This window comes from Shewanella sp. BJSY2023SW007, from assembly GCF_047314525.1.
GTDB lineage: Bacteria > Pseudomonadota > Gammaproteobacteria > Enterobacterales > Shewanellaceae > Shewanella > Shewanella chilikensis.
The window spans coordinates 1-57671 of the sequence record NZ_JBKORL010000018.1 but is presented as its reverse complement, the minus strand read 5'-3'; the positions used below and the strand labels follow the sequence as shown (position 1 = coordinate 57671).

Annotated in this window: 48 protein-coding genes (1 of these 48 running past the window's edge); 34 read left to right on the top strand and 14 right to left on the bottom strand. The window is 53.8% G+C overall.

Features of this window, described 5'->3' with window-relative positions:
* The 5 genes in view from ACMHXE_RS03870 to ACMHXE_RS03850 are tightly spaced (each overlapping or abutting the next) and all read right to left on the bottom strand, a layout consistent with a single transcriptional unit that may run on beyond the window.
* Positions 1-965 carry the 5' end (the start) of a VWA domain-containing protein gene (locus tag ACMHXE_RS03870; RefSeq protein ID WP_413731435.1) on the bottom strand. 1084 nt of this gene lie to the left of the window's left edge, so the window shows 965 of its 2049 coding nt (coding positions 1-965); it begins with the start codon at positions 963-965; the stop codon falls past the left edge of the window.
* The gene (locus ACMHXE_RS03865) at positions 962-1951 is read right to left on the bottom strand and encodes a vWA domain-containing protein (RefSeq protein ID WP_144132277.1); all 990 of its coding nucleotides are present in this window, start codon (positions 1949-1951) and stop codon (positions 962-964) included. The genes ACMHXE_RS03870 and ACMHXE_RS03865 overlap by 4 nt, the downstream gene beginning before the upstream one ends.
* A complete protein-coding gene (locus ACMHXE_RS03860; protein ID WP_413731433.1) occupies positions 1945-2448 on the bottom strand; it encodes a DUF4381 domain-containing protein in 504 nt (167 codons plus the stop codon). Before ACMHXE_RS03860 ends, ACMHXE_RS03865 begins: the two co-directional genes overlap by 7 nt.
* Positions 2445-3389 (bottom strand): DUF58 domain-containing protein, encoded by a 945-nt coding sequence (locus ACMHXE_RS03855; protein ID WP_101056416.1) that lies wholly within the window; start codon positions 3387-3389, stop codon positions 2445-2447. Before ACMHXE_RS03855 ends, ACMHXE_RS03860 begins: the two co-directional genes overlap by 4 nt.
* On the bottom strand, positions 3389-4345 hold the full coding sequence (locus ACMHXE_RS03850) for a MoxR family ATPase (protein WP_335917701.1): 957 nt from the start codon (positions 4343-4345) through the stop codon (positions 3389-3391). The genes ACMHXE_RS03855 and ACMHXE_RS03850 overlap by 1 nt, the downstream gene beginning before the upstream one ends.
* 244 nt (positions 4346-4589) lie before the next feature.
* Here ACMHXE_RS03850 and fadI point away from each other — a divergent pair, with 244 nt between their 5' ends.
* Together fadI and fadJ are read left to right on the top strand one after the other, a co-directional pair.
* Complete coding sequence (gene fadI, locus ACMHXE_RS03845) at positions 4590-5900, top strand: acetyl-CoA C-acyltransferase FadI (protein WP_123116491.1); 1311 nt, start codon at positions 4590-4592, stop codon at positions 5898-5900.
* A 6-nt stretch (positions 5901-5906) separates the two neighbouring features.
* Complete coding sequence (gene fadJ, locus ACMHXE_RS03840) at positions 5907-8045, top strand: fatty acid oxidation complex subunit alpha FadJ (protein WP_413731430.1); 2139 nt, start codon at positions 5907-5909, stop codon at positions 8043-8045.
* A 391-nt stretch (positions 8046-8436) separates the two neighbouring features.
* Here fadJ and ACMHXE_RS03835 read toward each other — a convergent pair whose 3' ends face one another.
* From ACMHXE_RS03835 to ACMHXE_RS03825, 3 genes are read right to left on the bottom strand one after another with little or no spacing between them, the layout of a single operon-like run.
* Positions 8437-9444, bottom strand: a complete 1008-nt coding sequence (locus ACMHXE_RS03835; protein WP_413731428.1) for an ArsA family ATPase — start codon at positions 9442-9444, stop codon at positions 8437-8439.
* A gap of 26 nt (positions 9445-9470) precedes the next feature.
* Entirely contained in the window at positions 9471-9743 is a 273-nt protein-coding gene (locus ACMHXE_RS03830) for a cory-CC-star protein (RefSeq protein WP_025009799.1), read from the bottom strand.
* A complete protein-coding gene (locus ACMHXE_RS03825) occupies positions 9743-11422 on the bottom strand; it encodes a carbon starvation protein A (protein ID WP_101056419.1) in 1680 nt (559 codons plus the stop codon). The genes ACMHXE_RS03830 and ACMHXE_RS03825 overlap by 1 nt, the downstream gene beginning before the upstream one ends.
* A 396-nt stretch (positions 11423-11818) precedes the next feature.
* On the opposite strand from ACMHXE_RS03825, the gene ACMHXE_RS03820 reads away from it, so the two are divergent.
* The 6 genes from ACMHXE_RS03820 to ACMHXE_RS03795 all read left to right on the top strand — a co-directional run bounded on the left by ACMHXE_RS03820 (position 11819) and on the right by ACMHXE_RS03795 (position 19331).
* On the top strand, positions 11819-12793 hold the full coding sequence (locus ACMHXE_RS03820) for a nucleoside hydrolase (RefSeq protein ID WP_413731426.1): 975 nt from the start codon (positions 11819-11821) through the stop codon (positions 12791-12793).
* 649 nt (positions 12794-13442) lie between these two features.
* Entirely contained in the window at positions 13443-14039 is a 597-nt protein-coding gene (gene betI / locus ACMHXE_RS03815; protein ID WP_101056421.1) for a transcriptional regulator BetI, read from the top strand.
* A complete protein-coding gene (gene betB / locus ACMHXE_RS03810; RefSeq protein WP_224867336.1) occupies positions 14039-15499 on the top strand; it encodes a betaine-aldehyde dehydrogenase in 1461 nt (486 codons plus the stop codon). The genes betI and betB overlap by 1 nt, the downstream gene beginning before the upstream one ends.
* 9 nt (positions 15500-15508) lie before the next feature.
* Positions 15509-17194 carry a choline dehydrogenase gene (gene betA / locus ACMHXE_RS03805; protein WP_413731424.1) on the top strand — a complete coding sequence of 562 codons (1686 nt, stop codon included), beginning with the start codon at positions 15509-15511 and terminating at the stop codon, positions 17192-17194.
* A gap of 161 nt (positions 17195-17355) precedes the next feature.
* Positions 17356-18573 (top strand): choline transporter, encoded by a 1218-nt coding sequence (locus tag ACMHXE_RS03800; protein WP_101056424.1) that lies wholly within the window; start codon positions 17356-17358, stop codon positions 18571-18573.
* Between the two features lie 53 nt (positions 18574-18626).
* The gene (locus ACMHXE_RS03795; RefSeq protein WP_109248662.1) at positions 18627-19331 is read left to right on the top strand and encodes a TorF family putative porin; all 705 of its coding nucleotides are present in this window, start codon (positions 18627-18629) and stop codon (positions 19329-19331) included.
* 55 nt (positions 19332-19386) lie between these two features.
* On the opposite strand, the gene ACMHXE_RS03790 is transcribed toward ACMHXE_RS03795, so the two are convergent.
* From ACMHXE_RS03790 to ACMHXE_RS03780, 3 genes are all read right to left on the bottom strand, one after another.
* Complete coding sequence (locus ACMHXE_RS03790) at positions 19387-19956, bottom strand: DUF1415 domain-containing protein (RefSeq protein WP_115390582.1); 570 nt, start codon at positions 19954-19956, stop codon at positions 19387-19389.
* A gap of 138 nt (positions 19957-20094) precedes the next feature.
* Positions 20095-20913 carry a DUF2797 domain-containing protein gene (locus ACMHXE_RS03785; protein ID WP_025886611.1) on the bottom strand — a complete coding sequence of 273 codons (819 nt, stop codon included), beginning with the start codon at positions 20911-20913 and terminating at the stop codon, positions 20095-20097.
* A gap of 130 nt (positions 20914-21043) precedes the next feature.
* Positions 21044-21547, bottom strand: a complete 504-nt coding sequence (locus tag ACMHXE_RS03780; protein ID WP_025009810.1) for a glycine cleavage system protein R — start codon at positions 21545-21547, stop codon at positions 21044-21046.
* A 174-nt stretch (positions 21548-21721) separates the two neighbouring features.
* On the opposite strand from ACMHXE_RS03780, the gene ACMHXE_RS03775 reads away from it, so the two are divergent.
* The 4 genes from ACMHXE_RS03775 to phoU all read left to right on the top strand — a co-directional run bounded on the left by ACMHXE_RS03775 (position 21722) and on the right by phoU (position 27284).
* On the top strand, positions 21722-23980 hold the full coding sequence (locus tag ACMHXE_RS03775; protein WP_413731421.1) for an ABC transporter permease subunit: 2259 nt from the start codon (positions 21722-21724) through the stop codon (positions 23978-23980).
* 62 nt (positions 23981-24042) lie between these two features.
* Positions 24043-25698 carry a phosphate ABC transporter permease PstA gene (gene pstA, locus ACMHXE_RS03770; protein ID WP_101059108.1) on the top strand — a complete coding sequence of 552 codons (1656 nt, stop codon included), beginning with the start codon at positions 24043-24045 and terminating at the stop codon, positions 25696-25698.
* A 32-nt stretch (positions 25699-25730) separates the two neighbouring features.
* Positions 25731-26549: a phosphate ABC transporter ATP-binding protein PstB gene (gene pstB, locus ACMHXE_RS03765; RefSeq protein WP_101056426.1), complete on the top strand. Its 819-nt coding sequence runs from the start codon at positions 25731-25733 to the stop codon at positions 26547-26549.
* 30 nt (positions 26550-26579) lie between these two features.
* A complete protein-coding gene (gene phoU / locus ACMHXE_RS03760; protein WP_101056427.1) occupies positions 26580-27284 on the top strand; it encodes a phosphate signaling complex protein PhoU in 705 nt (234 codons plus the stop codon).
* A gap of 247 nt (positions 27285-27531) precedes the next feature.
* On the opposite strand, the gene ACMHXE_RS03755 is transcribed toward phoU, so the two are convergent.
* Positions 27532-27915 carry a VOC family protein gene (locus tag ACMHXE_RS03755; RefSeq protein ID WP_101056428.1) on the bottom strand — a complete coding sequence of 128 codons (384 nt, stop codon included), beginning with the start codon at positions 27913-27915 and terminating at the stop codon, positions 27532-27534.
* 189 nt (positions 27916-28104) lie between these two features.
* On the opposite strand from ACMHXE_RS03755, the gene ACMHXE_RS03750 reads away from it, so the two are divergent.
* The 4 genes from ACMHXE_RS03750 to ACMHXE_RS03735 all read left to right on the top strand — a co-directional run bounded on the left by ACMHXE_RS03750 (position 28105) and on the right by ACMHXE_RS03735 (position 33294).
* Positions 28105-28698 carry a DUF502 domain-containing protein gene (locus tag ACMHXE_RS03750; RefSeq protein WP_101056429.1) on the top strand — a complete coding sequence of 198 codons (594 nt, stop codon included), beginning with the start codon at positions 28105-28107 and terminating at the stop codon, positions 28696-28698.
* Between the two features lie 351 nt (positions 28699-29049).
* Positions 29050-31035, top strand: coding sequence for a BCCT family transporter (locus ACMHXE_RS03745; protein WP_101056430.1), 1986 nt, complete (start codon positions 29050-29052; stop codon positions 31033-31035).
* A 24-nt stretch (positions 31036-31059) separates the two neighbouring features.
* Positions 31060-31419 (top strand): YajD family HNH nuclease, encoded by a 360-nt coding sequence (locus ACMHXE_RS03740; protein ID WP_025009816.1) that lies wholly within the window; start codon positions 31060-31062, stop codon positions 31417-31419.
* A 348-nt stretch (positions 31420-31767) separates the two neighbouring features.
* Positions 31768-33294 carry a peptide MFS transporter gene (locus ACMHXE_RS03735; RefSeq protein WP_101055895.1) on the top strand — a complete coding sequence of 509 codons (1527 nt, stop codon included), beginning with the start codon at positions 31768-31770 and terminating at the stop codon, positions 33292-33294.
* Positions 33295-33383: 89 nt separating this feature from the next.
* Here ACMHXE_RS03735 and ACMHXE_RS03730 read toward each other — a convergent pair whose 3' ends face one another.
* Complete coding sequence (locus ACMHXE_RS03730; RefSeq protein WP_263619455.1) at positions 33384-33644, bottom strand: DUF1289 domain-containing protein; 261 nt, start codon at positions 33642-33644, stop codon at positions 33384-33386.
* Between the two features lie 516 nt (positions 33645-34160).
* Between ACMHXE_RS03730 and ACMHXE_RS03725 the strand changes: the two genes are divergently transcribed.
* From ACMHXE_RS03725 to ACMHXE_RS03670, 12 genes are all read left to right on the top strand, one after another.
* Entirely contained in the window at positions 34161-35474 is a 1314-nt protein-coding gene (locus ACMHXE_RS03725; RefSeq protein WP_413731417.1) for a class I SAM-dependent methyltransferase, read from the top strand.
* A 197-nt stretch (positions 35475-35671) separates the two neighbouring features.
* Positions 35672-36721 (top strand): 3-oxoacyl-ACP synthase III, encoded by a 1050-nt coding sequence (locus ACMHXE_RS03720; RefSeq protein WP_096141333.1) that lies wholly within the window; start codon positions 35672-35674, stop codon positions 36719-36721.
* A 101-nt stretch (positions 36722-36822) separates the two neighbouring features.
* Complete coding sequence (locus ACMHXE_RS03715) at positions 36823-37809, top strand: alpha/beta fold hydrolase (RefSeq protein WP_413731415.1); 987 nt, start codon at positions 36823-36825, stop codon at positions 37807-37809.
* 1 nt (position 37810) lies between these two features.
* Positions 37811-39682: a fatty acid CoA ligase family protein gene (locus tag ACMHXE_RS03710; RefSeq protein ID WP_413731414.1), complete on the top strand. Its 1872-nt coding sequence runs from the start codon at positions 37811-37813 to the stop codon at positions 39680-39682.
* Between the two features lie 112 nt (positions 39683-39794).
* The gene (gene oleD / locus ACMHXE_RS03705) at positions 39795-40865 is read left to right on the top strand and encodes a 2-alkyl-3-oxoalkanoate reductase (RefSeq protein WP_413731412.1); all 1071 of its coding nucleotides are present in this window, start codon (positions 39795-39797) and stop codon (positions 40863-40865) included.
* Between the two features lie 145 nt (positions 40866-41010).
* Positions 41011-41154 (top strand): hypothetical protein, encoded by a 144-nt coding sequence (locus ACMHXE_RS03700; protein ID WP_157822678.1) that lies wholly within the window; start codon positions 41011-41013, stop codon positions 41152-41154.
* A 290-nt stretch (positions 41155-41444) separates the two neighbouring features.
* Positions 41445-42335, top strand: a complete 891-nt coding sequence (locus tag ACMHXE_RS03695; RefSeq protein ID WP_287590364.1) for an ABC transporter ATP-binding protein — start codon at positions 41445-41447, stop codon at positions 42333-42335.
* A 10-nt stretch (positions 42336-42345) separates the two neighbouring features.
* Positions 42346-45903, top strand: coding sequence for an ABC transporter permease/M1 family aminopeptidase (locus ACMHXE_RS03690; RefSeq protein ID WP_413731409.1), 3558 nt, complete (start codon positions 42346-42348; stop codon positions 45901-45903).
* A gap of 280 nt (positions 45904-46183) precedes the next feature.
* On the top strand, positions 46184-46489 hold the full coding sequence (locus ACMHXE_RS03685) for a hypothetical protein (protein WP_025009827.1): 306 nt from the start codon (positions 46184-46186) through the stop codon (positions 46487-46489).
* 234 nt (positions 46490-46723) lie between these two features.
* Positions 46724-48445 carry a phospho-sugar mutase gene (locus ACMHXE_RS03680; RefSeq protein ID WP_287590355.1) on the top strand — a complete coding sequence of 574 codons (1722 nt, stop codon included), beginning with the start codon at positions 46724-46726 and terminating at the stop codon, positions 48443-48445.
* A 335-nt stretch (positions 48446-48780) separates the two neighbouring features.
* Positions 48781-49803, top strand: a complete 1023-nt coding sequence (gene sohB / locus ACMHXE_RS03675) for a protease SohB (protein WP_101055904.1) — start codon at positions 48781-48783, stop codon at positions 49801-49803.
* Positions 49804-49926: 123 nt separating this feature from the next.
* On the top strand, positions 49927-50943 hold the full coding sequence (locus tag ACMHXE_RS03670; protein ID WP_101096651.1) for an AraC family transcriptional regulator: 1017 nt from the start codon (positions 49927-49929) through the stop codon (positions 50941-50943).
* A gap of 93 nt (positions 50944-51036) precedes the next feature.
* Here ACMHXE_RS03670 and ACMHXE_RS03665 read toward each other — a convergent pair whose 3' ends face one another.
* Positions 51037-51546, bottom strand: coding sequence for a diguanylate cyclase domain-containing protein (locus tag ACMHXE_RS03665; RefSeq protein WP_165565220.1), 510 nt, complete (start codon positions 51544-51546; stop codon positions 51037-51039).
* A 79-nt stretch (positions 51547-51625) separates the two neighbouring features.
* Here ACMHXE_RS03665 and ACMHXE_RS03660 point away from each other — a divergent pair, with 79 nt between their 5' ends.
* The 6 genes from ACMHXE_RS03660 to ACMHXE_RS03635 all read left to right on the top strand — a co-directional run bounded on the left by ACMHXE_RS03660 (position 51626) and on the right by ACMHXE_RS03635 (position 57258).
* On the top strand, positions 51626-53461 hold the full coding sequence (locus ACMHXE_RS03660; protein WP_224867315.1) for a DUF885 domain-containing protein: 1836 nt from the start codon (positions 51626-51628) through the stop codon (positions 53459-53461).
* Between the two features lie 195 nt (positions 53462-53656).
* Positions 53657-53935 (top strand): peptidylprolyl isomerase, encoded by a 279-nt coding sequence (locus ACMHXE_RS03655; protein ID WP_100145813.1) that lies wholly within the window; start codon positions 53657-53659, stop codon positions 53933-53935.
* A 15-nt stretch (positions 53936-53950) separates the two neighbouring features.
* On the top strand, positions 53951-54484 hold the full coding sequence (locus tag ACMHXE_RS03650) for a GNAT family N-acetyltransferase (protein WP_224867314.1): 534 nt from the start codon (positions 53951-53953) through the stop codon (positions 54482-54484).
* An 87-nt stretch (positions 54485-54571) separates the two neighbouring features.
* Positions 54572-54793: an RNA-binding S4 domain-containing protein gene (locus ACMHXE_RS03645; RefSeq protein WP_037475159.1), complete on the top strand. Its 222-nt coding sequence runs from the start codon at positions 54572-54574 to the stop codon at positions 54791-54793.
* A 16-nt stretch (positions 54794-54809) separates the two neighbouring features.
* On the top strand, positions 54810-55196 hold the full coding sequence (locus tag ACMHXE_RS03640; RefSeq protein ID WP_025011246.1) for a ribonuclease E inhibitor RraB: 387 nt from the start codon (positions 54810-54812) through the stop codon (positions 55194-55196).
* Between the two features lie 100 nt (positions 55197-55296).
* Positions 55297-57258: an NERD domain-containing protein kinase family protein gene (locus ACMHXE_RS03635; protein WP_101055909.1), complete on the top strand. Its 1962-nt coding sequence runs from the start codon at positions 55297-55299 to the stop codon at positions 57256-57258.
* Positions 57259-57671: the final 413 nt, after the last annotated feature.

The following is a 57671-nucleotide window of genomic DNA, read 5'->3' as shown; positions in this document are numbered from 1 at the left end:
CCGCTGCGAAAGCTTAAGAGCAGCGGCAACAACAGCAAGAGCGCCAGATAGGGGCCAAGGTCGACCCAGGTATCGCCGGCAAGATCTGTTTCTGTGGCATCCGAGCTGGTGGCGAGCCACTGCTGCAGCGTTTGCAGATCCTTGCCGTCGTTGCTGTAGGGCACCAAAATACCGTTCCCGGCACTTGCCAGCTCGCTGAGCAGACCAAAATCGGTGGCCGGTACTACCACTTCATTTCGGCTGTCCTTGAGCAGTTGCCCATCCGGCAGCCTTATCGGTGCACCCTGGGATGAACCTATCGCTAGAATGCCCAAGCGGTAGTGACTGCCTTCAATCGCCTGTTTGGCGGCATTGAGCTGACGGCTGCCGACGCCATCTGTCATCAAGATGATATCGCCCTGCAGGTGACCGCCCTGGCTGAGCAGTTCCTTGGCTTTCTCCAGTGCCGCGACCAAATTGGAGCCGCGCACTGGCATGATGGCCGGGCTCAGGGTTGGCAACAGATTGAGCAGGGTGTTGCGATCCCGGGTCAAGGGGCTGATGACAAAGGCGTCACCCGCGTAGGCCAGCAGGGCGGTTTCCCCTTCATTGAGTTGCTCCAGCAGATCCGTGGCGCGGAATCTGGCCTGGGTCAAACGGTTGGGGGCGGCGTCTGTGGCATACATGGACAAAGACATATCCATCACCAGCACCCGTCCTGTGCTGCTGGCAAATACCGGCAGGGGTTTCTTGTAAAGCGCCGGGCCGCTTAAGGCCAATACTGCCACCAACCAGCCCAGACCAAGCCAGGGCAGGCGGTTTCGGCGGCTTTTGTTGCCTTGGGTCAACAGCAGTGGCGCTAGATGCGGCGCAATATAACGATCCCAGTCAGATTGGCCCGCTTGACGGCGACTTTGCAGCACTAACAGCAATGCCAGTGGCACTAAGGCCCACAGCCATTCGGGACGGATAAAGTGTAAACTCATGATTTCCTCCCCCAACGCCCTGGCCAGACGCTGAGCAACAGGCTTTGCAGCTGCAGCAGTACGCTTAGCGCCAGCGCCAGTCCCAGCGGCCAGTAAAACAGCTCGGATTGCGGCCGGTAACTGAGGGCGTCACGGCTGACGGGCTCCAGCTTGTCGATTTCCTGATAGATCTGTTCCAGTTCTTCGGTATTCCGGGCACGGAAATAGCGCCCCTTGGTGGCATCGCTTATCCGTTGCAGCTGAGCTTCATCCAGATCCATCGAGGGGTTGACCCGCTCACGGCCAAACAGGGTGCGACGCTCCATCACATCGGCGCCCACACCTATGGTGTAGATGGTGATGCCGCGCTTGGCGGCAATAGCGGCGGCCTGATCCGGCACTATGCTGCCGGCATTGTTGGAGCCGTCGGTCAAAAGCACCAACACCCGGTTGCTGTCTTTTACCTTATCGAAGCGTTTTACCGCCAGGGCAATGGCATCGCCAATGGCGGTCTGTTTGCCCACCAGGCCGATTTGGGCTTCCTTGAGATACTGAGCCACAGAGCGTCTGTCCTGAGTCAGTGGCGCCTGCAGGTAGGCGGCATCGGCAAACAATATCAGGCCGATACGATCGCCGGCGCGGCGCTCGATAAAGTCGCTGACTACTTTCTGGATCAGGGTGAATCTGTCTACCGCTTTGCCATCGAGCACCATGTCTTCAATCTGCATACTGCCGGAGAGATCCACCGCCAGCATCAGATCCCGCCCCTCTGTGGGCAGCTCTATGGGATCGCCAAGCCACTGTGGCCGGGCGATGGCCAAAAGCAACAGGCACCACGCCAGCCAGAGACTCAAGGGCGCTCTGCGTTTGCTTTGTTGCTGCTCGCGGGCATGGGCATCGACGCCGGGCAGTTGCAGTTGGCCGCCGCTGTTGACGGCGGGGCGATAGGCTAGCAGCAGCGGCAAGGGAATAAGCAGCAGTAACCAGGGCCAATGGAGAGTCAGCATCTTGGCTTACCTCCCTTGGCAAAGTGTTTGGGGGCGCACTTGAGCCAGCAAACACAAAGCGCCCGCAACTCGGTGGGGGCTGTGCTCGGTTGGCCGCGGTATTGATTTTCGAGCAAAGAGGCGAAGCGCCCTCGCTGCTCGGCTGGCAGTGCGTTATCCAGGTACTCGGCCCAGGATTTACCGCTGAGTCCGGCCACCTGGGCGCGCTCACCATAGCTGATGGCGGTGCGTTTCAACAATGCACTCATCTTGGATAGCAGCTCCGGGTCCTGGTCCTGCAGCTGTGTCAGTTCAGTCATGGCGGCTTGAGCCACCGCCTTGTGAGCCTTGGCTGCCTGCAGGCGCCGATAGCCAAAGAATACCGCGGCGCCAAGCAGTAACAAGGCCAGCAGCATCAGCAGCCAAATACCGGGAGCCGGAGGCCAAAAGGGCACCTCGGCCGGCAGTTGAATATCCTTGAGCGCACTCAGCGCCGGATTGGCTTGATTGGGATTCATCTTAACAGTGTCAATTGTTGATTGAGGCGCCGGCCGGCATCCAGAGTGCGAACCGGGACCTTGAGTTGTTGCATCAGGGTATCAAACTGCGCCAGGTTGGCGCGCTGACGACCGAGCCAGGCATCATAACCGCTGCGATCCAGGATCAGGCTGCGGCCTGACTCCCGTACCGGCAGGGCAAACTGCCGCGGCAGCTCGAGTGTGCCCTCACGCATGGGATCTGTTACCACAAAGGCCGCCAGCTCGCAGTGGCGTTTGAGTTCCGACAGCGCCTGCTGACATTCGCTGCCAAAACCGTTGCCGTCTGTGATTATCCAGATAAGGGAGCCGGGTTTGGCCAGTCTTGCCAGGCGCTGACAGGCCTGGAGCATTAACGCCTGACCATCTTCATGGGGGCTGTCCAGCGCTTCGAGCTGCGACTTGTGTACCGCCACCAGCGCCGATATCAGTGCCAGGATCCCCTGATTGCGTGCTCTTGGCTTCAGCTCTCTGTGGGCGCTATCGCCCACCACCAGCGCGCCGAGACGGTCGCCCTGCATGATGGCATTCCAGCCCAAGGTCGCCGCCAGATGCGCCGCTTGTACCGACTGTAATAGCAACTGGGAGCCGAAATAGAGGCTGTGCTTCATATCCACCAACAGCAGAATAGGGCGCTCGCGCTCCTCGACAAACAGCTTGGTATGCGCCTTGCCGGTGCGGGCGGTGACCCGCCAATCTATGGTGCGAACATCATCGCCCTGTTGATAATGGCGCACTTCGGCAAATTCCATGCCGCGGCCCTTGACCAGGCTGGCTCTGTGACCGGCCATGGCCGCGCGGGCTTTTCCCTGCCGGTCACCCAGAGCGCGGGCGATATTCTGGCAGGCAAGCAGCTCGGCCTCACACAAGTGGAGGCCGTCGGCAAACAGTGGCAGTGAAGAGTCTGTTGCTGCGGCTTTCATCAGGGAACGGCCACCTGATTGAGCACATGGTCAATCACCTGATCGCGGCTGACCCCTTCGGCCTGCGCCTGATAACTCAGCAGTAAACGGTGGCGCAGTACATTGGGCACCACGGCTTGAATATCTTCAGGGGAGACAAAGTCACGCTGATACAACCAGGCACGGGCGCGGGCGCAGCGCTCGATGGATTGGGTTGCCCGCGGGCTGACACCGTATTCCAGCCACTTGGCAAGCTGGTCGCTGTAGCGCTGAGGCTGACGGGTCGCCATCACCAAGTCGACAATATAACGCTCCAGCGGTTCGGCCAGATACAGCTCCAGCGCCTGCTCCCGGGCGAGGAACACTTCCTGCTGGCCTATGGGAGTGACTTTCTCCATGCCGTGGGTCTTGGCTTCGCTGCGGGACAAACGCAGGATCTCAAGCTCAGTGTCTGCCTCCGGGTAATCCAGGTTCAGGTGTATCAGAAAGCGGTCAAGCTGGGCTTCCGGCAACGGGTAGGTGCCCTCGTTTTCCAGCGGGTTTTGGGTCGCCATCACTAAAAACAGCGGTGGTAACTTGTAGGAGTGCTTGCCCACCGTCACCTGGCCTTCGGCCATGGCTTCCAAAAGGGCCGATTGCACCTTGGCCGGGGCGCGGTTGATTTCATCCGCCAGAATAAGGTTGTGAAATATCGGCCCGGCCTCAAATTCAAAGGTCGCGGTTTGGGCGCGATAGATGTCGGTGCCGGTCAAATCGGCCGGCAGCAGGTCCGGGGTAAACTGAATGCGATGAAAGTCGCCTTCAATGCCATCACACAGCGCTTTAACGGCCCGGGTCTTGGCCAGCCCCGGTGGTCCTTCCACTAACAGGTGGCCATCGGCTATCAGAGCGATAAGCAGGTTTTCGGTCAAAATTGGCTGACCTATGATCACTTGATCCAGATAGGTCCGCAGTGCATGAAATCGACTCAAAGGCATGATGCTACTCGTTTTATTTTAAGGCCCAACTATAGACAGCGGTTATGGTAAAGAATTCCCTGCGCCCTTGGCTAGTGTTAAAAAAACAAACAAGTGTTTAAAACCGGCCAACAAGAAGTTAGAATCAGATCACACTTTTAATGGTCAGACCTGTTTAGGGCAGTACGGGTCTCTTATGGAAAAACAATAAAGCGCAGTGTCAGGGCTAGTTTTCGGCGTGCGCTGCTTAATAAGAGGGTGACAAATGAGTGACAGACAACAGGTAACCAATGCCAGGGGCGAGCGGATTGCCATAGTGGCCGGTCTGCGTACCCCGTTCGCCAAACAGGCGACGGCGTTTCACGGCGTGTCGGCGCTGGATATGGGCAAGATGGTGGTCAATGAGCTGCTCAGTCGCAGTGAATTGGACCCCAAGCTGATTGAGCAGCTTGTCTACGGTCAGGTCGTACAGATGCCGGCAGCGCCCAATATTGCCCGTGAAATTGTTCTGGGTACCGGCATGAATTTGCACACAGATGCTTACAGTGTTACCCGTGCCTGCGCCACCAGTTTTCAGTCCACTGTCAATATTGCCGAGTCGATTATGACGGGCAATATCGAAATAGGCATAGCCGGGGGCTCGGATTCCTCCTCTGTGCTGCCTATCGGGGTGTCCCGCAAGTTGGCCCATGCCTTGGTCGATCTCAACAAGGCCCGCACCCTGGGACAGAAGTGGAACATAGTTCGCCGTCTGGGGTTTAAAGATCTCTTGCCTGTGCCGCCAGCTGTGGCCGAATACTCCACCGGCCTGTCCATGGGGCAAACCGCCGAGCAGATGGCCAAGAGCCACGGCATCAGCCGCGCCGATCAGGACGCGCTGGCCCACCGCTCTCATACTCTGGCGAGCCAGAGCTGGAATGAAGGCAAGCTCAAGGATGAAGTCATGGTGGCTCATGTGCCGCCCTACAAGAGTTTTATCGAGCGTGACAACAATATCCGCGACAACTCGTCCCTTGAGTCTTACGCCAAACTCAGACCCGTATTCGACCGCAAGCACGGCAGTGTCACCGCCGCCAACAGTACCCCGCTGACCGATGGCGCCTCGGCGGTGATCCTGATGAGTGAAGGCAAAGCCAAGGCCCTGGGTTACACCCCCATTGGCTATATCAAGAGCTATGCCTTCAGCGCCATAGATGTTTGGCAAGACATGCTGATGGGGCCATCCTACGCCACGCCACTGGCGCTGAAACGCGCCGGTATGCAGCTCGAAGATCTGACCCTGATAGAGATGCACGAAGCCTTTGCCGCCCAGACTTTGGCCAATATGAAGATGTTTGCCTCGAAGAAGTTTGCCGAGGAAAAACTCGGTCAGAGCCGCGCCATTGGTGAAATCGATATGAGCAAGTTCAACGTGCTCGGCGGCTCGCTGGCCTATGGCCATCCGTTTGCGGCCACGGGTACTCGCTTGATCACCCAAGTGTGTAATGAACTGAAACGCCGCGGTGGCGGTACGGGGCTGACAACCGCCTGTGCGGCCGGTGGTCTGGGTGTGGCAATGATAGTGGAAGTGGAGTAATTGCAGATGGAAAACAGCAACAAGAGTTTTAGCCTCAGCCGCCGCGACGACGGCATTGCCATTCTTTCCATGGATGTACCCGGCGAAAGCATGAATACCCTCAAGGCCGAATTCGGCCCTGAGATCAGCGCCTTGCTGAGCGAAATCAAAGCGGACAGCAGTATCAAGGGCTTGGTGATCATTTCAGGCAAGCCAGACTCCTTCGTGGCCGGCGCCGACATCTCCATGCTCGATGCCTGTCAAAGCGCCGCCGATGCCCGCGAGCTGTCGAGCTCAGGGCATAAGGTGTTTGCCGAACTGGAAGGGCTGAAGATCCCCGTGGTTGCAGCCATTCACGGCGCCTGTCTCGGTGGCGGCCTCGAGCTGGCACTGGCTTGCCATCTGCGGCTGTGCAGTGACGACAAGAAAACCATGTTGGGGGTGCCGGAAGTTCAGCTCGGTCTGCTGCCGGGCGGTGGTGGTACCCAGCGTCTGCCACGCCTGGTGGGGATCACCACAGCGCTGGATATGATGCTTACCGGTAAGCAGGTTCGCCCCAAGCAAGCGCTGAAGATGGGGCTGGTGGACGATGTGGTGCCCAAGTCGATTCTGCTGGAGGCGGCAGTTGAACTGGCATTGGCCGGCAAAGCCAAGCGCGGTAAAGGCAAAAATAATAAACCTATGATGAACAAGCTGCTCGAAAGCAACGGCTTTGGGCAGAAAATCATCTTTGATCAGGCCCGTAAACAGGTTGCCAGAAAAACTCAGGGTAACTATCCGGCGCCGGACAAGATCATCGACTGTGTGCGGGTGGGGATGAGCCAGGGGCTAGAGGCAGGTTTGGCCACAGAGGCGCGCCATTTCGGCGAGCTGGTGGTGACGCCCGAGTCGGCGGCGCTGCGCTCCATCTTCTTTGCCACCACAGAAATGAAAAAGGAAACCGGCGCCGAAGGTGCTGAGCCTCGTCCGGTTCACAAGGCCGTAGTGCTCGGCGGTGGCCTGATGGGCGGCGGTATCGCCTCAGTGACCACCACCAAGGCCAAAATTCCGGTGCGGGTCAAGGATATCAGTGAGCAGGGACTCAGCAATGCGCTGGGCTATGCCTATAAGTTGCTGGATAAGGGCGTCAAGCGTCGGCATATGACCCCGGCGGTGCGCGATAAGCAGATGGCCTTGATGACGACGACTACAGACTATGTCGGGGTCAAGGATGCCGACATAGTGGTCGAGGCGGTATTTGAGGATCTCAACCTCAAGCATCAAATGGTGCGGGATATCGAGCGCGAATGCGGTGAACACACTATTTTTGCGTCCAACACCTCGTCTCTGCCCATAGGTCAGATTGCTGAAGCCGCCGCCAGGCCGGAAAACGTCATCGGCCTGCATTACTTCTCGCCGGTAGAGAAGATGCCGCTGGTGGAAGTGATTGCTCACGACAAGACCTCGCCCCAGACGATAGCCACCACAGTGGCCTTTGCCCGCAAACAGGGTAAGACGCCGATAGTGGTGAAAGATGGCGCCGGTTTCTATGTTAACCGTATTCTGGCGCTCTATATGAATGAAGCGGCGCAGCTGCTGCTCGAGGGCAACAGTGTCGAGAGCCTGGATAAGGCGCTGGTGAAGTTTGGTTTCCCGGTTGGCCCTATCACTCTGCTCGATGAAGTGGGTATTGATGTGGGCGCCAAGATTTCGCCGATACTCGAAAAAGAGTTGGGTGAGCGTTTCGCTGCCCCCTCTGCCTTCGATAAGCTGCTCGCCGATGACCGCAAGGGGCGCAAGAACGCCAAGGGCTTCTATCTCTACGGTCCCAAAGCTGGCAAGAAGAAGGAAGTGGACAAGAGTGTTTATCAGGTGCTGGGGATAGCGCCGGGTGTTGGCGCCGAAAATGCCAACCTGGCAGAGCGCTGTGTGGTGCAGATGCTCAATGAAGCGGTGCGGTGTCTGGAAGAGGGCATTATAGCCTCTGCCCGCGATGGGGATATTGGCGCCATCTTCGGCATAGGTTTCCCGCCTTTCCTCGGTGGGCCTTTCCACTATATAGACACCATGGGCGCCGATCAGTTGCTGGCCAAGCTCGAGCGCTTGCAGAGCCGCTTCGGCGACAGATTCGCCCCGAGTGAATTGCTCAAGACCATGGCCGCAGAAGGACGACGCTTCTTCGACTGACAGTGGTTGTAGTGGCTGTTCTTCGAATCGCCTTTGAGTAACAGCACTTTGAATAACAGTGCTTCGAATAACAGCGCTGCTTTACTGTAAAAGCGGCCGCAACCCTCCAACCAAACGCCCCGGTAAGGCAGTAAATCACCGGGGCGTTTTTTTAAATTTTTCGCAGCTTGGAGTGAGCCGAAAATGAGATCGGCACAGAGTAGACATGGGCAACATAGGGAACCGTTGGTTCGCGGCAGAACTTGATACGTACAGATAATGTCATATTGAAGGTAAGCACTCTGATACCAACACGGACATTATTGAGTTGCATCGGAAATTATCGTTATTTCCGGCGGCAATATAGCCAGGGTGTAGGCTAAGTTTTATCGGGAAAAACAAACAGGCAGCTTTATAGCCCGGCCTTGGCCAGTTCGGTCGCCATCTGTTCAAGGCCGCTCAGACCCTGGATATCGGTTTCCTTGAGGGGCAGTCGAAAGTGGGGCAGCCTGCTAAAGTTTGCGTCTATCTCTTCGAGGTGCACGGCTTCCTGCTGGCGGCGTTTGGCAAGAAAACTGCCGTCGGCCTCGGGTGGCAGCAACCGATTGATTACCAAACCGGCAAGCGGTAACTGCTCTGCCTGCAAACTGGCCACAGCGCGGCGGGTTTCCAGAATAGGCAGCTTTTCTGCGGTCAGGACAAACAGCAGCCCTGTTTGCTGCGGATCTTTAATCAGCTCACGGGTGCGCTGCAGCAGCCGTTGTCGCGCCAGCAAGGTTTCGGCTATGGCCTTGTTGCGCGGCTCCATTCCGGCGGTAGCGTGCTCGGCCGGATCGTCGAAGGGGTTATCGACATCACGGCCCCGCCTGGGTGTCAGGTGCGACAGCATGACGCCGAGCTTTTCTGATTTCTGATTCGCGCTCAGCATACCTTGGGTCCAGGCGGCCATCGCCTCAGGCAGGCTGAGCAGCCTAAGGGTATGGCCGGTGGGCGCGGTATCGAAAATAATCAGATCGTATTCACCGAGGCCGCTTTCCAGGGTCTTGGCAATTCGCTCCAGCAAGGCCGCTTCCTGGGCACCGGGAGACTGACGGGTGAGGCGCATCTGCCGCTCAATTTCAGCGAACATCTCCGGGCGGGTAAAACTCTTCAACTGTTGGCTGACACGGTCGAGATGTTGGCGCACTTCCTCATCCGGGTCGATTTCCAGCGCATCCAGATTGGGTGCCAGCCGGATGTAGTGATCGCCTATCTGTTTGGCAAAGGCATCGCTCAGGCTGTGGGCTGGGTCTGTGGATACCAGCAGGACTTTCTTGCCGCGTCCGGCCGCCAATAGGGCCAGTGAGGAGGAGACAGTGGTCTTGCCGACACCGCCTTTGCCACCCACCCACAGAATACGTTTGTCTGTCAGCTGCGCCATAGCCCGTCCTTAATTAACATCTTGTTTCAACAGCATCTGAACTGATCCAGCGGCGAGTGGGGCATACCCATACGCAGGTGCCAGTCATGGAACTTTTCCAGCATCAAGGGCTGTAGCTCCAGAGTGTAGTAACTGGCCGGGTTGGGTACCCCCATCATTTCGGAGAAGATCAGTAGCATAAAAAGATCGTCCTGCTCCCTGCGGGCGCGGGCGACTGCCGAGCGGAAGGGTGCGTTATACGCCTCTTCCGCCAGGTGGCTAAGGTCTTTGACCAATGCCTTGATCTTCGCCAGTTTCATCAGTCGTTCTCCGCCGCAGTTTTACGCGCCTTGAGCGAACGGCTCAGCGTGGCACTGCACTCCAGTGAAATCACTATGGCGGCGATGAGTACCACCAAGTCCAGAGTAAACAGGAACCAATCCTGCTTGTCGTAGAAGCCTTTGAGTTGAATAAGCAGGCCCATGGTGGTCATCACCAGCAGGAAGATAAGCGGAGCCAGGGTATACCACATGGGGCGACCCAGTTTCACCAGCATCACTGTGATCACCAACAATGTCAGGCCAGCCAGTAACTGGTTAGTGGTGCCAAACAGCGGCCAGATCAGCATGCCACCCGAGCCGTCACCGCCGGCGCCGAAGGCCAGCAGCAAGCAGGTGCCCACGGCCAGCAGAGTGGCGACGGCGCCATTTTGCATCCAGTTGAGGTTATAGATGCTGCCCCATTCCTGGAAGATGTAACGCTGCAGCCGCAAGCCTGTGTCCATGGTGGTACCGGCAAACAGCACCACCATTACCGTCAGCAGGGTTTGTGCCATGGTTTCATCCATGCCTATCCCGGATTCGAGGATATTGGCGCCGCCCTTGATAAAGGCGCTGACGCCCCCTTGACCAAAGGCGTGATAGATGGCCTGCCAGTCGGCCAGGGTCGCAAAACCCGCTGTGGCGGCTATGATGGCCGCCAGTGCCAGAGAGCCTTCGCCTATGGCGCCAAAGTAGCCGACAAAACGTACATCCGGCTCTTTATCCAGTTGTTTCGAGGTGGTTCCGCTGGAAACCAGGCCGTGGAAGCCGGAAATCGCGCCGCAGGCAATGGTGACGAACAGCAGCGGTACCAAGGATGGAGTGCCTTCGGGCACATCGGTATTAAAGGCCGGCGCCACTATATCAGGCGCGCCCAGAAGCACGGCGCCGTAGAGCAAGCCTAAGCCGATAAACAGCTGAATACCATTGATATAGTCCCGCGGTTGCAGCAACATCCAGACCGGCAGCAGCGAGGCGATGGCGGCATAGACAAACAGCAGGATGATCCAGCTTTGGTTATCCGACAGCGGCCCCAGGGTTTCCGGCAATGCCAGCGGCATGGATGGGCCGATATAAATCAGCGCGTACAGTGCCGCCACGCCTATAATGGATACCATCAAGAGGTTGATAAGACGACGGTAGATGAGCTGGCCTATGATGAGTGCTACCACAATGGCGCCCCAAACCGGCAGGGTGGCGCTGGGGAAGTTGATCAACTGCTTGGCAATGACAACGGCAAACACGGCGTTAACCATGAGCAGCACCAAAAATATCACTACCATAAAGATGCTGCGGGCCCGTTCACCAATAACATCCCCCGTGACCGCACCTATGGATTTGGCCTTGTTGCGGTTACTGGCCCAGATGGCGCCTGCATCGTGCACCCCGGCAAAGAAGATGGTGCCGAACACTACCCAGAGAAAGGCCGGCACCCAGCCCCAGATAACCGCAATAGCCGGGCCGATAATAGGTGCAGCTCCGGCCACTGAGGTAAAGTGGTGGCCCCAGAGTACATATTTATTGGTGGGCACATAGTCGATACCATCCTGCATTTCGTGCGCGGGAGTCACGAAGTTGGGATCGACTTTGAAGATTTTTTCGCAGATGAATTTTGAATAGACAAAATAGCCGGCCGCCATCGCGCCCAGGCCCATTAACATCAACAGCACAGCATTCATGGGACACCTCTTGTTGTTGTTTTGATGTGTTGATGTTAATGGAAGGTGGTTGTGGCTGATATCAGACTAAAGTCCTATTCGGTCGCAGCTATCAAGAACAGCATTTTTACTGTAGGCGGTTGTCAACAAAGCAATAATTGGCCGTAATATCGCCGTATTTCTTGTGTCTTTTTTGCGTGTTTCACCGCTTATAAGGACTTTCAAGCTTATCCGGATGAAAGCCAAATAGGGTAGTGATTATCTTAAGTGAACAGATATTGTTCTTTTGCTACCGTTTTCGCTAATTAGCGTGGCATTATGGAGCTCATAGCGCGCGATTTGGCGCTAGAATGGCTCGGTGCTACCGGTTGGTTGTGGCACAGATAATATCAATAACATCGCAAAGGAAGCTGGATTGTGACGAAGAAAATTATCCTGGATACAGATCCCGGTATTGATGATGCTATGGCAATTTTGTTTGCCGAAGGTCATGCAGCTGTGGATCTTATCGGTATCACCACAATATTTGGCAACGCCACCATTGAAAACAGCACTTGTAATGCACTGTATCTGAAACAGAAATATGGCATGAAGGCAGACGTGTCCATGGGGGCGGATAAGCCGCTGTTGCGCCCTCCCGTCGGCCCTACCACCACAGTTCATGGTGAAACCGGTTTTGGTGAGCTGCAAGTCAACGCCGCCGATGTCAAGCTGAGCGCCGACCCCCGTCCGGCTTGGCAATATATTGTCGAGCAGCTCAAAGCGCAACCGGGGGAGATCACTTTGGTGGCTGTCGGGCCTCTAACTAATCTGGCGCTGGCGCTGCAGCATGAACCCGGGATCACCAAATTGGTAAAGGAAGTGGTGGTTATGGGCGGAGCCTTCGGGGTCAACGGTCATCAGGGCAATGTCAGCCCGTTTGCCGAAGCCAATATCCATGACGATCCTGAGGCGGCCGATATCGTATTTACCGCCGACTGGCCCGTGGTGATTATCGGTCTGGATGTGACCCATGAGAGTTTCTTTACGCCCGAGTATCTGGATAAGCTGCGCGATGAAGCCGGTGAGCCGGGACGCTTTATTCATCAGATAAGCCGTTTCTATCTTGACTTTTACCAGCGTAGTCTGGGTATTTCCGGCTGCCACGTGCATGACCCCTCGGCCATTGCCTACGTGATAGACCCCAGCCTATTTACCCTGAGAAAGGGACCTGTACGGGTGGTCTGTTCCGGGCCGGCTATAGGACACACAATGCAGAAAACCTATGAGCGGCGCCATCCCCATGATGACTGGAGCGATATGCCGGCGCAAAGTGTTGGGGTAGGGGTACGCGATGATGCGCTGCTTGAGCTGTATCGCAACACCCTGATAGATTTCGGTCGTCAGTCATAGGTTTTGCTGCGGCAGTTATTTTTCTGCTCAGTCGACTTCATCTGTTGCAAGAGCCCGGTATTTGGCCGGGCTCTCTAACCCCTTGCAGGGGCTCTTGTCTTGCGGTTTATCCGCCTTTTCATTTTATTTATCTGTTACCTGTTTCAACATGGTTAAGCGTTAGTCGGTTTCCAGGTTCAGTATTTCTCTTTTTTTAGTCATAACTCCTCATACTAATCACTTTTTCTCATTGTCACCTTATTCTCTGCTTCCCTCGGTAGTCCTCCCCTTATCCACAGTCTCAATCTCAGAGTCCGGCTTCCAAGCAAGCAGGTTCGGTCCGGAGTGACAGGCGTATTTATCTGCGCTATCTGGTTAAATAGTTAGGCATAAGGTTTTGGCTCTAATGATATCTGTTGTAACTATTTTGGGCGGTGAGCGCTTAGATGGTTCTGCGGTGATTTTTCGGTTAACACTTCAGAAATAGCGAAGTTTTGTCGGTGAATAGAAACTTTTTCAGATAAATTTCAAGCAACGTAAGCGTTTGTTGCTGTGAGGTAAATCACTCTTTTGTGACTTGTGTGATCTGAAAGTTCGGTTTTGGTCAGGTTGATAATTACAGTTCAAATCATTAGGCTTGTTTTTAATTGAACGGTCAATTAACAAAAATATGCCTAAGATTGGAATGAAACCTGTGCGCCGCCAGCAGCTGATAGATGCCACTATGGCTTCGGTGGCCGCCAATGGTTTGCACAATACCACCATCAACAGTATCAGCCGCTTGGCTGGGTTGTCGTCGGGGATCATCAGCCATTATTTCGGTGGCAAGCAGGAGCTGATTGAAGCGACATTGCGGCATTTGCTTGAGCAACTGAAGCTGGCTTTGCTGACCCAAACGGCAGAGCGGCAGCTTTCCCCCAAGGCACGGCTGCACGCCATAGTGGCGGCCAACTTCACCGAGTTTCAACGTTCGGGGGCGGCTACCCGTACCTGGCTTAATTTCTGGGCTCAGTCCATGCACGAGCCCGGGCTTGCCAGGTTACAGCAGGTCAACAGTGCCAGATTGAAGAGCAACCTGGCCTTCTCTTTCAAACAGTTATTGCCCAGGGACCAGGCGCTCAAGAGTGCCGAGCAGGTGGCTGCCATGATTGACGGTTTTTGGCTGCGCAGTGCTCTCAGTCCTGAGCCTGAGTTGTCGTTCGCTGCCGCAGAATCCTGGTGTATCGATTTCATTGACCAAAGTCTGGCTTATCACGGAGTACATTGATGACACAGCCTGTTTATCAGAATTTTATTGACGGTCATTATATGGCCAACGCCTCGGGTGAATCCTTTGAGGTGATTAACCCTGGCACCGGCCAGGTGCAATACCACGTTGAAGTGGCCGATGAGGCCATCAAACAGGCGGCCATTGCCAGTGCCAAACGCGGATTTGCCGCATGGTCAGCCATGAGCGCCATGGCGCGTAGCCGGGTGCTGTTGAAGGCTGTGGCCCTGCTGCGCCAACGCAACGATGATCTGGCCAAAATTGAAGTGCTGGATACGGGGAAACCCTGGCAAGAGGCGTCTGTGGTGGACGTGGTCACAGGGGCCGATGCCATAGAATACTTCGCCGGTATCGTGGTGGGCCTGGAAGGCTGTCAGCAAAGTGTTGGTGATGATTTCTTCTATACCCGCCGTGAACCTCTGGGGATTTGCGCCGGTATCGGCGCCTGGAATTATCCTTTGCAGATAGCCTGTTGGAAGTCGGCGCCGGCGTTGGCCGCCGGTAACGCGATGATCTTCAAGCCGTCTGAGGAGACCCCGCTCGGCGCTCTGAAGCTGGCGGAAATCTTTATCGAAGCTGGTGTGCCCGCCGGGGTGTTTAATGTGGTGCAGGGCGCGGCCGAAGTAGGTCAATGGCTGACTCACAGCGAGGATATCGCCAAGGTGTCATTTACCGGCGAAGTGGGCACAGGCAAGAAGGTGATGGCGGCAGCGGCCTCCAGTCTCAAGGATGTCACCATGGAACTGGGGGGCAAGTCCCCACTGATCATCTTTGAAGACGCCGAGCTGGAAGATGCCGTCAGCGCCGCCATGCTGGGCAACTTTTATACCCAAGGGGAGGTTTGTACCAATGGTACCCGGGTCTATGTCGCCCGCAGTCTTTACCCGGCCTTTATCGAACGTTTGCAGCAAAGGATGGCTAATATCAAGGCCGGCGACCCCATGGCGCCGGACACCAATTTCGGCGCCCTGATATCCAGCGCGCACAGAGACAAGGTGCTCGAGTATATCGCCCTTGGACAGGCCGAGGGGGCGAGGCTTCTTTGCGGTGGCAAGCCTTTAACGCCGGACTCGGCCCCCGAAGGTTTCTTTGTTGAGCCGACCGTATTTGTCGACTGTGATGACAAGATGCGTATTTGCCGGGAAGAGATCTTCGGCCCCGTGATGTCTGTACTGATTTTCGACGATGAAGAGGAAGTGATCCGCCGCGCCAACGATACGGCCCTTGGTCTGGCTGCTGCGGTATTTAGTCGTGATATTCGCCGCGCCCACAGGGTGATTCATAGGCTTCAGGCCGGGATCTGCTGGATCAATGCCTATGGCGCCTCACCCTCGGAGATGCCCGTCGGTGGCTACAAGCTTTCGGGAGTCGGCCGGGAGAACGGCAGTGAAACCCTCAAGGCTTATACCCAGACCAAATCGGTTTATGTCGGCATGCAGCCCCTGGAAAGTCCATTTTAAGGAGCCGTTATGAACCAGAATTTCGATTACATCATTGTCGGTGCCGGTAGCGCAGGGTGCGTGCTGGCCAACCGCCTGAGCGAAGATAAAAACAAACGGGTCTTGTTGCTGGAAACCGGCGGCAGCGATCGCAGCATCTTTATTCAGATGCCGACGGCGTTGTCCATTCCCATGAATACCCAAAAGTATGCCTGGCAGTTCGAAACCGAGCCTGAACCGGGTCTGGACAACCGGCGCATGCATTGTCCCAGGGGCAAGGTGCTCGGCGGTTCGTCATCCATCAACGGCATGGTCTACGTTCGCGGTCACGCCCATGACTTTGATGAGTGGCAGGCCAGTGGCGCCGAGGGCTGGAGTTACGCCGATTGCTTGCCCTATTTCAAAAAGGCCGAGACCTGGGCCTTTGGCGGTGATAAGTATCGAGGCGATAGTGGGCCCTTGGGGGTCAATAACGGCAACCGCATGGCTAACCCCCTGTATAAGGCCTTTGTTGATGCCGGTGTGCAAGCCGGGTACCTGGCCACAGCTGATTACAACGGTGCCCAGCAGGAAGGCTTTGGCGCCATGCATATGACGGTGAAAAATGGTGTGCGCTGGTCTACGGCCAATGCCTATCTGCGTCCGGCCATGACACGGGATAATTTGAAAGTGGTGACCGGCGCCTTGGTGCACAAGGTATTGCTGCAGGACAAGGTGGCAACCGGGGTGCGCTATGAATGCGGCGGCAAGTTGCAGCAGGCCATGGTTGGCATGGGCGGTGAAGTGATCCTTTCAGCAGGTCCTGTGGGCTCCCCCCATCTGCTGCAGCTTTCCGGTATAGGTGCGCCCGAAGTCCTTAAAGAAGCCGGTGTTGAGCTGGAGCATGCCTTGCCCGGGGTGGGGGAGAATCTTCAGGATCATCTGGAGTTCTATTTTCAGTTCCGTTGCACCAATCCAGTTTCCCTCAACCGCAAATTGGATTGGTGGAACAAGTTCCTGATCGGCAGCCGTTGGTTCTTTACCAAGACAGGACTCGGTGCCACCAACCATTTTGAATCCTGCGGTTTTATCCGCTCCAAGGCGGGCCTGGCCGCTCCGGATCTCCAGTATCACTTCCTGCCCGCCGCCATGCGTTATGACGGCCGGGAAGCCTTTGATGGCGATGGTTTTCAGGTGCATATCGGCCACAATAAGCCCAAGAGCCGGGGATGGGTCAGGGTACAGAGCAGCGATCCGCACCGGCATCCGCAGATACGTTTCAACTATTTGCAACACCAGGATGATATCGAAGGCTTTCGCGCCTGTGTGCGCCTGACCCGGGAAATTATTCATCAGCCGGCGTTCGATGGTTATCGCGGAGAAGAGATCCAGCCTGGTGCCGAAGTGGAAACCGATGAGCAGATAGATGCCTTTGTTCGTCGCTCGGTAGAGAGTGCTTATCATCCATCCTGTTCCTGCAAGATGGGTACAGATCCCATGGCCGTGGTAGACCCGCAAAACCGGGTGCATGGCATTGAAGGACTGAGAGTCGTGGACTCTTCCGTATTCCCCACCATTCCCAATGGCAACCTCAATGCACCTACCATAATGTTGGCAGAGAAGGCCGCTGATATTATCCGCGGCCGTGAAGCGTTACCGGCCTCTGATGCCACAGTTGTTCTGGCTGACAAGTGGCGAGCACAGCAGCGCTGCCACGCACCCGAGCGGCCTAGCTGATCTTAAAATCCAAGGGGCCAGTCTGCAGTCGGCCCCTTACCCCCTGTCAATGCTGAAATCGGCGCAGCCAAGCCGAGGGCTTTTTGCTGGCCGAAATTCGCCATTAGTCAGGGGCTGGAATTGGAAAAATATAATTTAAATCAAAATTAAAGGGAAAAATTATGGAGCTTTGGCTTTCAGCAGGGATCTTATTTACCTTTGCTATGATAGGGGTGATCCTGTATCGGTGGGGCAACATCCCCTGCGTAGGTGTCACCCCGGTGCGGATCAACACCTTTATCGCTATTTTGTTTACCTCAGGCCTGGATGTTGGCTTGATCATGTTCCCACTGACTGAATTCGGCACTTACACAGATACCAACAGCAGCCCCGAATACGCCTTTTCCAATCCATTGGCAATAGAGTTTGGATTTTGGGCCTTTCTCATCTGGGGTTTTTACTTTGTCACCTGTTTCTATTTTTGCGTCATTGAGCCCAGAGTGAAGTTCTTTGAACTCAAGCCGGTAAAATTCATCAACAACATGGTGATTATCGGCACCTGTGCCTTCACCGCTTATCTGCTGCTCAGCAACTTGCCCTGGTATCTGCCGGAGATGGGCGATGGAGAGTCCATCATAGGCGCCTTCTATCTGATAGTGTTTGCCGTTATAGCCATCGCGGTTTATTCCAGTACCAGCATTAAATACGTCAAGGTGCTGAGCCTGGCCAGTACCTGGCTGTTTGTGGCGCTGATAGCCCTGATGTGGAGCGGTGCATTTTTAGGAGAGAACGGCACTGTCGGCGACTTTATTACCACCTTTTCGTTATTGGGTGATTACTTTGTCGATATCAAACATTTTGTATTGCCCCTCAATGACTATCACGCCTTTTACCTGTTCTGGTGGTTTGCCTGGAGCATAATGATAGGCCAGTTTACCTCGCGTTTTGTCGGTGGGATCAAGACCTGGCAACTGCTGTTGGCCATGATGGTTTTCCCCTCCATTCCGGTCGCTATTTGGTTCAGTGTCCTCTATTTCTATGACACCCGGGCTATCTCAACATCCGGCTTTTATAACTTGGCCATGGTCATGGTGGGCATTACCTTTGTGATTAATTCTTTGGACTCATTGATCCGTCTCTACACAGATAATCTGGGACTGACGGTTGCCAGGTTGGGTAAACGCAACTATCTGCTTGGTAATATCGCCGTGATGGTGCTGCTGACTTTGCTGTTCCAACTGGATTTTCTGGAGATCCAATGGGTAGGGGCTCTGGCCATCGGGCTTATCTTAACCTGCGCCGGTTACATGCTGTTGACCAAGCTGAAAACCTTGAGCCGGATCCAAGGCTCTCCCAAAGAAAACACCATAGATTTTAATAAAATAAAGCTAGCCGACTGATGCAAACTTCAATCTATAAAACTAAAAGAGGAACACAGATGGGTTTAAACACCATGGCAAACTGTCTCAAGTACAGCGGTTTAGCTGCGCTGCTGACACTGACATTTGCAGCCCAAGCCGAATGGTCATCGACCGTGACCCTGGTATCGGATTACAGTTTCAACGGGGTCAGTCAGACAGATGAAGGGCCGGCGTTACAGGCCAGCTTGGATTACAGTAGTGAAAATGGTTGGTATCTTGGCAGTTTTGCTTCCAATGTCGATTTCGGTGGCGCTGATGATACCTGGTTGGAACTTGACGGTTACGCAGGTTATTTCTACCGGTTCAATGAAAACCTGAGCCTGGATGCTGGGCTAGCTTATTACAGCTATCACGGCGAATCCTTTTCCGATGACTACAACTATCCGGAAGCTTATGCCAAGTGGGGTTATCAGTCGCCATTCGGTCAGTCGGAGCTGAATCTCTGGTACAGTTGGGATTACTTTGGTACCTGTGCCGGCCACAGCATAGTGATGCTGGCCCACAGTTTTGAATTGGCGCCTGGTCACCGGCTGAGGTTGAGTTTTGACCGTTCCACATCGGATGATACAGACAAGTGGCAGTGGCAGGGAAGCAGAGGCTATCAACATTATCGCATCGCCTATCAGACTCAATATCACGGCATAGATATTGAGCTGGCAGGTGAAGATACCAGCCTGGACTCGGATAACGCCGATGCCAGGTTGGTGTTTAGCCTGTCGCATAGGTTTACTTTCTAACTACAAGCCTCGATTGCAACAATATTCTTCTATCTCTCAATCACTTTTTGCTTTTTTATAATTTTCGGCTCAGGCAGTTTTGCAGCAGTTTGGCGAAGAATTCGCTGCCCTTGCGGCGGGCAAAGGCGATGTTGCGCTCGGGAATCGACTCAGGATCATCATATTCGGCCAGGGCCTGTTCCATACTGGCTTCACGTATGATGTGCAGGGTCGGATAGGGCGCTCTGTTGGTGTAGTTGGCGGCATCATCCTGGGCCTCCCCTTCGAAACAATAGTCGGGGTGAAAGCTGGCCAACTGGTAAACCCCTTCATAACCCTCTTCGAATAACAGCTGCTCGGCAAAGGCCAACAGATCCAGATAGAGGTGAAAGCCTTCAAAGCCCCTCGGCAGAATGAACAGGCTGGTTTCCGCTTGTGGGTGCTCATCCAGATATTGGCACTCGTCCAGCAACGCCTGCAAGGCAGTATCCATGCGGCTTTCTTCGCAAACTGTGTAACGAATCGAGTCGCGCTCGACTTCCCGCCTGGCGAAGGGGCAGATGTTGTACTTCATGATCACCTCCTTGACCCAAGCCTGGGTCTGGGCGGCGATAGTCTGGGATCCCATCATGGAGTCTGTGGCCATATTCTGCTCTGTCTCTGTGTAAGGGCGTTATTGGCGGCCATCATAGGCAGCCTCTGGGGTACTGGCAAGCACCAAAGGTACTGAGCAATCAAACGGCGCCCATCCAAGTGGCGCCGTTTGTTTGCTCAAATTAAAAAATCAGTAGCTGACTTCCACTTCATAAGAGGTAAATTTGCGGATATTGATTACTCCGGTATCGAAAAGCAGGTACTGCCCCTTGATGCCCATCAGAGTGCCGCTGACAACGGCTTCTTTATCAAAGTTATGGGACTTGATCTTCTTTGGAAACTCACTGACCGGGTAGTGAATTTGCGTCTCTGTCTCGGTCAATCTCTCTATCTTGTAATCACCGCGGCTCATTGCCAGCTCGTGCAAGCGGGTTTCGATACTCGGCAATAGCGTTTCGGCCTTGGCCTTGAGATCTATCTCGTCGTTGTTGCCCTTGAGCATCGCCTGCCAGTTGGTCTTGTCGGCGATCAGTTTGGCCAGTTCGACTTCGATAAGGCCGGAAAGCTGCCTGCTGCTGACCTTGAATATCGGCAGCCCCTGGGTGGCTCCCTGATCCAACCAGCGGGTGGGCAACTGGGTGTGGCGGGTAATGCCGACCTTTATTCCCGAGGTATTGGACAGGTAAACATAGTGGGGCACCATGCAATGGGTGTCACCCCATTCGGGTTCGCGGCAGGTTCCCTGATCATAGTGGCAGGTTTCCGGTTTCATCACGCAGAGATCGCAGCTGGCGAGTTTCTGCATACAGACATAACAGTGGCCCTGGGAGTAACTCTTCTTGGTCTTCTTACCGCAGTTGCAGCAGAAGATGTTACCCGTGTGACTCAGGGTTAAACTCTTGCCTATCAAAGGGTTCAACGCCAGGCGCTGTTCAGCCACTCTGAGGGTGTATTGTGCCAGATGGTTCTCGTCCAGGGCGACGGCCATCTTATCCAGTGTTCCAAGCATAACGACAAAGCTCTGTTCTTGTGATTTTCGCCAGTGTACCAGTTTTCCTAACAGGAATTATCGATTGCACCTCGGTTGCTGCTTTTGCAGGCACTCAAGAGTCAGAGGTCGGGTAGCTGCGGTATCGGGCTCAGGTCAGATTCAGCTTATCCAGTACCAGATCATCACCTATGCTGTAGAGGGATTCGGTCAGGCGCTCCTCCTGCATAGGGTCGGTCAATCCCAGGCTGATGGTGGCCCGAAACAGGGCGATGCCGGTATGGCCCGCGGTTTCAAACTTGCTGCTGAATTGCTCGATATTGATGCCCAGGGCATTGATCCTGTTGGAAATGTCCAGCACCAGCCCGGGCCTGTCGTAGGCCACCAGGTTGAAACTCAGGCGTTTGATATATTTCTGCTGCTGGCCGGCCCTGGCACTGGTGAGCGCCATACCATCTATGCACTCCAGGGCATCGAGCAGGTCATCCCAGTGTTCGCTGGGAACCTCAAGCAGCAAAATAGCGGCAAAAATCCCGTCTATATGACGTAATTCCGAGTCGAGCCAATTGCCGCCGTGGCGGCTGACCGCATGGGCAATCTGCTCAACCAATCCTTTTCTGTCAGGGACTTGCAGTGTGATAAGGTAACGAAGCATGGTAGACAGACTCCTGAATAATGTTAAAAAAAGCTATGTAACACTATTGTCATTTTTGCGTCATATAATCCCAGCCACTCGATAAGGGATGGTCTTACCCGGGTTGGCCGAAACGCAATAACGTACGGTTAATTCGGTAAAAAGCCTAACAGCTATTAATAATAGAGGTTCTTAATGGAAAGTCAGGTCATTCAACCTGCTTCTGCGTCGAAAGATTTGTTGGTGAGCAAAGGCTCCGGCCGCAGAGCCTTCAAGGATAAGGCCGCGCAGATAGGGGTAACAGTGGGCGGAACCATGGTGTTCGTTGCCCTTTTGTTGATCTTTTTCTATCTGCTTTACGTGATTAAGCCGGTGTTTGATAGCGCCAGTGTTAAACCTGTTACTGAGGTGAGCCTGCCGGCCAGTTCAGACAAGACGCTGATGGTGGGCAGTGACGAGCAAAATGAACTGCTCTATCGGGTCGGTGACCAGGGCGTGGTGGATTTTTTCAGGGTCAAAGGCGATCAGCTGCATCAGCAGGTGAAACTGCCAGTGCCGGATTCGAGCAAAGTGGTCAGCAGCGCTGTCAGCGCGCCGAGCCAACAGTTGTTTGCCCTCGGGCTGGATAACGGTCAACTCTTGTTGGCCGGGGTCGAGTTTGGTGTTAGCTATCCCAATAACCAGCGCCTAATCACTCCCAAGGTTAAGTATCCACTGGGGGAGTCGGCACTGACGGTTGCCGAGGATGGCTCGCCACTCAAGAACCTCGCCTTCGGCTATAGCTCCGAGAGTATGAGCTTTGCCTACCAAGACAGCCAGAATCGCTGGCAACTGACCAAGATGGTCGGCGAAGAGAACATGATGACCGAGGAAGTGGAGTGGAACACACAAACCATGCCACTGCCGGATGCGCCTTCCCGTACTGAACATCAACTCATGACCCCGGATCAGCGCCAACTGCTGCTGCAGTCCGGCAACAAGATTTTTGTCTACAAGATTCAGTATGCGGATGAAATATCGCTGCAACAGGTGATAGATGTTGAGAAAGCCAAGGCCAAGGTCACCAGTTTGAGCCTGCTGGCGGGCGCCAGTTCACTGCTGGTAGGCTACGACAGCGGTGTGGTGGCCCAGTATTTTCAGGTGGCCAGCGACCGCGGCCGTGTCTATCAGGAGATCCGCGAGTTTAGCGGTTTGGGTAAGGTGGACACCATAGCCTCTGAGTTCTACCGCAAGAGCTTTGCCACTGTGAGCCCAGAGGGTGAACTGTCTTTGCTTTACACCACGAGTGAGCGCGAGCTGTTCGACAAGAAGTTCGATCTCAAGGCGCCGGGTGTTATGGGCTTCAGCCCCCGCTCCAATGCCTTGATCATTGAAGATGGCAGTAAGCTGCACCTGTACGCGGTTGATAACGACCACCCGGAAGTTTCCTGGAGTGCCCTGTGGAACAAGGTGTGGTACGAAGGTTACCCTGAGCCGCAGTTTGTCTGGCAGTCCACTTCCGGCTCGGATGATTTTGAAGCCAAGCTCAGCCTGATGCCGCTGGCATTCGGTACGCTCAAGGCGGCATTCTATGCCATGCTGTTTGCCGTTCCTCTGGCGATTGCCGGTGCTATCTATACCGCCTATTTCATGTCGCCCAAGGTGCGCAGCATAGTCAAGCCCACCATTGAAATCATGGAAGCCCTGCCGACAGTGATCCTCGGTTTCCTGGCCGGTCTCTGGCTGGCACCGCTGATTGAAGAGCATCTGCCCGGCATTCTGGCCTTGCTGCTGCTGTTGCCGATAAGCATAGTGACCAGTGCCTATGCCTGGTCCAAGCTGCCGGGGCGCATCAAGGCGATACTGCCGGAAACCTATCAGGAACTGATGCTGATCCCGGTTATCTGTTTTGTCGGTTGGTTCTCCTTTGCCATCAGCCCGGCAATCGAAGTGGCCTTCTTCCACGGCGACACCCGCCAGTTCATCACCAATGAATTGGGGATCACCTTCGATCAGCGTAATGCGCTGGTGGTGGGGATTGCCATGGGCTTTGCCGTCATTCCAACCATCTTCTCCATTGCCGAAGACGCCATCTTCTCTGTGCCGCGTCATCTGTCGAACGGCAGCCTGGCCTTGGGAGCTACCCCCTGGCAGACCCTGACCCGGGTAGTGCTGCTGACCGCAAGCCCGGGGATATTCTCGGCAGTCATGATGGGCCTTGGCCGCGCCGTGGGTGAAACCATGATTGTACTCATGGCCACGGGGAACACCGCCATCATGGAGTGGAGCGTGTTTGAAGGGATGCGGACCCTGGCGGCCAATATCGCGGTGGAAATGCCGGAGTCGGCCATCGGCAGCTCCCATTACCGGGTATTGTTCCTCGCAGCCTTTGTGCTCTTTATCTTTACCTTCCTGTTCAACACTGTGGCCGAAGTGGTGCGTCAGCGTCTGCGTGACCGCTACAGCTCACTGTAACGGGAGAGAAATTATGAATAGAACACTAGATGTTTCGCCAATCACCTTAAGGGGTTTGTGCAATGGGTAAGTGGTTTAAATCAGGCTCTCCCTGGATCTGGATGACAGGGGGCGCCGTTAGCCTGAGTTTGATTGCGGTGTTGGGGCTATTGTTACTCATCGCCTGGCGTGGCCTGAGCTATTTCTGGCCCGCGGATATCTATCAGTGGGAGATGCAGGATGACAAAGGCCAGCGCTACACCCTGATAGGAGAGCTGTACGACAGAGAAGAAGTGCCGACCGAGCGGTTGAAATCCGCCGGTTATCACTTCAACTCAGAGCCGGGTGAGTTTGTGACCCGCTATCTGGTCAAGACGGGTAACCGTGAGTTTGTCGGCCTGGATTTCCGCTGGATTCTGGAGACAGATATTTTGTCGCGCTCCACCCCGGAAGGCTTGGCCATGATAGAGCGTACCAAGAACGGTAACTTCTACGGCTATCCTGTGGCCGTGATTGAGAAGGGCCAGCGGCTGGAGCTAGGCGGTGATGTGCAGCACTCACTCGAGGAGCATATCGAGCGCGCAGTGGACCTGGCCGATCAGGCGATGACACTACAGAAGCAGGACATAGGCGCGGTTAACTATGAGCTCGAACGTCTGCGCCTTAAAGAGCGTGGCTATGAGCTTGACGATGCCCTGACGCCTGAGCGCAAGGCCGAGCTTGAGTCCAAGCGTCAACAACTGGATCAGCATTATCAAGGGTTGGAAAAGCAGCTGTTTTCTCTGCGTGAGCAAGCCGGGCGCGACTCTGTGATAGTACGCGACATGCGCGGCGAAGAAGTGACCCTCAGCCTGGATTCGGTGCTCGATGTCAGCTATGTCAACCGCATGGGCTTTATCGACAAGGTTGGCCATTGGTTTGTTGGTCTGGGACGCTTTATCAGTGACGATCCCCGCGAAGCCAACACAGAGGGCGGGGTGTTTCCGGCGATTTTCGGCACAGTATTCATGGTGTTGTTGATGGCCGTGATAGTGACACCATTCGGTGTGGTGGCCGCCATCTATCTGCACGAATACGCCAAGAAAGGGCCGATCACCAAGATGATACGTATCGCGGTGATCAACCTCGCCGGTGTGCCTTCGATTGTCTACGGGGTGTTTGGTCTGGGCTTCTTTGTCTATATGTTGGGGGGCTCGCTGGATCAGCTGTTCTATCCAGAGGCGTTGCCGTCGCCCACCTTTGGCTCTCCCGGGGTTATCTGGTCGGCACTGACTTTGGCGATTCTGACCCTGCCTGTGGTGATAGTTTCCACCGAAGAAGGCTTGTCACGTATTCCAAGCTCAGTGCGTCAGGGCAGCCTGGCACTGGGGGCCACCAAGGCCGAAACCCTGTGGCGGATTATTATCCCCATGGCCAGCCCGGCGATTATGACAGGGCTTATTCTGGCTGTTGCCCGCGCCGCCGGCGAAGTGGCACCCTTGATGCTGGTGGGGGTGGTCAAGTTGGCGCCTACCTTGCCTGTGGATATGAATTTCCCCTTCGTGCATCTTGAGCGTAAGTTTATGCACCTCGGGTTCCATATTTATGATGTCGGTTTCCAGAGCCCCAACGTAGAAGCGGCCAGGCCTTTGGTCTATGCCACCTCGTTCCTGCTGGTATCTGTGATCGTGGCACTCAACCTGACGGCTATCAGCGTGCGCAATCATCTGCGTGAAAAGTACCGCTCGCTTGAACACTAATTGACGATTATCCTGAAGTGATAGGACAGAATATGATTTCGATAGACTCATCGGTAATGAATACTGAGACGCTGGATCTGGCGAACCTGCCTGCCGAAGAGACGGCGCTGGAGATCCGTAACCTGGATCTGCGCTATGGTGACAAGCAGGCGCTGTTTGATGTTTCCATGAAAATCCCCAAGAAGAAGGTCACCGCCTTCATCGGCCCCAGTGGTTGCGGTAAGTCCACCTTGCTGCGCTGCATCAACCGGATGAATGATCTGGTGGATAACTGTTATATCGACGGGGAGATCTTGCTCCATGGCCAAAACATCTACGACAAGAAAGTGGATGTCGCGGCGCTGAGACGCAATGTGGGCATGGTGTTCCAGCGCCCCAATCCTTTCCCCAAGTCCATTTATGAAAATGTGGTCTATGGTCTGCGCCTGCAGGGCGTGAACAATCGCCGTGAGCTGGATGAAGCCTGTGAACGTTCACTGCGCGGCGCCGCCATCTGGGATGAGGTGAAAGACAGACTGCATGACAACGCCTTCGGACTATCCGGTGGTCAGCAGCAGCGTCTGGTAATTGCCCGGGCGATTGCCATCGAGCCGGAAGTCTTGCTGCTTGATGAGCCGACTTCGGCACTGGATCCTATCTCTACCTTGACCATCGAAGAGCTGATCTCTGAGCTCAAGTCCAAGTACACTGTGGTGATAGTGACCCACAACATGCAACAGGCTGCCAGGGTGTCGGACCAAACCGCCTTTATGTATATGGGCGAGCTGATCGAGTACTCGGATACCAACACTATTTTTACTACGCCAAAACAGAGTAAGACCGAAGATTATATTACCGGCCGCTACGGTTGATAAACGCTGCGTCCGAGCAAGGGGAAGCAAATGGAAAACAAGAACCTGAATAAACATATCTCAGGCCAGTTCAGCGCCGAACTGGAAGATATCCGCAACCGGGTACTGGCCATGGGCGGTATGGTAGAGCGCCAGCTGGAACAGGCGCTGGATGCTCTGGGCAGCCTGGATGCTGAATTGGCACAGAAAGTGATAGAAGGCGATCACAAGGTCAACGGCATGGAGGTGATGATAGATGAAGAATGCACCCGCATCATTGCCAAGCGGCAGCCGGCGGCCAGTGACTTGCGTCTGGTGATAGCCATCTCCAAGTCTATTGCCGATCTCGAACGCATCGGCGATGCCTGTGTTCGTATCGCCAAGGCGGCACAAGAGAAGCGCAGCAATAATCAGCAGCCGCTGCTGGTCAGTATTGAGTCCATGGGGCGTCATGCCACCCGCATGTTGAATTCTACCCTGGATGCGTTGGCGCGGATGGACGCCGACTCGGCGCTGGAGCTGCACAAGGAAGACGCCAAGCTGGACAAGGAATATGAAGGCATTATTCGCCAGTTGATGACTTACATGATGGAAGATCCACGCTCTATTCCCGGTGTGCTGGATGTGCTCTGGGCTGCCCGCGCGGTTGAGCGGGTAGGGGACCGCTGCAAGAATATCTGTGAGTACGTGATTTACTACGTAAAAGGCAAAGACGTACGCCATGTCTCCTACGAGGAGATGGAAAAAGAGCTGTAAGCTCTTATCCGCGAGCCTTAGAGAAAGCCGCTTGCATTCAAGCGGCTTTTTTGTCGCTGTTTGGGTCGGTGCAGCTCGGTTAGCTGCACCGACCGGTCAACGGAGACTTAGTCAACAGAGACTTAGTCAACTGGGGACTTGGTCAATAGAGCACTTGGTCAACAGAGACTTAGTCAACTGGGGACTTGGTCAATAGAGCACTTAGTTAACAGAGCACTTAGTCAAAGCAGTCTCGTCAAAGCCCAGCCTAGTCAACACGATATTCTGCCAGTTCGATCAGGTTGCCGTCAGGATCGCGAATATAGACTGAGTCTATCGGGCCTGTGGCGCCGGTACGGGCGACGGGGCCCTCTTCGATGTCGATACCCACGGCACTGAGATGTGCCATAGTATCCTTGAGTGAACCACAGGTGATAAAACACAAGTCCGCCGAACCGCTTTGGGCTTTGGCGGCATTGGGGTAGTATTCGCGGCCAAGCTGGTGCAGGTTGATTTTCTGATCGCCAAATTGCAGCGCCGTTCTGTTATCGGCAAAGGTTTGGCGTTTCATGCCCAATTTTTGGTAGAAGGCGACACTCTGCTCTATGTTGCGGACGGTCAACACCAGGTGGTCCAGTCGGGTTACGCGCATGCTGTTATTCTCCTTATCGCGCCCGAGAGACCCTGCGGCCTTTCGGGGTAATGCACAACATTTTGCTATCGATTTGCGTCTCTGTCAGGATACAGAGTTGAGCGCCTGTTGGGGAAGGGGCTACCGAGAAACCTTCCTTTGAGCCTCTGTCCTGCGCCCTATACAGTCTTAAGTATCAAGAGGAATTCAATGAAACAAACCCTGATCCGCGGCTTGCTTAATCTGCTGCCCATGGCGCTTAGTCTCTGGCTGTTCTGGTCCCTGTTTGAATCTCTCGACAGTCTGGGCAAGTTACTCTTCTCTCTGCTGGGCATGGACACTGTGTTCATCGGAGCCGGTTTTATTCTGGTCACAGCCTTGGTATTTATTGCCGGGTTACTGTTTTCTGTTAGCCCCATCGTCTGGCTCTGGAGCTGGATTGAGCGGCAGTTGATGCGCTTTCCCCTGTTCAAGTCCGTCTATGGCAGCATTCGTGATATCGCTTCTTTGATGAACCGTGATGGCAGCAAGCCCAAGTCGCAGCAGACGGTATTGGTGCGTCAGGCAAACGGTGGTTTCGTGGTCGGCTTTATTATGACAGACAAGCCGCCTCAGCCGCTGCTCGATGCCTTGCCCGATGGGGACTGGGTGCCTGTGTTGTTTCAACTCTCTTACCAGATGGCCGGAGTCACCAGCCTGGTCAAGCGAGAGGATTTGATTATGGTGGATTGGTCATTCGAGGAGGCGATGCGCTTTAATCTGACTGCGGGCATTTCGCAAACACCCAAGGTCGTCAAGGACTAAGGTGGTGATTTTTTGAGCGGGAGTTGCCATGAACTCCCCATTTTATTCATTTTTGTGTATAATCGGCGCCGATTGTTGCCAAAAGTAGCAGTTTGTGTCTGAGTCGATTGCCATTCACTATGCCACGGTAATCTTGTCTGTCCTGCCAACACTTTGATCCCGGCGGGCCCTATCTCTTCCATTTAAATCAAGCCGAGAGCTTGTCCGCGGAAGGGTGTCACATATTGCACATAAACACTCTATAAGCTTTTGGTGTGGCTTTGGATAAGCGTTGTCCCCGGCTGAGTTCCGCTATAATTTAGGAACTTGCTCGCAGGCGGCGCTAATTATCCGTAAAAAGGAGCGCAAAATTTGATTAAGTCGAGTATTAATCCTCCGGTGTTTTTTTCGTCACTGATCTGTATCGCTATTCTGGTGTTTGTCGGCGCCGTCTGGCCGAATGAAGCGCAGGAGCTATTTAAGTCAGCTCAATCTTGGCTGGAGCTGAAGGCGGGTTGGCTCTACATCATGGGGGTGGCTATTTTTTTGGTATTCATCATCTTTGTGATGGTGAGTCGCTTCGGTGATATCAAGCTTGGGCCGGATCATGCCGAGCCGGATTACAGCTACAAGAGCTGGATTGCCATGCTGTTCTCTGCCGGTATGGGCATAGGCTTGATGTTCTTCGGGGTCGGTGAGCCTGTGATGCATTATCTGGCGCCACCGGATGCGGATCCCCATACAGTTGAAGCCGCCAAAGAGGCGATGAAGATCACCTTCTTTCACTGGGGCATTCACGCTTGGGCCATCTATGCGGTAGTGGCCTTGAGTCTGGCCTATTTCAGCTATCGGCATAAGTTGCCACTGCTGCCACGAAGCGCACTTTACCCTTTGATTGGCGAACGTATTTATGGCCCTATAGGCCATTGTGTCGACACCTTTGCCGTGCTTGGCACTATGTTTGGTGTCGCTACCTCCTTGGGTTTCGGGGTATTGCAGGTCAACTCAGGGCTCAATTATCTGTTGGGTGATATATTCCCTATCAATACCGGGGTGCAGGTAGCACTGATCATAGGTATCACGTTGATCGCCACAGGCTCTGTGTTTTCCGGCCTGGATAAGGGCGTAAAGCGCTTAAGTGAGCTTAACCTCGGGTTGGCTTTTGTGCTGATGATGATAGTGCTGCTGTTCGGGCCTACGGTCGCACTGCTGCAGTCTTTCGTGCAAAACACAGGCAGTTATTTGAGTGAACTGGTGAGCAAGACCTTTAATCTCTATGCCTATGAGCAGAAGAATGACTGGCTCGGTGGTTGGACTCTGCTTTACTGGGGCTGGTGGATCTCCTGGTCACCTTTTGTCGGTACCTTTATCGCCCGGGTCTCACGTGGCCGTACCATTCGTGAGTTTCTGGTGGGGATTTTATTTGTTCCCAGTGGTTTCACCTTCCTGTGGATGACTGTTTTCGGTAACTCGGCGATTGATGCCATCATGAATCATGGCGCCGAATATCTGGCAACGGCGGTTTCCACCGATGTGTCGGTCGCCCTGTTTACTTTCTTTGAGCATTTGCCGCTCTCTAATCTGCTGTCCATTATCGCCGTGTGTCTGGTGGTGACTTTCTTTGTGACTTCGTCGGACTCAGGCTCTTTGGTGATTGATAACCTGACTTCAGGCGGCGATGCCGGTGCACCTGTATGGCAGCGGATTTTCTGGGCCCTGATGCAAGGTGTGGTTGCTTCTGTACTGCTGCTCGCCGGTGGCTTACAGGCGTTGCAAACGGCAGCGATTGCCAGTGCCATGCCGTTCTTGTTGGTGATGCTGCTTATTTGCTTTGGCCTGTTCAAGGCGTTGCAGGATGACTGGCTCAAAATCAACAGCGTGCAGCTGCATACCACCAGCGTGCAGTACGCCAGAACCAGCGTGTCCTGGGAAGACAGGATAGATGTGCTGGTGTCGCATCCCTCCTATGAGCAGGCACGCCACTTTGTCGACAACGTGGCAACGCCAGCGCTGTCCAAGGTTTCTCAGGGCTTCTTGTCCCGCGGTATCAATGCCGATCTCCAGTACGATGAAGACAGGGTGAGACTGGTTATTGAAAACGAAGAGGTGCAGACCTTTGTCTATGGTTTGCGGATCCGCGCCTTTACTCTGCCTGTGACCCATCAAACTCAGGAAGAGGGTGATGATGAATCACAAAATAACTACTTCCGGGTTGAAGTCTTCCTCGAACACGGCGGACAGTATTATGATGTGATGGGTTATACGGAAGAGCAGATCCAGGCAGATGTGGTGACTCAATATGAGAAACACCTGCACTATCTGCATCTGTCCAGCGCAGAATATGTAGAGGGCCCTTAAGGGCCCGTTCACCGGAAAAGAAAGATGGCAGAACAGAGTAAATTGGATCGGGTGCTGGCACAGGCCCGTGAGTATCAGGCGAGTCGTGAAAAGGGCTATCGGGAGCAGGCGCTCAAGCTTTATCCCTGGGTCTGTGGCCGCTGTGCCAGGGAGTTTACTCACAAGAATTTGCGTGAGTTGACAGTCCATCACAGAGATCACAATCACGACAACAACCCTTCAGATGGTTCCAACTGGGAGCTGTTGTGTCTCTACTGCCATGACAACGAGCACTCCAGGTTTGAAGAACTGGTGCAGTACGGCGATACCAGTGAAGCCAAACAGGCGCCGGCGACCTTTAATCCTTTTGCTGATCTCAAGGCGAGAATGGCGGCCAAAGACTGACCGCCATTCTTGTCAAAGCTTAAGCTATTCGATGTAAAAACCGTCCATCAAAGGGCGGTTTTTTTATATCAAAGGCGCCGATAAAAGCGATTCTAATCTTGGCTGATCGATGATTTTGATACTGATAAGAATTCGCATTAACTAATGGCAAGCCTTATGACAGCTGGGTTTGCTCCGCTTTACTCTTTAGAACAATCCTGTTTTGTTTAAAAAGTAATCAATGGGATTTGAGCTGAGTAGGAGAATTGCGACAAAGTGTGTTTTGCCCCAGAGTTTGCGTTGGATTGTGCGGCCTGCAGTTTTATACTCGTCTGACAATTATTTCAAATCAAGATGGAAGCAAGCAAAATGACATTAGGGTCTCCTAAGGTAAGCAAGACACATTCTTTTATGACTGTGTCACTTATCGAGCTATGGGAACGTTTCGGTTATTACGGTATGCAGGCGCTTATCGTGTACTTCATGGTACAGCGTCTAGGGTTTGAGGACAGTCGCGCCAACCTGGTATGGAGTGCCTGTGCCGCATTGATTTATGTGTCGCCGGCGATTGGTGGCTGGGTCGGGGATAAAATTCTCGGTACCAAGCGCACCATGTTGCTCGGTGCCGGTATCCTGTCTCTGGGTTATGCCTTGATGACAGTGCCGACCGAAAACACCTGGTTCCTGTTTTCGGCTCTGGGGGTAATTGTTGTCGGTAACGGTTTGTTCAAGCCCAATGCCGGTAACCTGGTGCGTAAAATCTATGAAGGGGACGACTCCAAGATAGACAGCGCCTTTACCATTTACTACATGGCGGTGAACGTAGGTTCCACCTTCTCCATGTTGTTGACTCCCTGGATTAAAGATTACGTCAATGCCAACTATGGCAACGAGTTCGGTTGGCATGCGGCCTTTGCCGTCTGCTGCGTGGGTCTGCTGGTGGGACTGGGTAACTACGCCATGATGCGTAAAACTCTGGCCAACTATGGCTCAGAGCCGGATACCCGTCCGGTGGAAATGAATAAGCTGTTTGCGGTACTCGGCCTGGCGGCCCTGTCTGTAGTGGCTTCAGCCTTTATCCTTGAATATGAAGATGTGGCCCGCGCCTTTGTTTACACCGCAGGTGCTGCCGTACTCGGTATCTTTATCTACCTGATTAAAAACAGTGAAACCAGTGAGCGGGCCGGTTTGATAGCCGCCTTGGTACTGACGGTACAAACAGTATTCTTCTTTGTGTTCTACCAGCAGATGTCTACCTCGCTGGCGCTGTTTGCCCTGCGTAACGTCGATTGGAACTTCCAGGCCTTTGGTGTCGATCTGTGGACTTGGTCACCGGCGCAGTTCCAGGCCTTGAACCCTATCTGGATCATGTTGCTTAGCCCTGTGCTGGCCTGGGTTTATGCCTCTGCCGGACGTAACAACAAGGATATTTCCATCGCCGCCAAGTTCGCACTGGGCTTTGCCGTAGTGGCTCTGGGTTTCTTCATCTACAGCTTCGCCGGTATGTTCGCCGTTGATGGCAAGACCTCTTCCTGGGTGATGATCTGGGGTTATGGTGCATACTCACTCGGTGAGCTGCTGGTAAGTGGTTTGGGCTTGGCTATGATTGCCCGTTACGTACCTGAGCGCATGGGTGGCTTTATGATGGGGGCTTACTTCGTCGCCTCGGGCATCTCTCAGTATCTGGGTGGTGTGGTGGCCAACTTCGCCAGTGTGCCTAAGAACATCACAGATCCGCTTGAGACTCTGCCTATCTACACCAGCTTGTTTAACAAGTTGGGAATAGCGGCGCTGGTTTGTACCTTTATCGCGTTGGCGGTATTGCCGCTGATGCGTCGTTTGACTGAAACTCATCATTCCCATAACGGAAATGGTTCTGCCGACTCAGCGCAGTAATGTCTGAGTGACCTATAAATCCCCAAAAGACCGCAATCGCGGTCTTTTTCTTTATTGAAGTCTGGGTTGCCTTGAACGCTTAAGCTATATCACTCTTTTTTGCTTGTTTTGCTCTTGTCGCTATGCCCAAGCCTGGCCTCTGCCTCAAGGTATTTGGCTCTGCTGATAATGCCGCTGTTTTCCATGCCCGAAAAGGCGCGTTTTCGCTCCGGGAGTTTGGCAATAATGGCGCGTTTATCTTTATCCGGGCAACGGCTCCAATTGACGATTTCATCTATATGGCGCAGGCAACCCATACAAAAGTCGTCTTCATTGAGGCCGCAGCGCGCCACGCAGGGAGATTGGATCATTCAACATCCTTCTTATCAATATTCTGTTCAGCGGCGGAGTGTAGCGCCGTGAATTGGCGCGATTGATTTCGCTCGACCAATCTCACTCGACCATTTCATTAGATTGAGTTCGTTCGATTGTTTTGTCAGCTTGAATGCACCAGTCTATTGCGGCAGGTGCAAAGGTAACAGCTTTGAGCAAATTTATACCTGAAAACAGCGGCGGCAGCTTTCATTGCCAGGCCGCCAGGAAAGATGATAATCGGGCTTTAGACATAGTTTATTGAAGCAATAATCCACTTTTAATCAATTTGTTATGTGAATTTGTCTTTACTGCTGGTTTTTCCCTTGGCTGTAAAGCTACCAGCAAGCGGGAGACTCAACCCCAGTTTTTTCGCAGGCTTTGCCCCCTGTTTCCTGCTTGGGTGGCGCTATTTTCCTCAAAGGCAACCAGGGGCTATAATACGACCCTTTTAAGTTAATCGGGCCAGTAAAATGTGTGACTGCCAACAGAATTCCCCCCGGCAAGCCGAGCCAGTGGCCGGCAGGGTTGAAACCCAGCTGACGGCAGTTGATTGCAGCTTGCCCGAGGTGAAAGCAGAGCTTCGACAGCTCAGTCAGTTGTTGCTCTCAAGCCGCGCGCTTTGGAGTGTCAGGAGTTTCGAGCACCACAAGCTTCCCTGGCAGCAGCGCTTTGCCAAGCTGGCCGCGGCGCTTTGGGCTATTGATGACGATGCGCTCGAGACTGTGGATGCCAGTCAGTCATTGTTGTTGGCAAGGCTCTGGCCGGCCTTGGCTGCAGATTTGAGCGAGCAGGAATTGGCCCTGTGGGACAAGAGACACTTTGCCTGGCATCTCTTTGATTATCCGGCACCTGAGCTGGATAATGGCCAACCTAAGCTTTGCGCGTCAACCGAGGCCCGGCTCAGTGCCGGTATCAAGGGCCGAAAATGGCAGCAGATAAGCCGCTTTGCCAATACCATAGCCACCCATAACAACCCCTTTCCTTTATTGGAGTGGTGCGCCGGAAAAGGGCATCTCGGGCGCCTGCTCAGCGCCTTGAGCGGCAAGGCGGTGTTGAGCCTGGAGTGGCAAGCATCTTTGTGCGAAGCCGGCGAGCTAGCGGCAAAGAAACGTAACTTGCCGCAGCAATTTGTCTGTGCCGATGCCTTTGTCGCCGAGCCTTGTTATCTCAAGCCCAAGCAGCATGCTATTGCGCTGCATGCCTGCGGCGAGCTGCACCTGACGCTGCTGCGCCGCGCGGTTGCAAGTGGTACTGCCGTGGTCTCGGTTTCCCCGTGTTGTTATCATCTCTTGCCCTCCGGCGATATCACTCCCTTGAGTCAAGGCGCCCAAGAGCAGGCGCTGCGACTGGATAAGACGGCGCTGCAACTGCCGCTTAATCACAGTGTTATTGCCAATCAAAAGGCGCGCGCCGACAGGATCAAAGAGGTCAGTTGGCGGCTCGGATTCGATAGTCTGCAGCGTGAGCTGCGCGCTCAGGACACTTATCTGCCACTGCCTGCGGTGCGGCAGAGTCAGCTTTCCGGCAGCTTCAAGGACTTCTGTCTTTGGGCCGCGGCGCAAAAGGGAGTGCTATTGCCTGAGGCGGTGGATTTTGCCGCCTATCAACGCTTGGGGGAGCAAAGGCGCAGATTAACCGCTCGTATTGACTTGGCGGCACATCTGTTTCGGCCGGTTATTGAACGGTATCTGCTGCTCGATAGGGTATGTTTCCTGTTGGAGGCCGATTACCGGGTGCAGCTCGGCGCCTTTTGTGAGCAGGCCACCACGCCGCGCAACGCCTTAATCCATGCCTGGTTGCCTGGTTGCCTGGTAGCCGCTAAATGAAACAACAAGGCCCGCTTGGACAGAGATGCCTCTCAAGCGGGGAATTAGTCGGCGCCAAGTACCGGCTTAATGCGTTTTTTATTGAATACCCCGGCGTTTCTTGGTCAAATGACGCCAGCCTGGGGCATAAGACTTAATTATCACGACCCCAAAAGATAACAAGGGCACAGAGCGCCCGAGAGAGTGATTGGCTTTTCATGAATTATTCCCGTGTGTATATCAATAGTCTGGCTTATGAGTTGGCGCCGGAAATGGTGTCCAGCCGCGAGTTGGAATCCCGGCTTGCGCCGCTTTATCAAAAATTCCGTATCCCTATTGGGCAACTCGCTGCTCTGACGGGCATTGAGGAGCGTCGTTGGTGGCCCAAGGGCTTCAAGGTCTCCCAAGGCGCAGTGTGCGCCGCCCAAAAGGCGCTGGCCGAGACTGGGCTGGATCCCAAAGCGCTTGGCGCCTTGGTATACACAGGCGTGTGTCGTGATCAGCATGAGCCGGCCACGGCCTGCGCTGTAGCTTCTGCCATAGGTATCGGGCGCGACTGCGCCGTTTTTGATATCAGCAACGCCTGCCTGGGAGTCCTGTCCGGTATTCTGGATGTGGCCAACCGTATAGAACTGGGGCAGATCCGCGCCGGTATGGTGGTGTCCTGTGAATCATCCCGGGAGATAGTCGAGGCGTCCATAGAGCAGATGCTGGCCGAACCCAGCATGGCGAACTTTGCGGCGTCTCTGGCCACTCTAACCGGCGGCTCAGGTGCCGTGGCCGTTATCCTCACGGATGGCAGCTTGCCGCTTACCACCTCCCGCAAGCATCAGTTGCTCGGTGCCAGTCAGTTGGCGGCGCCTGAGCATCATCAGATGTGTCAGTGGGGCTTTGTCGAGGTCGGTAACCGCCTCTACCGCGAGGTGATGCGCACAGATGCCGTTGCCCTTCTGAAGGAGGGGGTGGAGCTGGCGCGCCAGACCTGGGAGCAGTTTTTGCAGCAGCGCCAGTGGCTTGCCGGACAAGTGGATAAGGTTATCTGTCATCAGGTGGGGGCTGCCAACCGAAAACAAGTACTGGGCGCCCTGGGCATTGCCGAGCACAAAGAGTTTCCCACCTTTGCCCGCCTTGGCAATATGGGCACTGTCTCTTTGCCTGTGTCGGCGGCGCTGGCCCACGGTGAAGGCTTTTTGCAGGCAGGCGACCGGGTGAGCTTTCTTGGCATAGGCTCGGGACTCAACTGCATGATGCTGGGGCTGCGCTGGTAAGCCCTTGATACAGGCTTTAGACAATGCCATTTGACAATGCCCATTCGACAGAGCCCATTAGAATAGTGCCTAAATAACCAAAATTAACAACAGGATAGCCAATGGCCACCCTAGATACACTCTTCCCGTTCAAGCGTCATTTCATCACGCTCGGCGGCCACAAACTGCATTATGTGCATGAAAAACCTGCCGGGATTAACGGCCAACGCCCCGATGCCGTGGTGATGGTGCACGGTAACCCCAGCTGGTCTTTTTACTACCGAAACCTGGTGCAGGCGTTAAGCGACCAATATGAATGTGTGGTGCCGGATCATATAGGTTGCGGCTTGTCCGACAAACCGGGCGATGATGCCTATGACTACACGCTGGCGCAGCGTATCGACGATCTGGAAGCACTGCTGGATAGTCTGGATATTCGCAGCAATATCACGCTGGTGCTGCATGACTGGGGCGGCATGATAGGCATGGGCTATGCCGCCCGCTATCCCGAGCGGATTAAACGCCTGGTACTGCTCAATACCGCCGCCTTCGGTTTGCCAAAGAGCAAGCCCTTGCCGCTGGCGTTGAAAATCTGCCGCGATACCGCGCTTGGCACCCTGCTGGTACGGGGTTTCAATGCCTTCTCGTCCGCTGCTTCCTATGTGGGGGTCAAACGTGCGCCCATGGCCGCGGATGTGCGCCGTGCCTATGTGGCACCATTCAACTCCTGGCAAAATCGAATCTCGACTTTGAGGTTTGTACAGGATATTCCGCTCAAGCCCGGCGACAGAAACTGGGACTTGGTGCAGTCGATTGATGCCAGTTTGCAGCAGTTTACCCAGGTGCCGACCATTATTCTTTGGGGTCTCAAGGACTTTGTCTTCGACCGGCACTTCCTTGAAGGTTGGCAGCAGCGCTTGCCCAAAGCCGAGCTGCACGCCTTTGCCGACTGCGGCCATTATATTCTTGAAGACGCCAGTGATGAGGTGATAGCCCATATTCGCCGCTTTATTGATGAAACGGCAGTGGCAAAAAGCGCCGACGAACAAACATCTAACCCTGAAGAAAAGGCATCGGCGGGAACAACCTCTGCCGGGAGCGCTGACTGAGATGTTCCCACCCGCCGAAGACTCGCAAGTGGCCGCAAATGAACCGGCCCCAGAGGCAAACTCCGCCAAGGGGCACAACCTGTGTCGCCACCTGAAGCAGGCGGCCATTAACCAGAGCGAAGACCTGGCGGTTGCCGTGCAGCGTCGCCGCGCTGGTAAGTTCAGTTATCAGGAGCTTGATTTCAAGACCCTGGACAGCGACAGCGACCGGCTTGCCAGCGCCTTGCTCGACTATGGCTTTAAGCCCGGGATGAAAGCCGTGCTTATGGTGACTCCGGGGATAGAGTTTTTTGTGCTTACCTTTGCCCTGTTCAAGGCGGGGATCATCCCTGTGATGGTAGATCCCGGCATGGGGATCGCCAAGCTCAAGCAGTGTCTGGCCGAAGCCGAGCCCGACGCCTTTATCGGGATCCCCAAGGCCCATGTGGCCAGATTGCTGTTCGGTTGGGGCAAACCCAGTATCCGCTTGTTGCTGACGGCAGGTGAAGGCTTTCTTGGGCGTAACCCTCCTTGGGGGGGCAGCAGTGTCAGCCGTTTGTTGGCCAGGGCACCTGAGTCAGTCACGTTTCCCATGGCGCAGCTAGGCGCGCAGCAGATGGCGGCCATTTTGTTTACCAGTGGCAGCACCGGCACCCCAAAAGGCGTGGTTTACAGCCACGGCATGTTTGAGGCGCAGATAACCGCGCTGCGAAATGACTATGGCATTCGTCCCGGCGAGCGGGATCTGTCTACCTTCCCGCTATTTGCTCTCTTTGGACCGGCGCTGGGGATGGCATCGATAGTGCCTGAAATGGATGCCAGCAAACCGATAACCGCCAGACCGGAAAACCTGTTTGCCGCCATAGAGCACTATGCCTGCAGCAATATGTTCGTGAACCCCGCCTTGCTCGACCGTTTGGGACGCGGCGGAAACGGGCGCCGGCTGCACAGCTTGAAGCGGGTGATATCCGCCGGCGCACCGGCCGATCCCAAGGCGATAGCGCGTTTCTCCGCCATGTTGGCCGAGGATGTCGAAGTGCTCAACTCCTATGGCGCCACAGAATCCCTGCCTGTCTCCATGATTGGCAGCAAGGCGCTTGGCGCTACCGCCGCCATCACCGACAAGGGCGGCGGCATCTGTGTCGGTAAGCCGGTATCTGGAATAAGGGTCAGTATCATAGGGATCAGTGAAGAGGCTATCGACAGCTGGTCGCCGACTCTCGAGTTGGCGACGGGGGAGATAGGCGAAATCGTCGTTGACGGCGCTGTGGTTAACCAGAGCTACTATCGCCGTGAAGGCGCCAACAAGCAAGCCAAGATTGCCTATGAAGGCAGGCAACTGCATCGGATGGGCGATCTCGGTTATCTTGATGCCGAGGGCCGTTTATGGATGTGTGGCCGCAAGGCCCACAGAGTGGATGTCATTAAGGACGGTGAGCTACAAAAGCGCTATCTGTCCATTCCCTGTGAGCGGATTTTCAATACCCATCCTCAGGTTAAACGTTCGGCACTGGTTGGCGTTGAACTGATGCAGAATAAGCCTGGCGGCGGGGGGACAGTCCAAGAGAGCGCTTTCTCTTTTACTGCTGGCCCTGATAGCACTTTCCTTGATAGCACTTCCCTTGATAGCACTTCCCTTGATAGCACTGCGCCCGAAAAAGCGCCGCTTATCTGCATCGAGCTTGAGCAATCCCTGTCGCCAGCCGAGCAGCAACAGCTGTTTACCGAGTTGCAGGCACTTGCCGACAAGCAGCCACTGACCCGGGGCATCAGGCATTTTATGTTGCATCCGGGGTTTCCCATGGATGTACGCCACAATGCCAAGATATTTCGCGAGCAACTTGCCGTTTGGGCTCAAAAACAGTTGGATGGAAACGGCTGGAAGCCAAAATAGATAACAGAGACAGAAACCCACTATGGCCACATCTGCACCACAATCTCAATCACCTGAGTCAATAGCCTCGTCGCAGGATTTGCCAGCTGTTTTGTCACAAGAGACTGCGGCTTTGTCACAAGAAACCGGGCATGATGAACTTCATCCCGAGCTGTTGGCGCTGGCCCGGGAACTCGCGACCCGAGTCAAGCGGGTGTTGGTGACAGGCGCCGGAGGCTTTTTGGGAGAAGCCATATGTCGGCCGCTGCTGGCCGCCGGTATTCAGGTAGTGGGGGTGGCCAGGGGCCATTATCCGGTGCTCGAGGCCATGGGCGCCACCATGGTGCGCGCCGATATTTGCGACAAGCAAGCACTGAAACAAGCCCTCGATGGCTGTGAGCTTATCTTTCACGTTGCCTCCAAGGCAGGAGTCTGGGGCAGCAGAGCAAGCTATTTTCGCCCCAATGTGTTGGGGACAGAAAACATCATCGCCTGCGCCCGTGAATTGGGGATTGGTTATTTGGTCTATACCAGTACGCCGAGTGTCACTTTCGATGGCAAGGATGAGGCCGGTATCGATGAATCCGTTCCTTACGCCAGGCGTTATCTCAACCATTACGGGGCCTCCAAGTCGGAAGCGGAAGAGTTGGTGTTGGCCAGTGCCAAAGAGGGCTTGAAGACAGTGGCCATTCGGCCGCACCTGATTTGGGGGCCTGGCGATCCTCATCTGGTGCCCCGCGTGCTGGAGCGAGGCCGCAAGGGCCGGCTCAAGTTGGTGGGCCGTGAAGACAAATTGGTGGACACCATTTATATCGACAATGCCGCCTTTGCCCACCTGAGTGCGGCCAGGAGCCTGCTGGCTGAACCTTGCCGCTGCAATGGCAAGGCCTATTTTGTCAGTAATGATCAGCCCCTGACTATGGCGGCCATGCTCGACAGCATTCTTGCCTGTGACAATTTACCCGCGGTGGAAAAGCGGGTACCGGCCTCTCTGGCCTACGCCATTGGTGCCATGCTCGAAGGAATATACCGACTGCTGGCTATCAAGCAGGAGCCGTTGATGACCCGCTTTGTCGCCAAACAGCTTTCCTGCAGCCACTACTACGATATCTCAGCCGCCAAGCGCGACTTGGATTACAGGGTCATCGTCAGTATGGAGCAGGGGATGAATAAGCTAAGGCGCTCTCTTGGTCACTCGAGCTAAGGAAGGTGCGAATAAGTCCTCGTGGCCTTCACTTTTGTAGAGAGTGGCTTACACAGCAATTGGCGTTCAAGGCATCTGACTGAAGGCATGCCGGGGCAAGTCGAAGTCGGCTTCCCTAAGCTCAAGAAAATCATAAGCAAATGATATGTTGCAGCTGTTGTCCGGCACAAAGCCGGCGCTTATTTATATCGAGTTCAACGCCAAACGTATCAGGCTCACCCTTGCCGACAGTCGTCATAGTCTGGGGCAAGTCAGCCTTGAGCCCCTTCCTGAGGTGGCGCTGCAATAACTGAAATAGTCCAGCCAAAGTACCGCACATAGCGTAATCCATCACCGGCGACATCCTTTGGAGCGCCAACCAGGGGCGCCCGATCAGGATAATCCATGTATCTGCTAATTCTTCTTGATGACGCCGCAAGCCGTTGGCAACCAGCACAAGAGAAACTATTCAGCAAAAAGTTATCGGTGTTAGCGAACAAAGTATGTTAAATGGTTGATTGTTTGTTACAATTTTTGCGGATCGCAAGGTTTAAATCATGCTAGCTTGGTGATCATTTATCTCTCCGGCATGAGGAAACTATGCTCAGTATCGAAGCCCTAAGCAAGACCTATGACAACGGTGTTAAGGCACTGGATAATGTAAATCTACAGGTAGACAAAGGGATGTTTGGTCTGCTCGGCCCCAACGGTGCAGGCAAATCCTCTTTGATGCGCACCATAGCCGCATTGCAAAGTGCCGATAGCGGCAGCATTAGTTTCGACGGCATAGACATTCTCAAACAGCCGCAAAAATTGCGTCAGACCCTGGGGTATCTGCCGCAGGATTTTAATGTTTACCCCAGGATTAGCGCCTGGGACTTGCTCGATCACCTGGCTATTCTCAAAGGGATCAACAACAAGGGTGAGCGGCGTGAGATGGTGGATGGCTTACTGGCACACACCAACCTTTATCAACACAAGAATAAGGCGGTCAGCGGTTTTTCCGGCGGTATGCGTCAACGTTTCGGGATTGCGCAGGCGCTGCTTGGCGACCCCAAGCTGTTGATTGTCGACGAACCCACCGCCGGCCTGGATCCTGAGGAGCGCAACCGTTTCCACAACTTGTTGGTGAGCCTGGGGGAAGAGAAGGTGATTATCCTCTCGACCCATATAGTGGAAGATGTCTCGGAGCTTTGCGCCAATATGGCGGTGCTCGCCGCTGGTCAGATCCTGCTGCAGGGCAATCCCATGGAGTTGGTGGCCTCTTTGGAGCAAAAAATTTGGACTCGCACCGTCAGCCAGGCCGAGGCCAGCGAGCTTGAACAACAGCTCAATGTGATTGCCAAACGCCTGTTTGCCGGCCGCACTGTGCTGCATGTCTGGGCCGATTCGGCGCCGGAAGGTTTTACTCAGGCAACGCCGGGGTTGGAAGATCTTTATTTCAGCACCCTGCATAGCCACCGCAACAGCACGCCGGTTCAGGCTGCCTGAGGAACTGCCCATGTTTGTTTCCATGTTACGCTTTGAATGGCGCTACTATCTGCGGCAGCCATCTTTTTATGTTGTTTCTTTGCTGTTGTTTTTAATCAGCTTTCTATCCGTTGTATCCAACAATGTGCAGATAGGTGGCGGCGGTGAGGTGCTGAAGAACAGCCCCTTCAGCATTGCCCAGACCCTGTTGATCATGAGCTTTATCTCCATGTTTGCCGTGGTCAACTTTGTCGGTAGTACAGCGGTGCGCAACCAGCAGCACGGGATGGAGGAACTGATCTATTCCAAACCGCTGACACCGCTGGCCTATCAGTTGGGGCGTTTTTTCGGCAGTTATCTGGTGGTCATGGCGGTGTTTTCCATGGTGCCGCTGGCGATGTGGCTCGGCTCTTTTATGCCTTGGGTCGATGCCAGCCGTTTCGGTGAAAATCGGCTTAGCTATTATCTGCTGCCCTTGCTGCTGTTGGCCGCGCCGAGTCTGCTGCTGATATCGGCGCTGTTTTATGCCATGGCCAGCCGTTTTCGCTCCATGATGGGTTTGTATCTGACAGCCGTAGCACTGCTTATTATCTATAACCTCACCGGCGAACTGGCCAGCCAGCCGCAGTTTCGCACGCTGGCGGCCATGTTGGATCCCTTTGCACTGCGCACCTTTGCCGACCTTACCCGTTACTGGACCATAGCGGAGAAAAACACCCAGTTGGTGGAGCTGACCGGTGTTATGCTCAGCAACCGCGCCATGTGGCTTTCTCTGGCGGTCATCTTGCTGCTTGTAGCCAAGGTCTGGCGCCAACCAACACTTACTCGCAAGAAGGACAAAGGCTCCGGCAAGCTGTCTGCAACCCCGGCATTGCAGCCCTTGCAGCAACTGAGCCGTGCAAGCTCGCCATCGACTTCGGCGCAGTTCAAGGCCCGAGTCGGTTTTGAAATCCGCCAGGTGCTTTACACAGCACCGTTTGTGATTTTGGGGCTGCTCACCGTTTTTAACCTGGTCGGGCCCATGTTCGGTGATTTTGGTTGGTATGGCACCTCCAACTGGCCGCTGACCCAGGACATGGTCGATAATATTGCCGGGGCCACCGGCCTGCTGATGGTAATAGTACTCATCTACTACAGCGCCGAGATTGTCTGGCGTGAGCGCAACTCCGGAATGGGGGATATAGTCGACAGTCTGCCGGTGCCAAATCTGGTGTTCTGGGCCTCCAAACTGGTGGCTGTGGTGTTGGTGATGGCGCTGCTGTACCTGTTGGCGACCCTGACCACAATTACTTTCCAACTGATCAAGGGGCAGTACAATCTCGAACTGGCTCAATACGCCATCAGGCTGGGATTTTACTATCTGTTGCCACTGCTGATGTCGGCGGTTCTGGCGTTCTTCTTTCAGGTGCTCAGCCCGAACAAATATGCCGGTATGGGGCTGTTTGTCGCCTACTACCTGACGACCTTTGTGATGGCCAGTTGGGGATTCGGCCATTCACTGTATAACTTTGGCGCTTCCCCTTACCTGGTCTATTCGGATATGAACGGTTACGGCTGGGGACTCTTGAGCCACAGCCTGTATATGCTCTATTGGGGCGGTTTCTCTCTGCTGCTGTTTGTGCTGGGTTATGGTCTCTATCACAGGGGACCGAAACAGCCTCTGAAATACAGGTTTGCCCTGCTGGGTGGTCAACTGGGAGCCAAGGGACGCTTGCTGGCGGCCTTTGGGGTGTTGCTGTTTGTTGCCAGCGGCAGCTATCTCTTCTACCAGACCAAGGTGGTCAATCATTACTATACCAATGATGAGGAAACCGACCTGCGCGCCGACTATGAGAAGAAATTCAAGCAGTATGCGTCTTTGCCTGTGCTGACCACCACTGCGGTCAAGGCCGACATTGATATCTATCCTGAGTCACGGCGAATCGAGGCCGATATCAAGCTTGATTGGGTCAACAAACAGGACAAGCCGATAAGCAAATTGCTGGTCAGTCTACCGTCCCACACCCGCGCGGAAGATCTCAGCATCACCTTGCCGGGGGCGACTCTGGGCGAGTTTGACGATAAATTCAATGTCAGTTGGCTGGTGTTTGACAAGCCGTTGCCGCCGGGGGAGAAAATCAGCGGCCGCATTCATTTGATTCGGGAAACCCAAGGGGTTGAAGAGTCCAACTTCGATCTGTCCGTGGTCGAAAACGGCACCTTTATCAATAATATCGAGCTGCTGCCTCAGTTTGGGTATCAGGAAGGCTATGAACTCAGCGATCGCCACGAGCGTGAGAAACGTGGTCTTGAAGACAAACCAAGAGCCAATAAGCTGGAAGACACGCGCTTTTATCGGCAGAACTTCTTTGGCGTAGACGGCGGCTTTATCGACTTTGAAGCCACGGTTTCCACCTCAGGCCAGCAGATGGCACTGGTGCCCGGATACCTGCAGCGGCAATGGCGTGAAAATGGTCGCAACTTCTTCCATTACAAGATGGATAGCCCCATGGTTAACTTCTATTCGATCCTCTCCGGACGTTTCGAAGTGGACCGGCAGAAGTACAAGGGCATAGTGATCGAGGTGTACTATCATTCGGCCCACTATTGGAACGTGGAGCGAATGATAGAGTCGGTGAAAGACTCTATCGACTATTACACCCAGGCTTTTGGTCCCTATCAACACAAGCAACTGCGTATAGTAGAGTTTCCCGGTTATCGCTCCTTTGCCCAGAGTTTTGCCAACACTGTGCCTTACTCTGAGCGTATCGGCTTTATCGCCGACCTGCGCAACTCGGACAATATTGACCCCGTCTATTATGTGACGGCCCACGAAGTGGCACACCAGTGGTGGGGGCATCAGGTTGGCGCTGCCGATGTACAGGGCAGTGCGGTTATCTCCGAGAGCCTGTCGCAATACTCGGCGCTGATGGTGATGGAGCACAAGTATGGCCCGCAGATGCTGCGCCGCTTCCTCAAGTATGAGCTTGACCGCTACCTGCGAGGTCGCTCATCGGAAAGCAAGGGCGAACAGCCGTTGCTGCGCAGTGAAGGGCAGGGCTATATCCATTACCAGAAGGGCTCGGTGATCATGATGGGGATCCGTGACCGCCTGGGTGAAGAACGGCTCAATGCCAATTTGAAGGCATTCCTTGAGCGTTACAAGTTCCGCGGCGATCCTTTCCCGACCACTCTGGATCTGCTCAGCTATCTGAAACGGAATACGGACGGTGCCGAGGCGCGTTTCATTGAGAACTCCTTCTCTGAGATCAGTCTCTATGACCTGCGTCTGACCGAGGCCAAGGTAACCGAAACGCCGGAAGGCCAGTTTAAAGTCAGTCTGGATATCTATGCCCAGCGCCGGGTCGCTTCAGAGAAGGGCGCCGAGCAGGAAGTACCGCTGGATGAATGGATTGATATAGGCGCCTTCAAGGTCAACCCGGACAAGCTCAAGCAGGATGATCAGGTGTTGTCGCTGCAGAAATATCGGCTCAAGAGCGGAGAGAACCATCTCGAACTGGTGCTGAGCGAAAAGCCTGCCTATGTCGGGGTCGACCCCTTCATCAAGCTGGTGGACCGGGATTCAGGGGATAATATTTTCAATTTTTAGAAAACCTTATAATAATTTCTGACGTTTTGCTAAATGCCTCGCAATCAAGTTTGCGAGGCATTTTCGCCTCATGTATTCCCCATCAATTCAGCTGTGCAATTCGGTTTGAAGGCTATTCAACTCCTTAGTTTGCTGTGCTCGACTATAGTTTATGAATATAGCCAGCCGATGACTAACTAACTTGGCTCGCCATAGGCACTCTATGCCATCGCCAATTTGGCTGGGTTTCAAACGGCTGACAAAGCTTTGAGTGGCTCAAACTTCTATAAGGAATGGGATTATGTCTATGGTCAGTGCCAAAGAGTTTGCCGACTGGCTTTACAAGCGCTTCGAGCAGGTAGAGCATGGGGTAAGCATGAGCCGTGAGGATATCAACCAGCTAACCGGGCGGCAGAATTTCTCCATGGTGTTTGTCCATGATATCCACTACGAATTGATGCAGCACGGTATGGCGTTTGTGACAGACACTTCTCGTGAGCAGTTCTTTCTGGTGCGCGTCTGTCCCATGCCCTGGCGGCAGCAACTGGAGCAGCAATTTGACAAGGAGATCTTCAACAATGTCATCTCCATTAATATGTCCCGCTGAAATAGTTGCACCTATCTGTTTGTAAGTCACAGGTGTTATGAAAGCCGAGAGCTCAACCTTCCTTAGTCCTTAATTGCCGCTGTAGACACCCCAAACTGACGACAAACAGCTAACTTAAACCGGAAGAGGGGCTCTAAAGCCTGAGCAAAATCATAAAATTAATGCAAATTCACTTGTCGCGGACCTGAGATTTTCTTACTTTGGAATGAAACTGATTATCAAAGAGGCCACCCTATGAATACTCATCTGGAGCTGCAACTGAAACATTGGCTGGAGATAGATCCCGACCCTAAAACCCGGGATGAGCTATTGAGTCTTAAAGCCGAAGGCAATGAAACTGAATTGGCCGCCCGCTTTGCCGGCCGTTTGGCCTTCGGCACCGCCGGTCTCAGGGGCGTGGTCGGCGCCGGTCCAATGCGAATGAACCGTTTGGTTATCCGCCAAACCACAGCGGGCCTGGGGCAGTATCTGCTCGCCCAGGTTAAAGATGCCGCCAGCCGCGGTGTGGTGATAGGTTTCGATGGCCGCCATGATTCACGTACCTTCGCCCATGATGCCGCCAGCGTGTTGACCGCCATGGGGATTAAGGTGCGACTCACCGCCAAAGTGGCCGCCACGCCGCTGGTAGCCTTTGGGGTGAAACACTTTGAAGCTGCCGCCGGCATCGTAGTGACCGCCAGCCATAACCCGCCGCAATACAACGGCTACAAGGTTTATTGGGGGAATGGCGCGCAGATCATTCCGCCACACGACTCAGGTATTGCAGCCTGCATAGATAAGGCTGCCAACGAAGAGCTGCCTTGGCTGGAGCAGAGTGAAGCCACCAAGCAGGGTAAACTCATCTGGCTGCAGGATGATTTCTATCAGGACTATCGCCGCGGTGTGTTCCATGCCGATGTGTTGCAGCACAAAACGGCGCCCGAAAGGGTGAGCCTGGCCTATACCGCCATGCATGGTGTTGGTGCAGAAATGGCCAAGACAGTGCTCAAGGATGCCGGTTTTACCCAGGTTTATTCTGTCGCCGCCCAAGAAAAACCGGACGGTGACTTCCCAACGGTTAAGTTCCCCAACCCGGAAGAGAAGGGCGCCATGGATCTGGTGATTGCCGAGGCCAAGCAGCATCAGGCGATGCTGGCCTGTGCCAACGATCCGGATGCAGATAGGCTGGCGGTGGCCGTGCGCCGTGATGACGGCGAATATCAAATGCTTACCGGCGATCAGGTGGGAGCCTTGCTGGGCCACTATTTATTGTCCAAGGCGCCGGCCAATCAGCGTCTACTGGGAACCACCATAGTCTCTTCAACCTTGCTCTCCAAAATCGCCAAGGCCAAGGACGGTGAGTTTTATACCACGCTCACAGGTTTCAAATGGCTCACCAATGTTGGTATGCAGCGACAGAGCGACAGCAATAAATTCCTGTTTGCCTATGAAGAGGCGCTGGGCTACACAGTGGGCAGCATGGTGTGGGATAAGGACGGCCTGTCGGCGCTGGTGGCTTTTGCCCAGCTGACTGCCGAGCTGGCGGCACAGGACAAAACCATCTGGGACAGACTGGAACAACTCTATCGCGACTATGGCTTGCACCTCAATACTCAGGTGAGCATAGCGCTTAAGCCGGGAACGCCGGATATCGGTGCCCATCTGCGGGCCAATCCTCCCGAGTCCATCGCCGGTATGGCGGTATTGGTGACCGAGGATCTCAAATCGGCCGAGCGGCGTTACGCCGATGGGCGGCGGGAGATCATCGAATTACCGGCCAGTGATGTGCTGACTTTCCATCTTGAAGGCGGTGCCCGAGTGATAGTAAGGCCTTCGGGAACCGAACCCAAGATCAAGTGCTATTACGAAGTGGTTGAGCCTATGAAGGCAAGCGACAGCCTGGCTGATGCTGAAAGCCGCGCCAGAACAGCATTGGATGCTTTCGTCAGTGGCCATCAGGCATCGTTACCCAAGTAGATACTCGCACCGGCGATATTTTACATAGGAATTGATTCATTTTGAGAGTGAAAGAAAGGCATTAACGAATACAAGCGCCAAATGCGGATTAGTTTGCCACTTCTTTAGATAATCAGGCATGTTCGACTCACAACTTGGCCGAAAAAATAAAACGGCGTTTTAATAGGCAAACGATAGAGACAACGAGGGCTTTAGAGGGACTTTCAAACTCCTTCTGAAGCCCTCAAGTTTATTGATGTTCGCTTAACTGATTTGCATCGGGTTTTTTTATCCGTAAAAGGACTGCTAGAATAGCGCAATTTTGTGTGCTTTCTCGCAGTGAAAGGAACCCCTTAGTGGAATTTTTATACGAGTACGGACTATTTCTTGCCAAGGCGATTACCCTGGTGGTTGCTATCGGCGCCATAGTGGTGATTGTGGTGGCTTCGGCAGTAAAACAAAAGAGTGACAGGGGCGAGTTGAAACTGACTCATCTCAGTGATGAACTCAAATCGCTCAAGCATCATCTCAAGGCTGAACTCTTGGGCAAAAAGGCATTCAAGGCCTATGAGAAACAACTCAAAGCGGAGCAAAAAGCCCATGACAAGGCACTGGATGCCGGGGACGTCAAAGATCCCAAGGTATATGTCGTCGAGTTCAAAGGCGGCATAGAAGCCGCCGAAGTCGCATCGCTGCGGGAAGAGATCAGCGCTATTTTGGCGATTGCCGAGGAAGGTGATGAAGTTGTAGCCAGTGTTGAGAGTGGTGGTGGCATGGTTCATGGGTATGGCCTGGCTGCCAGCCAACTGGACAGGATCCGCAGTGCTGGATTGCCGTTGACCATATGCGTGGATAAAGTGGCTGCCAGTGGCGGTTATATGATGGCCTGCGTTGCCGACCGCATTATTGCTGCACCGTTCGCTATCATAGGCTCCATAGGTGTTGTTGCCCAATTACCTAACTTTAACAAGCTGCTGAAGAAGCATGACATTGATTATGAACAGCATACCGCCGGCGACTTTAAGCGTACCCTGACACTCTTTGGTGAGAATACTGATGAAGGCAGAGCCAAGTTTCAACAGGAACTGGAAGAAACCCATTTGCTGTTCAAGGACTTTGTCGGTCGCTATCGGCCGCAACTGGAGCTGGACAAAGTGGCAACAGGTGAGCATTGGTATGGTCAGCAAGCTATAGAGCTGGGACTCATAGATGAAGTGGGCACCAGTGACGATCTCTTGCTGAAGCTGGCCTCGGATCGGACTGTGATCAAGGTAAAATATCAGCTGCGTAAGAAACTGGCTGACAAGTTGGCTCACAGCGCTTCTTTGATGCTTAATGCCTGCTATAACAAGTTGGCTGAGAAAAATCGACCAATCTAACCCTTGATATCTCGCTAACTCGATAATCAGACCCCGGCTTCCCGGGGTTTTTTATGCGGTACGTCTTTAATTCTCTTGCTGGATACGCTAAAACAGTTTTGGGTGATTAACAAAAAGATAACAATGGCAATGCAGATCAAATACCGAGCCAATATGATGGTTGGGGATCAGGCGTACCCGGCTTTTGAACTGGCCAACCTTATTCGTTTTATTCAGTCACAATTGGGAACCGAGGCTACCGAAGAGCTATGCCAGCACATAGGCACGGGTATCAATGAGCTCAAGGAGTGCCAATGGGTAAGGGTTTGGCAACTCAGCGCCACGATAGCGTTTTTAATGCAGCGCAGCCGACGTGAGGATGTTAGCCTGCTGGCCGGTCTCTACACTCGGGTAACTGACTTGGGCTTTCTGTTGCCTTTGCTTGGAGAATGTCGGAGCCTTGGTGAGTGCCTGGAGTTTGTGCTAAATCATCCCAAGTGGGTGGGAAGTTTTGCTGATCTTTTACTGCTGGAGGATGAGCATCAAATCAGCCTGCGCTGGCTCAATACCGGCCGGGCCGAGCCGTTAATCTATCGTGGCGAATTTCTTCACAGCATAGGCGCACTGCTGAGTTTAGCGCGGGAGTTGACCGGCCAAGAGATCGTTTTTAACGCTATCAGTATTACCGGCACCTTGAGGCCGTCTGCAGGCTTGGCAAAATTGGCCAAGCGGGTGGAGTTTCAGAGTGATTTCAATGAATGGCGCCTCGACAAATCTTGGTTGGCGCTTGCTGTGGATCTGACTCAGTTCTCGGCTCGCAGTCAAAACTTTGAGCAGCAGAGTTCGCTGATTGAAAAAATTATTGACGAACTTGATGGCGATTTCCCCTTTGTGCCAACGCTGGAAACCATGGCACTCAGGCTACACATGAGCAGTCGTAGTTTGAGGCGCAAGTTGGCAGCCCTGGGCAGCAGTTATCAACGCCTGGTGGATCAGCAAAGGTGTCAGCGAGCGGTAAGCTGGATCCTCGAAGGCCAATTGTCGGTGAGCGAGATTGCCGAGCGTTTGGGGTATAGCGATAGTTGTCACTTTCGTCAAAGTTTCAAGCATTGGCTCGGGTATCCACCCGGTTATTTCAGCCGTTTGGGGCAGCAAAACTAACCAAGGCCAGGTTCATTTTATCCTGGCCAGTTTAGTCATCAATAATCTGCTGTTGAGACCTTTGCGATTCTGCGATAAACCTTTTGCAATGATTCAGTGGATCTCTCTGACACTGGAAAGTGTGTTGTCTTGCTGTTCCAACTGATGGGTTAGGGTTTCAACATCAATAAACAGGGTTTCGGGTTTCAGTTCTCTGCTGGGTTGGCAAATACAGGCCGCCAGGCGGTAGTCCAGCTGCAGGTGATGAAATTTGTTATATTCTTCGCTGAACTTGTTGATTTTCTCATTAATCCGTTCAATTACCTTCTTGGCTCCCATCTTATCGACGTTGAATAGACCGAGGGCGAACAGCTGGTGGTTCATGCGTCCCAATAGATCAGTATTGCGCAGCAAGGCTTCCTGCACCTGTTTGGCAAAGAATTCCAGCAAGTGAGGTTGGTTAACTGTTTCATGTATGTGAGGGCAAAGATACAATAGCGCCAGACTCTGGTGATCTCGCAGATGGCGAAACCATTCACGGTGAAAGACTTCCATAAAATAGGTTCGGTTATAGACCCCGGTTTCCGGATCCCTGAAACCTGAGTTACTGAAGGAATAAATCATGGGTTGGCTCCGAGCTAGTGACTGCTACAAGTATAGTTAACCAATCCATCTACTGAGTTGTGACAGGAGAATAACGACAATGAAAAAAGGGTTTTTGCTGTGCTCTATTATTTTGGCGTTGAGCGCTTGCTCCAAAGAGGAGAGCAGTTTGGTGACTCAACCACAGCTGGAGCAACAGCCCGCTGCGGCAATGGTACAAACGGCAGAGCAGGCTTATCTTGCCATGGTGGATCAATTTTTTAAGGACTACCTCAAGCTTGAGCCCATCTACGCCACCTTTGTCGGGGTCAATGACTATAACGATACTTTCGGTGGCGACCTCTCTGAGGCTTACCTCAAACAGCGCCATGAACTCAACAGCCGCTACGCCGCCCAGGCCAAGACCATAGATAAACAAGCCTTGCCAGAACAGTTGCAACTCAGTTACGACATGTTTGTCTATGACAGGGACATGGCTTTGGTGGATGAAACCTTCCCCAGCCGTTTTATGCCGATAAGCCAGTTCTACAGTACAGTGATTACCATGGTGCAGCTTGGCAGCGGTGAGAGTGCTCAGCCTTTCAATACCCCGCAGGATTACGCCAACTGGCAGCTGAGGGTGAAAGGTTTTATCAATTGGACCGAACTGGCGAAACAGCGTATGGATGAGGGCATTGCCAGCAAGGTTGTGCTGCCACGGGTATTGGTCGAGCGGCTTATACCTCAGTTGCAGGCACAGTTGGTGGATAAGCCTCAAGACAGTATCTTCTACGCCCCTGTGACCAAGATGCCCGAGAGCTTCAATGCCGCCGAGCGCGCCTTGATTGAGCAGGAATATCAACAGATGATCAGCCAAGAATTGCTGCCGGCTATCGCTTCTCTCAAGCAATATTTTGAACAAACCTATCTGCCGGCCTCGCGGGCCACTGACGGTTGGTGGGCGCTGCCTAACGGTAAAGTCTGGTATCAACATCTGGCCAATGCCCATACCACAACCACTATGGCGGTGGACGATATTCATCAAATCGGCCTCAAGGAAGTGGCACGGATCCTCGATGAAATGGACAAGGTGCGCCAGCAAGTGGGTTTTGAAGGTGATCTCAAGGCCTTCTTTGCTTCACTGTCATCCGAGCCCACGTACTTCTTCAGTGACAAGCAGGGCTTAATTGACGGCTATATGGTGCTCAAGGACAAGATCAATGCCGTACTGCCCGATTACTTCAATGTGATGCCCAAGGCCGATTATGTAGTGAAGCCGGTTGAAAGCTTCCGTGAAAAATCAGCCGCCGGAGCCTCCTATGAAGCACCGGCCGTCGATGGCAGTCGTCCAGGGGTGTTTTACATCAACACCTATAACCTGAAAGCTCAGCCCAAGTGGGGCATGACCACTTTGTCATTGCATGAAGCGGCGCCGGGTCACCACTTCCAAATAGCCATCAAGCAAGAGCTGCAGGGCGTGCCTGAGTTCCAGCGTTTCAGCGGTTACACCGCCTTTGAAGAGGGCTGGGCCCTCTATGCCGAATATCTTGGAATAGAGATGGGGCTGTTTGAAGACCCGTACCAGTATTTCGGCAAGCTCTCGGATGAAATGCTGCGAGCGATGCGTCTGGTGGTGGATACAGGCCTGCATGCCAAGGGCTGGAGCCGCGAACAGGCGATTCAGTATATGAAAGACAACTCTCCGCTGGCAGAAAGCGACATTATCGCCGAGGTGGAGCGCTATATGGCAATTCCTGGTCAGGCACTGTCTTATAAAGTTGGTCAGTTGAAGATCCTGGAGCTCAGAGCCCGGGCCGAGAAAGCCCTGGGGAACGACTTCGATCTCAAGGCCTTCCACGATCAAATTATCACCACTGGCTCCTTACCCATGGCGGTGATGGAAGCCAAGATAGATCTCTGGATAGAAAAACAGTTGAAGCAGAAAGCATCAGCCTGAGACCAAACTTAAGTTGGGTCTTTGATAAACAAACTAAAAACGCCGTCATCTGACGGCGTTTTTATATTTAATTCAAGGCCTGCCATTATTGCTGTGTCAGTTAACTTCTGACACAGAATGATATTATACTGGCCGAGTTTGTTTGGTGAACCACCGAAAAAAGGCCACTTGGCCAAGATTACTGAGGAGCAAATTATGGTGCAGGCAACAGCAAGACATCTACTGGTAAAGACCGAAGAGGAATGCGCCAGCTTGAAACAACAGATTATCGATGGCGCCGATTTTGCCGAGCTGGCCCGTAAACATTCCGCTTGTCCTTCTGGAGCTCAAGGCGGCGAGCTGGGCTCATTCGGTCCGGGTATGATGGTGCGTGAGTTTGATGAAGTGGTGTTCAGCGCGCCGCTCAATGAAGTACAGGGGCCGGTGAAAACCGCTTTTGGTTTTCACCTGCTTGAAGTCACCAGTCGCGGTTAAGCCCGGGTCAAGCAAGTGATAGAAATCTATACCGATAGACTCAGGCTCAGGACTCTGACGGCGCAAGATTGGCCGGCGTTTCTGGCACTGCATTGCGATCCTGAAGTGGGCCGCTTTGTCAGAGATCCCGAACCCGTTCCACTGCTCAAAGCCAAGTTTGAGCAGCGAAGCCAGCCTTGGCGTTACGAGTCCGGGGATTGGCTGACGCTGGTGATTGAAGAACTGGGTAGCGACTGCTTTGTCGGCTTGACCGGCTTTTACTGTGTCGATCCTGAGCTGGCGCAGGCCGAGGTAGGTTACCTGTTGCATCCGGATATGCAGGGGAAGGGCTATGCCACAGAGTCGCTACGCGGGGTCATAGATTGGGGCTGTTTGAGCTTCAATATTCATAAATTCATCGGTCACTGCGCCAATGACAATCTGGCTTCGGCCAAGGTCATGGAAAAGTGCGGCTTCGAGCTTGAGGGAATATTGCGGCACAACTTCCGTATCGGCGATCTTTGGGTGGATGACAGGGCCTATGGCCTGCTCAGCGATGAGCGTCGTTGACTTCTCTCCCCCAAGCGGATGCTTGCTGCTATAATCCGCCCCAAATCGAGTCAATTCCAGTAAGGCAAGGTCACAGTGACACAGAAAATGAGCGAATTCACCCTCAATAGCGGCGATGAGTATATTGAGCTTTATAAGGTGCTGAAGGCAGAAGGCATGACCAGTGCCGGCGCCGAGGCCAAGCATGTGATTGCCGAAGGGCTGGTGCTGGTCAATAACGAGGTTGAAACCCGCAAGCGCAAGAAACTGCTGCCGGGCGATCTGGTCAGCTTCAACGGCGAAACGGTTAAAATAGTGGCGGCGCAATAGGCGCAAGGGGAACAGAATGCAATTTCCAGATGATGACAACGGCAAGATGCTGCAGGCAATGCAAGAGTCGGGTATCGACTTGAGCAAGCCTTTGGATGTGGACTTTTTCCTGGTGTTTGATGATCAGCGCGACGCTGAATCGGCATTGGAAGACCTGAGTCAGTCCGAGCAGGCAGGTGAAGTTGAGCTGCAGTTCAATGAAGAGATTGAAAAGTGGGAACTGATTGTCTGCATCAATATGGTGCCCGAGTATCAGGCTTTGGTGGCGCGCGAAACTGAGCTGAACAGCTTTGCTGCCGAGTTTGACGGCATGACAGATGGTTGGGGCGTGATGCAGCATCAGGACGGCGATGACGAGTTTGCCGATGATGACCACGAGTGTGATGAGCACTGCCACCACTGAAGATAAGTGAATTTTTCCTGAGCCACCCAAATTTGGGTGGCTTTTTATTCTCTAGCTTTTTATTCTGCCCCCACTGATTGCCAATCTCAGGGAGAGTGATATGGCCAAACACATCAGTTTTGGAACCCCGGTCAACGACGCCGAGCGCTGGGCCTTTGAACTGCTGGGTGATGAGTTACCCAAAGATTATCTGCTGCTGACCAATATTGAGATCCCGACTCAGTCCGGGCAAGCGATGGAGGTGGATGCTCTGGTGGTCGGCGAGTGGGGCGTGTATGTCATCGATGTCAAAGGCTATATCGGCCGGCTTAATGCCGGTCTGCACGCCTGGTCGCTGGATGGCCGCGAGGTGGACAACAGCCTGTCCAAGGCCAATTATGTTGCCAGAGTGCTGGCCGGTAAGCTGAAGAACAAGATCCCGGTCGGTGTCTATGCTCCCTGGTGCCAGGGCATGGTATTTGTGACAGGTCATAAGGGCGAAGCCATAGAGCTGGAGAAGCAGGACTGTGCCCTGAGCATCTATACCCCAAGGCAGATCATCGCTGCGCTTACCAAAGAGTGGGGCCTGACGGCTCCCCATAAGCACCAGATCAATCAGCGTCAGAAAGAGGCGGTGTTGGACACTCTGGGGCAGGTGGCCCTGGTGGAACAACGCAACAATAAAATACAGGATTTTATCAAGCTCAAATGCCTGTTCCTGCAAAGTGGCCTCGAAGTCTGGCAGGCCGAGTATAATCCCGGCGGCTGGACCGCGCCCTGGCTGCTGAAAATTCTGATCCCTACCCATTTCGAGCAGCTTTCTGAAGCAAGACAGCATGAAGAGCGGCTGCGGGGTGAGTTTCAGCGGTTACAGAAACTGTCCGGTTGCAGCGGCGTGCCTTACTCTGCGCCCCTTATTCAGGATGGCGAGCAGTTGGTGTTGCCTATTCGCATGCCAAGAGGTGTGCCTATTCATCTGCTGGAAATCGAGCGGCTCAGCATTTATCAACTGCTGGAAATATTGCGCCGTGGGGCCACCAGTCTGTCGCAAATTCATCGGCGTAATATCTGTGTCGGCGGCTGGGATGAGCACTGCCTGTTTATCGGTGATGATGGCGAAGTCGAATTTATCGATATCCGTGATGACATCAGTATCGATGAGGATCTTAGGCGCTATGCCGAGCGATTTTTACCTCTGGCGCTGGCCACTCATCAGCCACGTATCTACCTCTGGTTCCAGCGGGTTGCGGCAGGGCGGGGCGCGGATCTTGATGAGCTTAGAGCCGATCTCAGCGCGCTGATTGAAACCGGAGTCTGTGACAGCCTGGATAGCGATACAGAGATAGCCGAGGGCAGCATTATCGACCATCACTTCCGGCTTGAAGAAGTCATCTATCAGGCCGCTCACAGTGAACTCTGGCGCGCCACTCACCTTCAGGGACAGTTCGATGTCGGGCTGTCTGTTTATCGCTTTTTGCAGCAGGACTGGCCCGGTCTGAATCATCAATACCGCAGCCTGAGCCGCATCTATCACCCTAATGTTGAGCGGGTATTGGCCTTTGGCGAACTTGGCGGCAGCGACCGGGTCTTCATTGCCAGGGCCTGGGAGCGGGGAGTTGCTTTGGATTGCGCCGAGATCCAATCGCCGCAACAGGTGATAGGCTGGTTTCGGCAGTTGCTGACGGCGCTGCAGTATCTCCATAGATTGGATATCTTCCATAGTGCCATCTGCCCGAAGAATATTATCTGTAATGGCGACAGCGCCGTGCTTTTGAACTTTGGCTTGGGTCAGGATATAGCGGCCAGACACTATGCTGCTCAATATGCCGACCCGGATCTCTGGGCCCTTGAAGGGGATGCCGAACGGGATCTCTATGGTTTGGTGGCCAGTTTTATTGATGTGTTGACCCCTATAGAGCTCAAGGGCGATGCCGGCCCTGCGGGTATGCTCAGGGCCCTCGATGCTTTTGATCCCCGTTGGTTGGGAGAGTCTTTGTTTGCCATGTGTTACAAGGTGCTGCGCTTTGAGGTCAACCTGACAGACAATGATGACTATATGCCGCTATTTGGTTTTAACTCATAAGCAGCACAACTACGAGTGACAACTGAATATGAATGCATCATGCACAATTTAACTCGATTTTGGGTAAATGATTATTTTGGACATGGATGATAAGAAACAAGAAATGTGACGCCTGTGCAATCAAGGTGATTAAGTTATCCAACGAAACTGCAGGTCATAGTGTTGAGCTCCTAATCCAGTCTCTGGCTTTGAGTCTGAGAGGAAGGATGTTTATACCTATCGTCAATGTAATACCGAAAAATATTGTAATTGGATCTTGAGTTTGCTGATCACTTCGGAAATTAACATCCACATTAGAAACAGCCAAACTACAACTGGGCCCGAATTCAGATAATAAGTGCACCACTCATGGTTAAACGGTGAGGAGAGATCAACTGCCTGTTGGTGATACTCTGTAGTCGCCAAACAAACAT

Excerpts from the sequence above, each read along its gene's own strand:
- ACMHXE_RS03865 (WP_144132277.1), bottom strand. The coding sequence starts at position 1,951 with ATGCTGACTCTCCATTGGCCCTGGTTACTGCTGCTTATTCCCTTGCCG.
- ACMHXE_RS03860 (WP_413731433.1), bottom strand. The coding sequence starts at position 2,448 with ATGAATCCCAATCAAGCCAATCCGGCGCTGAGTGCGCTCAAGGATATT.
- ACMHXE_RS03855 (WP_101056416.1), bottom strand. The coding sequence starts at position 3,389 with ATGAAAGCCGCAGCAACAGACTCTTCACTGCCACTGTTTGCCGACGGC.
- ACMHXE_RS03850 (WP_335917701.1), bottom strand. The coding sequence starts at position 4,345 with ATGCCTTTGAGTCGATTTCATGCACTGCGGACCTATCTGGATCAAGTG.
- fadI (WP_123116491.1), top strand. The coding sequence starts at position 4,590 with ATGAGTGACAGACAACAGGTAACCAATGCCAGGGGCGAGCGGATTGCC.
- fadJ (WP_413731430.1), top strand. The coding sequence starts at position 5,907 with ATGGAAAACAGCAACAAGAGTTTTAGCCTCAGCCGCCGCGACGACGGC.
- ACMHXE_RS03835 (WP_413731428.1), bottom strand. The coding sequence starts at position 9,444 with ATGGCGCAGCTGACAGACAAACGTATTCTGTGGGTGGGTGGCAAAGGC.
- ACMHXE_RS03830 (WP_025009799.1), bottom strand. The coding sequence starts at position 9,743 with ATGAAACTGGCGAAGATCAAGGCATTGGTCAAAGACCTTAGCCACCTG.
- ACMHXE_RS03825 (WP_101056419.1), bottom strand. The coding sequence starts at position 11,422 with ATGAATGCTGTGCTGTTGATGTTAATGGGCCTGGGCGCGATGGCGGCC.
- betI (WP_101056421.1), top strand. The coding sequence starts at position 13,443 with ATGCCTAAGATTGGAATGAAACCTGTGCGCCGCCAGCAGCTGATAGAT.
- betB (WP_224867336.1), top strand. The coding sequence starts at position 14,039 with ATGACACAGCCTGTTTATCAGAATTTTATTGACGGTCATTATATGGCC.
- betA (WP_413731424.1), top strand. The coding sequence starts at position 15,509 with ATGAACCAGAATTTCGATTACATCATTGTCGGTGCCGGTAGCGCAGGG.
- ACMHXE_RS03800 (WP_101056424.1), top strand. The coding sequence starts at position 17,356 with ATGGAGCTTTGGCTTTCAGCAGGGATCTTATTTACCTTTGCTATGATA.
- ACMHXE_RS03795 (WP_109248662.1), top strand. The coding sequence starts at position 18,627 with ATGGCAAACTGTCTCAAGTACAGCGGTTTAGCTGCGCTGCTGACACTG.
- ACMHXE_RS03790 (WP_115390582.1), bottom strand. The coding sequence starts at position 19,956 with ATGGCCACAGACTCCATGATGGGATCCCAGACTATCGCCGCCCAGACC.
- ACMHXE_RS03785 (WP_025886611.1), bottom strand. The coding sequence starts at position 20,913 with ATGCTTGGAACACTGGATAAGATGGCCGTCGCCCTGGACGAGAACCAT.
- ACMHXE_RS03780 (WP_025009810.1), bottom strand. The coding sequence starts at position 21,547 with ATGCTTCGTTACCTTATCACACTGCAAGTCCCTGACAGAAAAGGATTG.
- ACMHXE_RS03775 (WP_413731421.1), top strand. The coding sequence starts at position 21,722 with ATGGAAAGTCAGGTCATTCAACCTGCTTCTGCGTCGAAAGATTTGTTG.
- pstA (WP_101059108.1), top strand. The coding sequence starts at position 24,043 with ATGGGTAAGTGGTTTAAATCAGGCTCTCCCTGGATCTGGATGACAGGG.
- pstB (WP_101056426.1), top strand. The coding sequence starts at position 25,731 with ATGATTTCGATAGACTCATCGGTAATGAATACTGAGACGCTGGATCTG.
- phoU (WP_101056427.1), top strand. The coding sequence starts at position 26,580 with ATGGAAAACAAGAACCTGAATAAACATATCTCAGGCCAGTTCAGCGCC.
- ACMHXE_RS03755 (WP_101056428.1), bottom strand. The coding sequence starts at position 27,915 with ATGCGCGTAACCCGACTGGACCACCTGGTGTTGACCGTCCGCAACATA.
- ACMHXE_RS03750 (WP_101056429.1), top strand. The coding sequence starts at position 28,105 with ATGAAACAAACCCTGATCCGCGGCTTGCTTAATCTGCTGCCCATGGCG.
- ACMHXE_RS03740 (WP_025009816.1), top strand. The coding sequence starts at position 31,060 with ATGGCAGAACAGAGTAAATTGGATCGGGTGCTGGCACAGGCCCGTGAG.
- ACMHXE_RS03735 (WP_101055895.1), top strand. The coding sequence starts at position 31,768 with ATGACATTAGGGTCTCCTAAGGTAAGCAAGACACATTCTTTTATGACT.
- ACMHXE_RS03730 (WP_263619455.1), bottom strand. The coding sequence starts at position 33,644 with ATGATCCAATCTCCCTGCGTGGCGCGCTGCGGCCTCAATGAAGACGAC.
- ACMHXE_RS03720 (WP_096141333.1), top strand. The coding sequence starts at position 35,672 with ATGAATTATTCCCGTGTGTATATCAATAGTCTGGCTTATGAGTTGGCG.
- ACMHXE_RS03715 (WP_413731415.1), top strand. The coding sequence starts at position 36,823 with ATGGCCACCCTAGATACACTCTTCCCGTTCAAGCGTCATTTCATCACG.
- ACMHXE_RS03710 (WP_413731414.1), top strand. The coding sequence starts at position 37,811 with ATGTTCCCACCCGCCGAAGACTCGCAAGTGGCCGCAAATGAACCGGCC.
- ACMHXE_RS03700 (WP_157822678.1), top strand. The coding sequence starts at position 41,011 with ATGTTGCAGCTGTTGTCCGGCACAAAGCCGGCGCTTATTTATATCGAG.
- ACMHXE_RS03695 (WP_287590364.1), top strand. The coding sequence starts at position 41,445 with ATGCTCAGTATCGAAGCCCTAAGCAAGACCTATGACAACGGTGTTAAG.
- ACMHXE_RS03690 (WP_413731409.1), top strand. The coding sequence starts at position 42,346 with ATGTTTGTTTCCATGTTACGCTTTGAATGGCGCTACTATCTGCGGCAG.
- ACMHXE_RS03685 (WP_025009827.1), top strand. The coding sequence starts at position 46,184 with ATGTCTATGGTCAGTGCCAAAGAGTTTGCCGACTGGCTTTACAAGCGC.
- ACMHXE_RS03680 (WP_287590355.1), top strand. The coding sequence starts at position 46,724 with ATGAATACTCATCTGGAGCTGCAACTGAAACATTGGCTGGAGATAGAT.
- ACMHXE_RS03670 (WP_101096651.1), top strand. The coding sequence starts at position 49,927 with ATGGCAATGCAGATCAAATACCGAGCCAATATGATGGTTGGGGATCAG.
- ACMHXE_RS03665 (WP_165565220.1), bottom strand. The coding sequence starts at position 51,546 with ATGATTTATTCCTTCAGTAACTCAGGTTTCAGGGATCCGGAAACCGGG.
- ACMHXE_RS03660 (WP_224867315.1), top strand. The coding sequence starts at position 51,626 with ATGAAAAAAGGGTTTTTGCTGTGCTCTATTATTTTGGCGTTGAGCGCT.
- ACMHXE_RS03655 (WP_100145813.1), top strand. The coding sequence starts at position 53,657 with ATGGTGCAGGCAACAGCAAGACATCTACTGGTAAAGACCGAAGAGGAA.
- ACMHXE_RS03645 (WP_037475159.1), top strand. The coding sequence starts at position 54,572 with ATGAGCGAATTCACCCTCAATAGCGGCGATGAGTATATTGAGCTTTAT.
- ACMHXE_RS03640 (WP_025011246.1), top strand. The coding sequence starts at position 54,810 with ATGCAATTTCCAGATGATGACAACGGCAAGATGCTGCAGGCAATGCAA.
- ACMHXE_RS03635 (WP_101055909.1), top strand. The coding sequence starts at position 55,297 with ATGGCCAAACACATCAGTTTTGGAACCCCGGTCAACGACGCCGAGCGC.